General features: G+C 72.7%; 57 protein-coding genes and 1 riboswitch (2 of these 58 running past the window's edge). Of the genes, 22 read left to right on the top strand and 35 right to left on the bottom strand.

Annotated elements, in window-relative coordinates; translation table 11 throughout:
• Positions 1-904: the 3' portion of a hypothetical protein gene (locus tag ACZ516_RS12150; protein ID WP_469009912.1), read on the top strand. It extends 248 nt beyond the left edge of the window; the window shows 904 of its 1,152 coding nt (coding positions 249-1,152); the start codon falls outside the window, past its left edge; it ends in the stop codon at positions 902-904.
• 25 nt (positions 905-929) lie between these two features.
• Here the strand turns inward: ACZ516_RS12150 and ACZ516_RS12145 are convergent, their stop codons facing one another.
• From ACZ516_RS12145 to ACZ516_RS12125, 5 genes are all read right to left on the bottom strand, one after another.
• Positions 930-2,537, bottom strand: coding sequence for a sigma-70 family RNA polymerase sigma factor (locus ACZ516_RS12145; protein ID WP_469009911.1), 1,608 nt, complete (start codon positions 2,535-2,537; stop codon positions 930-932).
• 89 nt (positions 2,538-2,626) lie between these two features.
• Entirely contained in the window at positions 2,627-5,401 is a 2,775-nt protein-coding gene (locus ACZ516_RS12140; protein WP_469009909.1) for a helix-turn-helix transcriptional regulator, read from the bottom strand.
• Positions 5,402-5,467: 66 nt separating this feature from the next.
• Positions 5,468-6,331 (bottom strand): bis(hydroxyethyl) terephthalate hydrolase, encoded by an 864-nt coding sequence (gene bdeA / locus ACZ516_RS12135; RefSeq protein ID WP_469010460.1) that lies wholly within the window; start codon positions 6,329-6,331, stop codon positions 5,468-5,470.
• A gap of 201 nt (positions 6,332-6,532) precedes the next feature.
• Positions 6,533-7,732, bottom strand: a complete 1,200-nt coding sequence (locus tag ACZ516_RS12130; protein ID WP_469009908.1) for an alpha/beta hydrolase family protein — start codon at positions 7,730-7,732, stop codon at positions 6,533-6,535.
• Positions 7,733-8,125: 393 nt separating this feature from the next.
• The gene (locus ACZ516_RS12125) at positions 8,126-8,719 is read right to left on the bottom strand and encodes an RNA polymerase sigma factor (protein ID WP_361085176.1); all 594 of its coding nucleotides are present in this window, start codon (positions 8,717-8,719) and stop codon (positions 8,126-8,128) included.
• A gap of 154 nt (positions 8,720-8,873) precedes the next feature.
• On the opposite strand from ACZ516_RS12125, the gene ACZ516_RS12120 reads away from it, so the two are divergent.
• From ACZ516_RS12120 to ACZ516_RS12110, 3 genes are all read left to right on the top strand, one after another.
• On the top strand, positions 8,874-9,935 hold the full coding sequence (locus ACZ516_RS12120) for a MerR family transcriptional regulator (protein ID WP_469009907.1): 1,062 nt from the start codon (positions 8,874-8,876) through the stop codon (positions 9,933-9,935).
• Between the two features lie 81 nt (positions 9,936-10,016).
• On the top strand, positions 10,017-11,105 hold the full coding sequence (locus ACZ516_RS12115; protein ID WP_361085170.1) for a GNAT family N-acetyltransferase: 1,089 nt from the start codon (positions 10,017-10,019) through the stop codon (positions 11,103-11,105).
• 175 nt (positions 11,106-11,280) lie between these two features.
• On the top strand, positions 11,281-11,679 hold the full coding sequence (locus tag ACZ516_RS12110; protein ID WP_361085167.1) for a nuclear transport factor 2 family protein: 399 nt from the start codon (positions 11,281-11,283) through the stop codon (positions 11,677-11,679).
• A gap of 25 nt (positions 11,680-11,704) precedes the next feature.
• Here the strand turns inward: ACZ516_RS12110 and ACZ516_RS12105 are convergent, their stop codons facing one another.
• From ACZ516_RS12105 to ACZ516_RS12090, 4 genes are read right to left on the bottom strand one after another with little or no spacing between them, the layout of a single operon-like run.
• Positions 11,705-12,289, bottom strand: a complete 585-nt coding sequence (locus ACZ516_RS12105; protein ID WP_469009905.1) for an alkaline shock response membrane anchor protein AmaP — start codon at positions 12,287-12,289, stop codon at positions 11,705-11,707.
• Positions 12,286-13,341, bottom strand: a complete 1,056-nt coding sequence (locus ACZ516_RS12100) for a DUF6286 domain-containing protein (RefSeq protein WP_469009904.1) — start codon at positions 13,339-13,341, stop codon at positions 12,286-12,288. The genes ACZ516_RS12105 and ACZ516_RS12100 overlap by 4 nt, the downstream gene beginning before the upstream one ends.
• Positions 13,338-13,523 carry a hypothetical protein gene (locus ACZ516_RS12095; protein ID WP_469009902.1) on the bottom strand — a complete coding sequence of 62 codons (186 nt, stop codon included), beginning with the start codon at positions 13,521-13,523 and terminating at the stop codon, positions 13,338-13,340. The genes ACZ516_RS12100 and ACZ516_RS12095 overlap by 4 nt, the downstream gene beginning before the upstream one ends.
• A 58-nt stretch (positions 13,524-13,581) precedes the next feature.
• Positions 13,582-14,118: an Asp23/Gls24 family envelope stress response protein gene (locus tag ACZ516_RS12090; protein WP_358700790.1), complete on the bottom strand. Its 537-nt coding sequence runs from the start codon at positions 14,116-14,118 to the stop codon at positions 13,582-13,584.
• Between the two features lie 215 nt (positions 14,119-14,333).
• Between ACZ516_RS12090 and ACZ516_RS12085 the strand changes: the two genes are divergently transcribed.
• The 6 genes from ACZ516_RS12085 (at position 14,334) to ACZ516_RS12060 (ending at position 17,927) form a co-directional block, all read left to right on the top strand.
• Complete coding sequence (locus ACZ516_RS12085) at positions 14,334-14,924, top strand: RNA polymerase sigma factor (protein ID WP_358588701.1); 591 nt, start codon at positions 14,334-14,336, stop codon at positions 14,922-14,924.
• Positions 14,915-15,595 carry an Asp23/Gls24 family envelope stress response protein gene (locus tag ACZ516_RS12080; protein ID WP_469009901.1) on the top strand — a complete coding sequence of 227 codons (681 nt, stop codon included), beginning with the start codon at positions 14,915-14,917 and terminating at the stop codon, positions 15,593-15,595. The genes ACZ516_RS12085 and ACZ516_RS12080 overlap by 10 nt, the downstream gene beginning before the upstream one ends.
• Positions 15,592-15,960 carry a hypothetical protein gene (locus tag ACZ516_RS12075; protein WP_469009900.1) on the top strand — a complete coding sequence of 123 codons (369 nt, stop codon included), beginning with the start codon at positions 15,592-15,594 and terminating at the stop codon, positions 15,958-15,960. The genes ACZ516_RS12080 and ACZ516_RS12075 overlap by 4 nt, the downstream gene beginning before the upstream one ends.
• A gap of 155 nt (positions 15,961-16,115) precedes the next feature.
• Entirely contained in the window at positions 16,116-16,730 is a 615-nt protein-coding gene (locus tag ACZ516_RS12070) for a hypothetical protein (protein WP_469009899.1), read from the top strand.
• 270 nt (positions 16,731-17,000) lie between these two features.
• Positions 17,001-17,267: a GlsB/YeaQ/YmgE family stress response membrane protein gene (locus ACZ516_RS12065; RefSeq protein WP_361085144.1), complete on the top strand. Its 267-nt coding sequence runs from the start codon at positions 17,001-17,003 to the stop codon at positions 17,265-17,267.
• Positions 17,268-17,363: 96 nt separating this feature from the next.
• Positions 17,364-17,927 (top strand): type 1 glutamine amidotransferase domain-containing protein, encoded by a 564-nt coding sequence (locus ACZ516_RS12060; protein WP_361085141.1) that lies wholly within the window; start codon positions 17,364-17,366, stop codon positions 17,925-17,927.
• 83 nt (positions 17,928-18,010) lie between these two features.
• Here the strand turns inward: ACZ516_RS12060 and ACZ516_RS12055 are convergent, their stop codons facing one another.
• The 8 genes from ACZ516_RS12055 to ACZ516_RS12020 all read right to left on the bottom strand — a co-directional run bounded on the left by ACZ516_RS12055 (position 18,011) and on the right by ACZ516_RS12020 (position 24,149).
• A complete protein-coding gene (locus tag ACZ516_RS12055) occupies positions 18,011-18,700 on the bottom strand; it encodes a hypothetical protein (protein ID WP_469009898.1) in 690 nt (229 codons plus the stop codon).
• Between the two features lie 211 nt (positions 18,701-18,911).
• Positions 18,912-19,916 carry a YdcF family protein gene (locus ACZ516_RS12050; RefSeq protein ID WP_358588717.1) on the bottom strand — a complete coding sequence of 335 codons (1,005 nt, stop codon included), beginning with the start codon at positions 19,914-19,916 and terminating at the stop codon, positions 18,912-18,914.
• Between the two features lie 84 nt (positions 19,917-20,000).
• Positions 20,001-20,633, bottom strand: coding sequence for a hypothetical protein (locus ACZ516_RS12045; RefSeq protein ID WP_469009896.1), 633 nt, complete (start codon positions 20,631-20,633; stop codon positions 20,001-20,003).
• A 140-nt stretch (positions 20,634-20,773) separates the two neighbouring features.
• A complete protein-coding gene (locus ACZ516_RS12040) occupies positions 20,774-21,352 on the bottom strand; it encodes a VanZ family protein (protein ID WP_358698778.1) in 579 nt (192 codons plus the stop codon).
• Between the two features lie 159 nt (positions 21,353-21,511).
• Complete coding sequence (locus ACZ516_RS12035; RefSeq protein WP_469009895.1) at positions 21,512-22,450, bottom strand: YihY/virulence factor BrkB family protein; 939 nt, start codon at positions 22,448-22,450, stop codon at positions 21,512-21,514.
• A gap of 45 nt (positions 22,451-22,495) precedes the next feature.
• Positions 22,496-22,756, bottom strand: coding sequence for a hypothetical protein (locus ACZ516_RS12030; protein WP_358588724.1), 261 nt, complete (start codon positions 22,754-22,756; stop codon positions 22,496-22,498).
• A gap of 202 nt (positions 22,757-22,958) precedes the next feature.
• Positions 22,959-23,177, bottom strand: a complete 219-nt coding sequence (locus tag ACZ516_RS12025) for a hypothetical protein (RefSeq protein ID WP_358909865.1) — start codon at positions 23,175-23,177, stop codon at positions 22,959-22,961.
• Between the two features lie 105 nt (positions 23,178-23,282).
• Complete coding sequence (locus tag ACZ516_RS12020) at positions 23,283-24,149, bottom strand: ANTAR domain-containing protein (protein WP_469009894.1); 867 nt, start codon at positions 24,147-24,149, stop codon at positions 23,283-23,285.
• 377 nt (positions 24,150-24,526) lie between these two features.
• On the opposite strand from ACZ516_RS12020, the gene ACZ516_RS12015 reads away from it, so the two are divergent.
• A complete protein-coding gene (locus tag ACZ516_RS12015) occupies positions 24,527-24,706 on the top strand; it encodes a hypothetical protein (RefSeq protein ID WP_358588731.1) in 180 nt (59 codons plus the stop codon).
• Between the two features lie 28 nt (positions 24,707-24,734).
• On the opposite strand, the gene ACZ516_RS12010 is transcribed toward ACZ516_RS12015, so the two are convergent.
• From ACZ516_RS12010 to ACZ516_RS11995, 4 genes are all read right to left on the bottom strand, one after another.
• A complete protein-coding gene (locus tag ACZ516_RS12010; protein ID WP_358588733.1) occupies positions 24,735-25,355 on the bottom strand; it encodes an L-threonylcarbamoyladenylate synthase in 621 nt (206 codons plus the stop codon).
• A gap of 98 nt (positions 25,356-25,453) precedes the next feature.
• Entirely contained in the window at positions 25,454-25,912 is a 459-nt protein-coding gene (locus ACZ516_RS12005) for a hypothetical protein (RefSeq protein ID WP_469009892.1), read from the bottom strand.
• A gap of 105 nt (positions 25,913-26,017) precedes the next feature.
• Positions 26,018-26,494: a hypothetical protein gene (locus ACZ516_RS12000; RefSeq protein WP_469009891.1), complete on the bottom strand. Its 477-nt coding sequence runs from the start codon at positions 26,492-26,494 to the stop codon at positions 26,018-26,020.
• Positions 26,495-26,508: 14 nt separating this feature from the next.
• Positions 26,509-26,940 (bottom strand): hypothetical protein, encoded by a 432-nt coding sequence (locus ACZ516_RS11995; protein WP_469009890.1) that lies wholly within the window; start codon positions 26,938-26,940, stop codon positions 26,509-26,511.
• Positions 26,941-27,076: 136 nt separating this feature from the next.
• On the opposite strand from ACZ516_RS11995, the gene ACZ516_RS11990 reads away from it, so the two are divergent.
• The 4 genes from ACZ516_RS11990 (at position 27,077) to ACZ516_RS11975 (ending at position 31,728) form a co-directional block, all read left to right on the top strand.
• Positions 27,077-28,372, top strand: coding sequence for an ATP-binding protein (locus ACZ516_RS11990; RefSeq protein ID WP_469009888.1), 1,296 nt, complete (start codon positions 27,077-27,079; stop codon positions 28,370-28,372).
• A complete protein-coding gene (locus ACZ516_RS11985; protein ID WP_469009887.1) occupies positions 28,369-29,490 on the top strand; it encodes a tetratricopeptide repeat protein in 1,122 nt (373 codons plus the stop codon). The genes ACZ516_RS11990 and ACZ516_RS11985 overlap by 4 nt, the downstream gene beginning before the upstream one ends.
• Before the next feature lie 23 nt (positions 29,491-29,513).
• A complete protein-coding gene (locus tag ACZ516_RS11980) occupies positions 29,514-30,800 on the top strand; it encodes an ROK family protein (protein ID WP_469009886.1) in 1,287 nt (428 codons plus the stop codon).
• Between the two features lie 172 nt (positions 30,801-30,972).
• On the top strand, positions 30,973-31,728 hold the full coding sequence (locus ACZ516_RS11975; RefSeq protein WP_469009885.1) for a calcium-binding protein: 756 nt from the start codon (positions 30,973-30,975) through the stop codon (positions 31,726-31,728).
• Positions 31,729-31,737: 9 nt separating this feature from the next.
• Here ACZ516_RS11975 and ACZ516_RS11970 read toward each other — a convergent pair whose 3' ends face one another.
• From ACZ516_RS11970 to ACZ516_RS11960, 3 genes are all read right to left on the bottom strand, one after another.
• On the bottom strand, positions 31,738-33,564 hold the full coding sequence (locus ACZ516_RS11970) for an RICIN domain-containing protein (RefSeq protein WP_469009883.1): 1,827 nt from the start codon (positions 33,562-33,564) through the stop codon (positions 31,738-31,740).
• Positions 33,565-33,607: 43 nt separating this feature from the next.
• On the bottom strand, positions 33,608-35,428 hold the full coding sequence (locus ACZ516_RS11965) for an RICIN domain-containing protein (RefSeq protein WP_469009882.1): 1,821 nt from the start codon (positions 35,426-35,428) through the stop codon (positions 33,608-33,610).
• A 90-nt stretch (positions 35,429-35,518) separates the two neighbouring features.
• The gene (locus ACZ516_RS11960) at positions 35,519-36,349 is read right to left on the bottom strand and encodes an ANTAR domain-containing protein (protein ID WP_469009881.1); all 831 of its coding nucleotides are present in this window, start codon (positions 36,347-36,349) and stop codon (positions 35,519-35,521) included.
• A gap of 128 nt (positions 36,350-36,477) precedes the next feature.
• Between ACZ516_RS11960 and ACZ516_RS11955 the strand changes: the two genes are divergently transcribed.
• Positions 36,478-36,828, top strand: a complete 351-nt coding sequence (locus ACZ516_RS11955; RefSeq protein ID WP_358589719.1) for a helix-turn-helix transcriptional regulator — start codon at positions 36,478-36,480, stop codon at positions 36,826-36,828.
• A 13-nt stretch (positions 36,829-36,841) separates the two neighbouring features.
• Here the strand turns inward: ACZ516_RS11955 and ACZ516_RS11950 are convergent, their stop codons facing one another.
• The 4 genes from ACZ516_RS11950 to ACZ516_RS11935 all read right to left on the bottom strand — a co-directional run bounded on the left by ACZ516_RS11950 (position 36,842) and on the right by ACZ516_RS11935 (position 41,014).
• Entirely contained in the window at positions 36,842-38,218 is a 1,377-nt protein-coding gene (locus tag ACZ516_RS11950; RefSeq protein ID WP_469009879.1) for an erythromycin esterase family protein, read from the bottom strand.
• 141 nt (positions 38,219-38,359) lie between these two features.
• Positions 38,360-38,995, bottom strand: coding sequence for an RNA 2',3'-cyclic phosphodiesterase (thpR, locus tag ACZ516_RS11945; protein ID WP_361085095.1), 636 nt, complete (start codon positions 38,993-38,995; stop codon positions 38,360-38,362).
• Positions 38,996-39,095: 100 nt separating this feature from the next.
• Positions 39,096-39,596 carry a transglycosylase SLT domain-containing protein gene (locus ACZ516_RS11940; protein WP_361085092.1) on the bottom strand — a complete coding sequence of 167 codons (501 nt, stop codon included), beginning with the start codon at positions 39,594-39,596 and terminating at the stop codon, positions 39,096-39,098.
• A gap of 437 nt (positions 39,597-40,033) precedes the next feature.
• Complete coding sequence (locus tag ACZ516_RS11935; protein ID WP_361085088.1) at positions 40,034-41,014, bottom strand: TIGR03557 family F420-dependent LLM class oxidoreductase; 981 nt, start codon at positions 41,012-41,014, stop codon at positions 40,034-40,036.
• 267 nt (positions 41,015-41,281) lie between these two features.
• On the opposite strand from ACZ516_RS11935, the gene ACZ516_RS11930 reads away from it, so the two are divergent.
• A complete protein-coding gene (locus tag ACZ516_RS11930) occupies positions 41,282-41,980 on the top strand; it encodes a TetR/AcrR family transcriptional regulator (RefSeq protein WP_469009878.1) in 699 nt (232 codons plus the stop codon).
• Here the strand turns inward: ACZ516_RS11930 and ACZ516_RS11925 are convergent.
• The 4 genes from ACZ516_RS11925 to ACZ516_RS11910 all read right to left on the bottom strand — a co-directional run bounded on the left by ACZ516_RS11925 (position 41,977) and on the right by ACZ516_RS11910 (position 47,681).
• Positions 41,977-43,425, bottom strand: a complete 1,449-nt coding sequence (locus ACZ516_RS11925) for an APC family permease (protein WP_469009876.1) — start codon at positions 43,423-43,425, stop codon at positions 41,977-41,979. The genes ACZ516_RS11930 and ACZ516_RS11925 overlap by 4 nt on opposite strands.
• A complete protein-coding gene (locus ACZ516_RS11920) occupies positions 43,422-44,990 on the bottom strand; it encodes a GMC family oxidoreductase (RefSeq protein ID WP_361085078.1) in 1,569 nt (522 codons plus the stop codon). The genes ACZ516_RS11925 and ACZ516_RS11920 overlap by 4 nt, the downstream gene beginning before the upstream one ends.
• Before the next feature lie 30 nt (positions 44,991-45,020).
• Positions 45,021-46,487 (bottom strand): aldehyde dehydrogenase family protein, encoded by a 1,467-nt coding sequence (locus tag ACZ516_RS11915; protein WP_361085075.1) that lies wholly within the window; start codon positions 46,485-46,487, stop codon positions 45,021-45,023.
• 420 nt (positions 46,488-46,907) lie between these two features.
• On the bottom strand, positions 46,908-47,681 hold the full coding sequence (locus tag ACZ516_RS11910; protein WP_358909844.1) for a polysaccharide deacetylase family protein: 774 nt from the start codon (positions 47,679-47,681) through the stop codon (positions 46,908-46,910).
• Positions 47,682-48,090: 409 nt separating this feature from the next.
• On the opposite strand from ACZ516_RS11910, the gene ACZ516_RS11905 reads away from it, so the two are divergent.
• Positions 48,091-48,492, top strand: coding sequence for a hypothetical protein (locus ACZ516_RS11905; protein WP_361085071.1), 402 nt, complete (start codon positions 48,091-48,093; stop codon positions 48,490-48,492).
• Positions 48,493-48,500: 8 nt separating this feature from the next.
• Positions 48,501-48,686, top strand: a complete 186-nt coding sequence (locus tag ACZ516_RS11900; RefSeq protein WP_361085068.1) for an SMI1/KNR4 family protein — start codon at positions 48,501-48,503, stop codon at positions 48,684-48,686.
• A 241-nt stretch (positions 48,687-48,927) separates the two neighbouring features.
• Here the strand turns inward: ACZ516_RS11900 and ACZ516_RS11895 are convergent, their stop codons facing one another.
• Both ACZ516_RS11895 and ACZ516_RS11890 read right to left on the bottom strand, forming a co-directional pair.
• Positions 48,928-49,680, bottom strand: coding sequence for a transglycosylase SLT domain-containing protein (locus ACZ516_RS11895; protein ID WP_469009875.1), 753 nt, complete (start codon positions 49,678-49,680; stop codon positions 48,928-48,930).
• 5 nt (positions 49,681-49,685) lie between these two features.
• Positions 49,686-49,842, bottom strand: a riboswitch (cyclic di-AMP (ydaO/yuaA leader).
• 532 nt (positions 49,843-50,374) lie between these two features.
• The gene (locus ACZ516_RS11890; protein WP_361085266.1) at positions 50,375-50,770 is read right to left on the bottom strand and encodes a RidA family protein; all 396 of its coding nucleotides are present in this window, start codon (positions 50,768-50,770) and stop codon (positions 50,375-50,377) included.
• 135 nt (positions 50,771-50,905) lie between these two features.
• On the opposite strand from ACZ516_RS11890, the gene ACZ516_RS11885 reads away from it, so the two are divergent.
• Both ACZ516_RS11885 and ACZ516_RS11880 read left to right on the top strand, forming a co-directional pair.
• The gene (locus ACZ516_RS11885; protein ID WP_469009873.1) at positions 50,906-51,895 is read left to right on the top strand and encodes a helix-turn-helix transcriptional regulator; all 990 of its coding nucleotides are present in this window, start codon (positions 50,906-50,908) and stop codon (positions 51,893-51,895) included.
• 308 nt (positions 51,896-52,203) lie between these two features.
• The gene (locus ACZ516_RS11880) at positions 52,204-52,665 is read left to right on the top strand and encodes a hypothetical protein (RefSeq protein WP_469009872.1); all 462 of its coding nucleotides are present in this window, start codon (positions 52,204-52,206) and stop codon (positions 52,663-52,665) included.
• Positions 52,666-52,832: 167 nt separating this feature from the next.
• On the opposite strand, the gene ACZ516_RS11875 is transcribed toward ACZ516_RS11880, so the two are convergent.
• Positions 52,833-53,363, bottom strand: coding sequence for an SMI1/KNR4 family protein (locus tag ACZ516_RS11875; protein WP_469009871.1), 531 nt, complete (start codon positions 53,361-53,363; stop codon positions 52,833-52,835).
• A gap of 221 nt (positions 53,364-53,584) precedes the next feature.
• On the opposite strand from ACZ516_RS11875, the gene ACZ516_RS11870 reads away from it, so the two are divergent.
• Positions 53,585-53,908, top strand: the start of a protein-coding gene (locus ACZ516_RS11870; protein ID WP_469010459.1) for a hypothetical protein. Its footprint extends 738 nt past the window's final position; only the first 324 of its 1,062 coding nucleotides appear in the window; its start codon is at positions 53,585-53,587; its stop codon lies beyond the right edge, outside the window.

Below are 53,908 nucleotides of genomic sequence, written 5' to 3'. Positions count from 1 at the left end.
CCAGCGCCACCTGCACCTGGCGCTCGCCCGCACCACCCCGGCGACCATGCGCTACACCGGATTCCCCTGGCACTGGTTCACCCAGGAACTCCGGCTGCGCCCCGCGGGCAGCACCACCCTCGTCGTCGACCTGCACACCGACCCCGAGAGCTGGCAGGCCCTGCACGAGCACCCGCTCGACGCGGGAGCCGGCGTCGCGCTGTACGGCCGTATCGCCCCGCCCGCCAAGCGGCGCGCGCCGGCGGCCCCCGCCTACATGAAGGCGCTCGCCACCGTGCTGCGCAGCGGCCACCGGCCTCCACTCCCGCACCTGCACGAGCAGGCACTCGCCCAGTCCCTCGCCGAGGGCGCGCAGGACCTCGTGGTCGCCGGGGAGCCCCGCCTGGCACCGCCCGCCGCCCACCAGAGGATCACCATGAGCCCCGCGCCGGAGCCGGCCGCCCCGGCGGGCGGGCCCGAGCCGGACGCCGGGCCCGCCGATCCGCACGCCGCGATCACCGCCGCCGTCGAGGCGGGCCGGCACGAGGAGGCGGCGGCCCTCGCCGCCTCCTGGGAGCAGACCGCACTGCGCGCGCACGGACCGGGCTCGAACGAGGTCATCCATTGGATGGAAGTTCGTGCGGATCTCGCCCGGTTCGCCGGTGACGTGGCGCGCAGCTGCGAGATCTGGCTCGCCGTGGCCGAGGCCCGCCTCGCCGCCGGGCAGGCCCCCGACTCCCCGCAGGTGGAAGCAGCGGCGGACCGGGCCCACCACCTGTGGGACCGCGTGCGCCACGCCGAGACCGTCCGGGCCCTCGGTCCCGACCTGATCCGCCTGCGCCGCCGGGTGCCGGGCCGCCGGCCGGGCACCCTGCAGCTGGCGCAGCGCCGTCTCGAACAGTTCCACACGCAGCGCGTCGGCTGAGGGCGTCCGCCCGCCGGGCGGGGGTTCAGAGCGCGGTGCCGAACGCCTGCGTCCACCAAGGCCCGCCCGAGCCGTTGTGGATGCCCACGCCCAGCTCCTTGAAGTCGCAGTTGAGGATGTTGGCGCGGTGCCCGGCGCTGTTCATCCAGGAGTCCATCACGGCGGTCGGCGTCCGCTGGCCGCGCGCGATGTTCTCGCCGTAGGTGCTCCAGCGGTAGCCGGCGGCCGTGATGCGGTCGCCCGGGCCCGTGCCGTCCGGGCTCGTGTGGTCGAAGTAGTCGCGCGCCGCCATGTCGGCGGAGTGTTTGGTGGCGGCCGCGGCGAGCCGGCCGTTGGAGCGGACGGGCCCGCACCCCGCCTTGGCGCGCTCGGCGTTGACCAGGGCGACGACCTGTGCGGCGGTGCCGCTCGGCGTGGCCGCAGGGGTGGGCCCGGGCGCCTTCGGCTTCGGCCGGGGCTTCGGCGCGCTCTTGACCGGGCTCGGCTCCCGCTTCGGCTCGGGCTCCGCCTTCGCCTTCGGCTTCTTCTTCGCCTTCGTCCTGCTCGGGGTGGGCTCGGCCGACGCGGAGGCGGAACGCTTCGGGGAGGGGGACGCGCTCCTGGAGGCCTCGGCCGCGGCGGGGGAGGCCGGTGCCGCGGCGGTGGCCGGGGCGGTCTCGTCCGTCTCCGGGCCGGTCAGCAGGTGGAGGGCGGCGCCCCCGGCGACGAGCGCGACGACCGCGGCCGCCACGCCCGCGGTACGGCGCCGGCGCCGGGCGCGCCCGCGGCGGGCCCGCGTCCGCGCGGGCACCGGCGCACCGGCGGCGGGGGCGGACGAGACCGAGCCGACCGTGCCGAGGTCGGGCTCAAGGACCCGCTGCGACAGGGCCGCACCGACGGGGACGAGGGCGAGCGCCACGAGCAGACGCTCGGCGGGCACCAGGTCCGTCCAGTGGCCCGAGCAGGCCACGCAGTCGCGCGCATGGCGGGCCAGCCGCTTGCGCCACAGGGCCGAGGGCACACCGTCCCAGCCCGCGGTCAGCTGCCCGAGCGCCGCGCAGCGGGGCTCGGCGGCGAGGGCGCGGACCACCACCCGCGCCGTCTCCAGCTGCGCCTTCATCCGCTGCACCCGCACCGCCGCGTGCTGCGGGGACAGGTCGAGGGCCGCGGCGACCTCCGCCCGGGTCAGCTCGCCCGCGGACTCCAGCCACCACAGCGACAGCAGCCCCCGGTCGTCCTCGTCCAGCCACCGCGTGGCCTCGGCGGTCTCCCTGCGCTGCCCGGACAGGCCGAGCCGCACGATGGTCAGGTCCACGAAGTCCGCGCCCGGGTCCACGACGTCGTAGCCGTCCACCGGACCGCCACCGGCCGGTATCGCGCCCGTGGCGCGCTCACGCCAGTGCCCGCGTATCCGGTTCATGGTGATGGCCACCAGCCAGCTGCGGAAGTGGGACGGATCGCGCAGCCCGTCCAGGCCGCCGAGGACGCCGAGCATGGTCTCCTGCACCACGTCGTCGACGTCCGCGTGGCCGCCGAGGGCCCGCCCCACGATGTTGTAGACCAGCGGCAGGTACTCCGCCACGAGCGCGTCCTGCGCCTGCTGGTTGCCGTCCTGCGCTGCCCTGACCATCGCGACTTGGCGTTCGCTGCTCACGCTGTGACCACTTTCTGTGTGGGGACCTGTCTCCTCCGACACAAGGGAGACGCGCGGCCCGCGCCCGGATAACAGAAATCCGGCGGACCTCACGCCTCGTCGTGGGCGGTGAGCCGCTCGGACCTGGCCACGAGCCGGGACAGTTCGACGCGAGAGCGTACCCCGAGCAGCGCGAAGACGTTCCGCAGGTGGTGGTCGACGGTCCGCGGGCTCAGCGACAGGCGCCGCGCCACCTCACGGTTGGTGGCGCCCTCCGCGACGCAGTGGGCGATCCGCAGCTGCTGCGGGGTCAGCCGCGACAGGCCGCCCGGCGCCCCCGTGCTCCACGCCTCCCCGGTGGCGCGCAGCTCGGCGCGCGCCTGCTCGGCCCAGGCGCGGGCGCCGCACCGCTCGAAGGAGACGAGGGCGTCCCGCAGCCGCCCCCTGGCCTCGCCGGGACGGCGTCTGCGGCGCAGCCACTTGCCGTACAGGAGCTGCGTACGGGCGTTCTCGAAGTCGCCGCCGGCCTCCTCGTGGCGGGCGAGCGCGACGGCGTACAGGGCGTCACCGTCCGCGGGGCCCGCGAGCAGGGCGTGGCAGCGGGCCAGCTGGGCGGGGGCCTGCGGGTCGGCGCCCTGGGCGGCCCACTCGGCGAACTCCGCGACGCGCTCGCGGGCCGCGCCCTCGTCCTCCCCGGCCAGGCAGGCCGCCTCCACGAAGCAGGGCACGGCGAGCATCCGCACGGCGAAGTGGCCCCGGCGCGGCCCCGGCCGCACCACCGGGCCGAGCCGGGCGGCGGCCTCAGGGGCGCGGCCGCGGCTCAGGTCGAGGCGGGCCAGCGCCCACTGGGCCAGGGTCGAGGCCTGCGCGAGGCCGTGCCGCCCGGCGGTCCGCGCCGCCGCTGCCGCGTGGGCGGCGACCGCCTCGTCCTCGCCCTCCACCGACGCCACCAGCGCGAGGATCGCGTGGTGCTGGGCGGCGATGTTGCGCTGCCCGGTACGGCCGGCGGTGCGCAGCCCCTCCTCGGCGTGGGCGCGGGCGCGCGCGTGCCGCCCGGCCCGCAACTCGGCGTAGGCGAGGTACTCCAGGGCCTGCGGTACGTGGATCTCCGTGCCCCGCGCCCGCGCGGCGGCCAGGGCCCGGGCGTTGACGCGGGAGGCCGCCGCGAAGTCCCCGACGAGGAGGGCGGCGACCCCGGCCCGCAGCAGCCGCGACGGCTCGTCCGCCCCCGCGCCGTGTGCCACGACGTCGCGCAGGCCGGGGCTCGCGGCACCGAGCCGCCCGCTCATGACGACGGACATGGCGGCGCGGTACTCCTCGGCCAGCGCGTCGGCGCCCCCGGCCGGCGCACCGGTGGCCCCGGCCGCACGGGGGGTGCCGAGGGCCGCCAGGTAGGCCTCGGCGTCCCCCATGTCCCAGGCCGCCGCCATGGCGCACAGCCGGGCCTCCTGGGCGCCGTCCGGGTCGTACGGGGCGAGGAGTTCCGCCGCGAGCAGGAGCGCCTCGCGGGCATCGGCGACGGGGCCGTCCCCGAGCGTGAGCCGGCCCCGGACCAGTGCGACCGCGCCCCGCACCTGGGCGTCGCTCGACTCGGCGCGGGCGGCGGTGAGCAGCTCCTCGGCCTGTGCGGGGCGGCCCGCGAGCCGGGCGTGGTGGGCGGCGGCGACACGTCGCAGGGCACGCTCCCGTGACGCCCGGGTGAGATCCGCCGCCGCGGTCAGGGCCGCGGCGCGCAGCGCGTGGGACGGAGCGGTCCCGGGCGCGCGGGCCTCGACGGCCAGCGCCGTCGCGAGCCGGGCGTCGGGCCGCTCGGCCGCCAGGGCCCGGTGCAGCCGCTGGAGCAGCGCCGGTGTGCGCCCGTCGTCGAGGGCCGAGGCCAGCAGCCGGTGGGCGGCACGGCGCCGGGCGGCCGGGGCCCCGGTGTACAGGGCCCGGCGCAGATCGGGGGCGCCGAAGTGGACGCGGCCGGCGCTCAGGCGCACGATCCCCGCCGCTTCCGCCGCCCGCAGCGACGCGCCGTCCAGGCCGGCCGCCGCGCCGGCCCGCAGTACGAGGTCCAGGTCCGCGCCGGCCGGCTCGTCCCCGGGGTCGTGGACGGCGGCGGCGATGAGCAGCAAGCGCGCCGTGTCCCGGGGGAGTTCGGCCGGATCGATGCCGCCGTACGGCGGGGACAGCGCCCCCTCGGCGACCCGTCGGGGCAGTGGCGCCCGCCCCGCCAGCTGAGGAGACGTGAGTCCGGCGAGGAGGGCGTGGACCAGGGCGGGGTTGCCGCCCGCCGCGCGGAGAACCGCCTCCCGTACGGCCGGGTCGGCGCCGCCCGGGGCGACGTCGTCGAAGAGCGCGGCCGCCTCGGACGGCGCGAGCGGGTCGAGGCGCAGGACGGGCAGCGCGGCCAGATGGGGATCGTCCGCGCGGTGTGCCGCGACGGACAGGAGGAGAGCGACGGGGTGGGGCCCGCCGAGGCGGCGGGCGGCGAAGCCGAGGGCCGCGCGGGAAGCGGCGTCCCACAGATGGGCGTCGTCCACGCAGATCAGCAGCGGATGCCCGCCCGCGAGGTCGCGCACCACGCAGAGCAGGGCCCCGGGCCCCTCCGGCAGCGGGCGCAGCGGCGCTCCCGCACACCACAAGGAGTGGACGCCGCTGTACGGGATCAGGGACTCGGCGGGGACGGCGCGCGTGCTCAGCACCGTCCCCGTTCCCAGCGAGCGGAACCGGTGGGCGGCGTGGGCGAGCAGCGTGGTGCGGCCGAGCCCCGGTGCCGCGGCCAGCACCAGGGCTCCGCCCCGACCTTCGCGCACGCCGGTCAAGAGGGCGTCGACGGCGTGCAGTTGAGCGCTCCGGCCGTATACCCGGAGGGGACCCGTCGCAGTCGTCAGTCCGGCCACGACCGCCACGTTACTTCGGCGTAAAACTTCTTGGAACCCTCCTCGAACCCTCAAGCGGAGGCGTTCTCAGGAGGTGTGCGGGCAGTTGCCCCGGTACTCCTCGATCGTCGTGCTGGGACGAGGCAGCGGGCAGAGGAACTGCTCGTAGCGCTGATCGTTGTCGATGAACCGCTTGAGCCACGAGACGCTGTACTTCGCGATCGTGGTGTTCGAGGTGTTGGGCGTGAAGTGGGTCGCGTTGTTCAGCTCCAGGTACGCCTTGTCGAGCGAGGCGGGCAGCGTCTCGTAGAAGGGCTCCGAGTGGGTGGCGACGGGGGCGACGGTGTCGCCGTCCGCGCCGACGACCAGGGTGGGGGTGCGCAGTTCGGGCCAGGTCTTGTCGAGGTTCCAGCCGGTCAGCGGGATCGCCGCCTGGAGGCTGGGGCGGTCCTTGGCGGCCTCCAGAGTGCCGCCACCGCCCATGGAGTGGCCCATGACGCCGAGTCTGCCGCTGTCGACGCGGTCCCGCACGGAGCTGCGCTGCGTCAAGTAGTCCAGGGCCGAGCGGAGTTGGCTGCCCCGGCTGGCGGGCTGGTCCAGGGTGGTGAGGGTGTCGATGGTGAAGACCACGAAGCCCTGCGAGGCGAGCCGCGGCCCCAGCCAGGAGATGGACGACTGGGTGGCCGTGTAGCCGGGCGAGACGGCGACGGCGCCGAACGTGCCGTCAGCGGTGGTCGTCGGGTAGTAGATCGTGCCGCCCCCGAAGCCCGTCACGCTCAGGGACGACACGCGGGTCTCGGACACGGCGTAGGGGCCGCGGGGAGCCTCGATGCTGGAGACGGTCGGCGCGGGACCGCGTTCGTACGGGTTCTCCGCGGCGCCGGCGCTGCCCGACTGCGCGGTGATCAGCCCGCCCACGGCAAGCAGGGCGGCGAGCCCCGCCCGCACCAGGCGCGGACGGAGCCGGCGGGTCGGACGCGGAGGGGGCGGGGTGCCGAGGAATGCGTCGGTGAGCTGCTGCACGGCGGTCGTGTCCTTTCGGCGAGCGTTTGCTGGCAGCGGCAACTGTCCGGGCACACCCGCCCCGGGCACATCGGTGAAATCACCGGTCTTCGGCGCGGAGCCGAGCCGGACGGCCGCTCCTTCGGCCGGTCAGCGCTTGGGGAAGGCGACCTCGGGGTGCTGCGGTGCCGGGCCGTCGAGCAGTGGCCGCGGCGCTCCCCCCAGCCACTTCTCGAAGAAGGCGCCGGCATAGGCGCGGGTGATCCGCTGGGACCGCTCCCCGGAGAGCGGCACGTCGGGATCGACGATCCCGGCCTGCTCCGCCAGGACGGGCACGTCGGTGAACGTGAAGTGTCCGGCGCCCTTGACGGTGAGCCACCGCTTCCAGCCGTCGAGGCCCTGCCAGGTGCTGTCCCAGTTCTCCCCGTCACCGCGCCCCGGCGTGTGCTCCGCCTCAGTGCCGAGCATCAGGAACGGGCGGCCGTCGATCCCGCCGGGGTCCGTGTGGAAGTGGCCGTCCATGTTCATGCCCGCCCGTACGCGGTCGTCGCGGGTCATGGTGGCGACCGCGGCCGCGCCCCCGATGGAGTGCCCGCCGGCTCCGATCCGGCGGGGGTCGATCATTCGGGAGTGCCGCCACGCGGGGTCGCGGCCGGTGAGCCGGTCGATGACGAAGGACAGGTCCTTGGCCCGTCCCTCGGTGACGACCTTGCCCATCCCCGGCTTCTCGGCGGGACCGCAGGCCTCGCAGGTGAGGATCCGCCCGCCGGGGAACGCCGTGCCGAGCGACTCGTACGCGTGGTCGACGGTGGCGACGACGAACCCCCGGGCGGCGAGGTCCTCGGCGAGGTGGGTGAGCGTGGACCGGGGTGCGCTGAAGCCGGGGGAGAGCACGACCAGCGGGAAGCGCCCCGGCGCGGGCCGTGCCCCGGAGCGGGCATGGGTGCGCGTGGCGCTGTACGCGGCGGGCGAGAGTTGCCCCTGCACGCCCCACCACTCCAGCAGGGGCCGGGCCTCCTCCTCGGAGGTGTACGCGGTCGGCCGCCCGCCGCCGTGCCGGCCCGGATAGTAGACGGACACCATCAGCTCCCGCGCGTCCGCCGACGGCACCCATGGATCCCGGCGGCTCTTGTCGACCAGATGCACGGTGTCCCGTCCCACCGCGTACGGCCCGGTGGGGCGCGGCAGGCGCAGCGGAGCCGACGCCGGTTCATCGGCCGTGACAGGTGCGGAGCCGGCCGGCCGGGGCGCGGCGTGCGCGGTCGCACCGCCCACGGCGGGCACGGCGAGGGTGAGGACGAGAGCGGCGGTGAGGGCGCTGCGGCGCGCGGTGTTGCGGGCTGGATTCATGTCGACTGACGCTAGTGCGCCGCCCGTTGCCGACACGTCGCCCCGTGGTCGGACCCGGGGCAGACCGTGGAGGTACGCGCGCGTCAGCTTCTGGTAGGACCACCGGCCGCGCCATCGACCCGGGGCGTGACCAAGGGGGCCGCGTCGGGGCCGTGGGGACGCGCCCGCGCGTCACGGGGCGCCCCCACGGTCCTCGGCCGCCGTTCGGGGGCAACGGCGACGCCCCTCAGCGGCGCCGACCCCGCTGAGAGGCGTGGGGAGCGAGGTCCGGGCGCCCCCTGCCGACCCCGAGTCGGCGACGACCACGAAGGGCTGCCCCTTGCTTCCGCCGCCCGGGGGCGCGCGGATGCACCAGGCCGAGGATTTCTTCCGCTCGCTGCGGCCGAGGGCTTCTCATGCCTCGCGGGAGGCGTCCCCCAGCAGCGCGCGAAGCCGCTGCATGCCGCGTCGCGCGTGGCTCTTGACCGTGCCCAGCGGCCACCCGGTGCGCTCGGCGATCTGCGGCTGCGTGAGATCCTCGTAGAACGTCAGGCGCAGCACCGTCCGCTGCGGCGCCGGAAGCCGTGCCAACTCCCGTTCCACGAGCACCCGGTCGAGGACCACGTCCGCCTCCGGGCGGCCGGGGCGGCCCGTGGCGTGCAGCAGCCCCGCGTCCTCCACGAGGTCCGCCCTGCGCGTCCGCGCCGTCAGCGCGTCCGCGACCTTCCGCCGCGTGATGCCCGTCAACCACGCCATGGGGCTGCCCAGTTCGGGCCGGTACCCGGCGTGGCCGCGCCACGCGGCGAGGAAGACCTGCTGGGCGACGTCCTCCGCCTCGCGGCTGTCGCCGAGCGCGCGCCATGCCAGCGCCCGCACCCGGGGCCCGCACCTGCGGTACACCGCGTCGAGGCACGCCTCGTCGCCGCGCGCCAGCCCCACCGCCAACGCCTCCTCCCGCCACGGCACTTCGCCGAAGGCCGCCGCGGGCTGTGACACCGCTGTGCTCATCGACGCCTCGTCCGCTCCTCGTAGTGATCGCCGACGCCTCGTTCCCGAAGCGAATCGGTCAGGCGGGCCGCGGTTTCGGCCGCGGCTGGGTCATCTTGGGAGCAGCCCCGGACACCCGGCAACCCGCATCGGTTGTGCGTCGTATCGTGAGCGCATGAGCCAGCCTCCGGGACCCAGGGGACGCACCGAAGCGGTGCGGGGCCGCCCGTCGGACGAGGCGAGGGGCGGCTGGACGGCCAGTGCGACGGAGGAAGCCGCCGTCACCACCGGCGCCCTGGCCAGGCGCCTTGGAGTGTCCCCCACGACCTTGCGCACCTGGGACCGCAGATACGGCCTCGGCCCCGCCCGGCGGGAGTCCGGCCGCCACCGCCGCTGGTCAGAGCGGGACATCGCGGTCGTCGAGGAAATGGGCCGCCTCACCGCACGGGGAGTGCCCCCGGCCGACGCCGCCCGCACAGCCCTCCGACTCACCCCCGCCTCCTGCGGCATAAGCCCAGATCCCACCCTCGTACCCCCGTCCGGCACTCCCGGGCCGACGCGCACCGGACCGCCCGACTCCCTCGCCCGCCGGCGCAAGGGCCTTGCCCGCGCCGCCGTCCGGCTCGACGCGCCCGCCGTCCAGGACCTGCTGACCGAGACGGTGGAGCGCCACGGCCTCATCACCGCCTGGCAGGACGTGATGGCGCCGACACTGCACGCGGTGGGCCGCAAATGGGAGGAGGCGGGCGACCGGTACGTGGAGGTCGAACACCTGCTGTCCTGGCACGTCTCCCGCACCCTGCACCACCGCGCCGCCACCGCCACCCCGAGCGCCTCGCCCCGCGCGACACCGCTCGTGCTGGCCTGCGTCCCCGGCGAGCAGCACTCGCTCCCGCTGGAGGCGCTCAGCGCGGCTCTGGGCGAACTGGGCGTCCCCCAGCGCATGTTCGGCGCGGCTGTGCCCGTCGAGGCGCTCTCGGCGGCGGTCCGCAGGACGGGCCCCGAGATCGTCGTCCTGTGGTCGCAGGCCCGCTCCACCGCGAGCGTGCCACTGGCCCAGCACCTCGCCGACACCCGCTGGGGCGTACGCGGCGCCCGCGGCCGGCCCGTCGTCATGCTCGGCGGCCCCGGCTGGGCGGGACCCGCGGTGCGCGGCGCGCTGCGGCCGACCTCGCTCCAGGAGGCGCTGGCCCAGATCGGCACGGTGCGCAGCCGGCCGAGCGGCGGGCCGGATTGACCCGCGCGGCCCGCCGACACCCATGCATACGTGTACGGTTTCGCGACTTTTGAGCATCGCCGAGAGGACGGTCGATCTGAGGTGGACATCACCATCCACGGGCTCGACGGGCTGAGTGACGCCCTGCGTTCGGCCTGGCACCAGGCGATGGACGAGTCGCCCGAGTACGCCAACCCCTTCCTCGCACCGGAGTTCGCGGAAGGCGTCGCCGCATTCCGGGCCGGCGCGCAGGTGGCCGTCCTGCGGGAGGACGACAGGCCCGTGGGCTTCCTCCCGTACGAACGCAACCCTCTCGGCGTCGGCCGCGCCATCGGGCTCGGCCTCTCCGACTGCCAGGCGCTCGTGCACCGCCCCGGAGTCACCTGGGACACCGATGACCTGCTGAAGGCCTGCGGCCTGTCGGTCTTCGAGTTCGACCACCTCGTCCAGGAGCAGAAGCCCTTCACCGGCCACGTCACGGGTACGTTCGCCTCGCCGGTGCTCGACCTGACGGCCGGCGACGGCAACTACCCCCACTGGCTGCGCGCCACCTACCCCGGGCTGGCCAAGACGGTCCTGAAGAAGGAGCGCCGCCTGGCCCGCGACGCCGGCGAGACGCGGTTCGTCCACGACGAGCGCGACCCGCGCGTACTGCGCACCCTCATGCGCTGGAAGTCCGCCCAGTACCGCAGGACCGGCCGCATGGACCGGTTCGCGCGGCCCTGGATCGTCGGCCTGGTCGACCACCTCTTCCGTGTCCGCGAGGAGCACTTCACCGGCGTGCTGTCCGTCGTCTACGCCGGTGACCGGCCGGTCGCCGCGCACTTCGGGCCCGCCTCGCGCACGGTCCTCGCGGCGTGGTTCACCGCGTACGACCCCGCGTTCCGCTACTACTCGCCCGGCCTGATGCTGCACCTGCGCATGGCCGAGGCGGCGGGTCGCGCCGGAATCCGGCTGATGGACATGGGGCGGGGCGAGAAGGAGTACAAGGACTGGCTCAAGACACGTGAGCTGCGCGTGGGCGAGGGCTTCGCGACCCGCCCGCACCCGGTGGCCGCCGCGCACCGCCTTTGGCGCCGACCCGTGCGCGGCCTGCGGAACACGGTCCTGGCGCACCCGGGCCTGCGGGACCCGGCCGACCGGCTGCTGAGGACCGTCGGTGCCCTGCGCACGTCGAACCGCACGGGCTGACAGGTGCCGAGCCCCTACGGCTCGCGGCTCGCCGCGCGGATCACACGCCGAGCGGAGCCGACCTGGCGGAACGTGGCCGCCGCTGCTCGCCCGCACGATCAGCAACGCCCTGACGAAAGAAGCCGTACGACCCGCACGCCCCGGCATCCGTGCACCGCGCTGCTACCGTCGCGCCATGTCCAAGGCCGAGATAGACACGCTGACCGCCGACTTCTTCGGCGCTTTCGACAACCGGGGCGGCAAGCCCGCCGACGTGGCCCGGCTGCGCCGCCTGATGCTCCCCGGCGGGGTGATCGTCAGCACGGGCGAGAAGCTCACCGCCTACACCGTGGAGGAGTTCATCGAGCCTCGTGAGCGACTGCTGGCCGACGGCCGGCTCGTCGAGTTCTCCGAATGGGAGACCTCCGAGCGGACCTCGATCGTGGGCGACATCGCGGCGCGGTTCGGCGAGTACCGCAAGGCGGGAATCCTGGACGGCGAACCGTTCGAGGGGAGCGGCACCAAGAGCATCCAGTTCGTCCGCGGCGAGGACGGCTGGCGGATCGCGTCGTTCACCTGGTACGACCACTCCTGAGGTCAGTCCGAGGCCGGCTCCGGGGTCAACGTAGCCGTCGAGCCCTGTGGTGACGGCCCGTCAGTCGTACCTCGACCGTCAAGGGGCGGGGCGCCGCCGCGGCCCTCGCCTCGGCGACGGTCCGGCGCACGAGCTCGCCCAGTACGGCCTCCGGGCGGCCCTCGGCGGTGAGGACCAACGTGACGCGCGCCCTCAGCCGCCGCGGGCGGCCGAGCAGGCTCACGTGCGCGCGGGCAACCCCGTCGAGCCCCTGGGCCCGTTCGGCCACCGCCGCGGCGAGCGCGGGGCCGGACAGCGTCACCTCCGGCTGCCCGAGCGGCAGTTCACGCAGCCGCCCCGCCCGGACCTGTGCCACGCCCCAGCACAGTGACAGCAGTACGCCGACGGCCAGCGCGCTCATCACGAGCGGCGGCCACCAGCCCTGGTCCCGCCAACGGCCCAGGGCGTCCCCGTCCAGCCACGCCCTCCCGGAACCGAGGCGGGGCCAGTCCGAGGGCAGCCGGTCGCGCACCACATCGGTCGCCGAGCCCAGCACCGCCCCCACGGCCAGCAACGCCACGCCGGCGCAGGCCAGGACGGCGCGATTGGTGCCGTTACGGAGCCGGCTCATGCGCGGCTGCTCCCCTGCGTCGTAGCCGTCGTAGCCGTCGTAGCCGTCGTGGCCGTCGTGGCCGTCGTGGAGTCCGACGTGGGGGAGGGCGAGGCGGGTGAACCGGCCGGGCCGGAACCCGTGTTCGCCCCGGGCGGTGTCGGAGCGCGCCAGAGGGGATCGGTCCGCACCCGCGCCCTCAACCGCGAGGACCTCGCCAGGCCACACGCGCCCAACGCCTCCTCGCAGGCCTCGGTCACCGCTCGGCGCGCGGACTCCAGGCCGCCGAACCCGAGCCGGGCACGTACTCGCGCCCCGCGCCGGCCGACCCGCACGCGCACCCGCGTGATCCCCGGCACCTCCGACACGGCGTCGCGCAGCAGCGCCGACACGGCCCGCCGGTCGAGGACGGCCCGGACGCCCTCGGCCGGCGCCGCCATCGGCAGCAGGCGCCGCCGACCCGGTGTGAGGGCCAGCACCAACAGCCACACGCCGAGCAGGAACACGGCGCCCGCCGACACCAGGCCGGGCCAGACACCGCTGTCCGGGCCGTGCGTGACCAGCCACTCCATGAGCCGCGCCCGCCATCGGGCAGGAGGACGGCCCGCCGCGTGCACCCGGACCACGTCGTACAGGAAGGCCCCGCAGACCGCCGCGCAGCCGAACGCCGACACCGCGGCGGGGACCCGGCGTTGCGACCAGGGCCGCCCGGTCCCGGACCGGCCCTGCCCCGCCCGCGCCACCGGCGCGGCCGCCTCCGCGCCCTGCCTCGGCTCCCGCACCCGCAGGGCGCGGACCCGCACCCGTGCCGAGGGCACGACGAGTCCGGTCAGTCCGGCCGTCCGGTCGGCGACATGCGAGCGCACGCGTTCACCCGCGTCATCGAGCACCGTCGGATAGGGCAGCGTCACGGCGACACTCACCCGGGCCCGGCGCCCGCGCACGGCGGCGGACCCCCGGGCGGCCTGGACCTCGCCCGAAGGCAGCGCCTCCGTGGCGGCCCGTTCCGCGATGCGGCGGACCGCGCGCTCGGCCACGGTGGTCGCGCCGCGGTCCGCCGCCGGCACGCTCATCGGCGCTCCCGGTCACGGCCGCCGAGGAAGGTCCGCAGGTCCGTGCCGTCGTCCACCAGGCGCCCCACGACGAAGCCGACCGCGCCGAGCGCGGCCACCAGAAGGAAGGCGCCGAAGCCGCCGAACCACCCGGCGGAGCCGAGGGCCATCCCGGCGATCATGCCGGCCAGAGCTGTGCTCACCACTCACCTCACACCACAGAAGGAGACACCACGGCCATGCCCGGACCCGCTCCGGGCGCTACTCCACGCGCGTCTCGCCCGTGGCGTCCGAGGTGTCGTCGTCCGGCAGGCGTACGTCGTTGACCGCGACGTTGACCTCGACGACCTCCAGGCCCGTGATGCGCTCCACGGCCGCGACGACGTTCTCGCGCACGTCGTGGGCGACATCGGTGATCGGCACGCCGTACTCGACGACGATGTCCAGGTCGATGGCCGTCTGCCGCTCGCCGACCTCCACCTTCACCCCGCGTCCGACGTTGGGGCGCCCGCCGGGGACGCGGTCGCGGACCGCGCCGAGGGTGCGCGAGAGCCCGCCGCCCATGTCGAACACGCCGGGGATCTCCCGCGCCGCCATGCCGGCGATCTTCACCACCACCACATCGGCGATGGAGGTCTTCCCGCGTGTCGCGGCGGGCTCACCCGGGCCCGTCCGGCCCGTCACGGTGGTGGTGCCGGCGCTCTTTTGGATCGTGCCGGTGGAACCGGTCGAGCCCGCAGGGCCGACGGGCTCGCCGCCGGACGTGGTCGCGTTCGAGCGGATGTCCTGAGTCGTCATGCCGCCATCTCCTCGGTCGAAGTCCTGCCGTCGGTCGCCGGTGCGTCGCGCACCCGACCGGGTGCCCGGCTTCCCGCTTGTCTGACACGGTTGCCGGCAATTCGTTACGCGCCTCGGCAGAACTGCTCCTTCCGGGAGGTAACGTGCCTTCGCCGCGTAACGCCGGCGGCCTTCCGTGTGTCGTACGAGCACGACCTGGATGAGAGGAGCCGCGTGTGCCCGGGGACCGGGGCCAAGCGCCCGAGGGCCGAGCGGAGCAGCCCGCACGGCACGACGACGGATTGCTGGCGGTACGGGCCGGGGAAGGTGACGAAGAGGCCTTCGAGGAACTGGTGCGCCGCCACGCGCCCCCGCTGCTGCGCCTGGCGACGCGGCTGCTGGGAAGCAGGACGGAGGCCGAGGACGCCGTGCAGGAGTCTTTCGTGAGCGCTTGGCGCAAGCTGCCGGAGTTCCGCGCCGACGCGCGGTTCGGCACCTGGATACACCGGATCGTCACCAACCGGTGCCTGAACGTGCTGCGCGCGCGCCGCCCGGCCCTCGACCTGGCGGGCGTGCCCGAGCCGCAGGCGCCGGACCACGAGGCCTCGCCCGTCCGGGTGGCCGAGGGGCACGCCGCCGTGGCGGACCTGACCAGGGCGATGGCGGGCCTGTCACCGGAGCAACGGGTGTGCTGGGTGCTGCGCGAACTCAACGGCCTCTCCTACGAATCCATCGCCGAGTCGGTCGGGATCAGCCCGGAGGCGGTGCGCGGCCGCGTCTTTCGGGCACGGCGCTATCTCACGGAGGCGATGGCCGCATGGCGATGAACGAGGGGACCGGATCGGGCGTGGAGCGCGGGGTGCCCGCCGGGGGGCGGCAGCCGGACGAGGGCTGCGCGGAGCGCGAGCCGCTGCCGTGCGGACGGGACCTGTGGGGCGTCTGGGAGCGCGGCGAGAGCGGCGAGCCGGACCCCCACGCCGCCGAATGCCCGCACTGCACCGAGGCGCTGGAGACCCTGCGCCGGCTGGAGGACGTCGTCTCCGCCGCGCGCCGGCGGGAACCGCGCGAGCGGGAGGCCGACGCCTCCGCGCTCGTCGGCCGGGTCATGGACGTGGTGCGGCTCGAACTGCGGCCCGGCCGGACGCTTCCGCTCGGCGAGGAGGAAGAGGACGCCTGGATCGTGGAGGCGGCCGCCGCCCGGACCGTGCGCGCGGCGGCGGAGAGCCTGGCGGGGGTGCGGGCGGGCAGCTGCCGCATCGAGGTGCCGTCCGAGGCCGACGAGCCCGCCGGCCCCCGGGACCGCTCGCGCAGGGGCCCTGTCATGATCCGCCTCGAAGTGCAGGCGGCGCTCGCCCCGAATCTGCGGGAGACCGCCGAGCGGGTCCGCCGGCGGGTCCTGGCGGCGGTCCGCGCCGAACTGGGCATGCCGGTCCTGGCCGTCGACGTGACGATCACGGACATCACCGGCGACGACGACACCGAAGGACGGCAGCCGTGACCGAACAGCCCGCTTCCGGTGATCTCACCGACGCCGTCGCACGGGCGGTGCTCGGCACGGCCGGGGTCGCCTTCCTGCGCCCCGGCCTGGCGCAACTGCTGCGCGCCTCGGGCCCCTTGACCCGGCTGAACCGGGACGGCGGGGGCGCGGGCACCGGCCGGTCCGGGCGCTCGGCGGGCGTACGCGTGAAAGGGGGCGGTGACGCGGGGCGGTGGCACGTCGAGGTCCACGTCGTCCTGCACCGCGGCCACCGCGCGGTGGACGTGACACGGGCGGTGCGCGCCGCCGTCGCCGAGACCGTGCGCGAAGCGCTCGGGGCACCCGAACCCCCACGGGTGTCCGTGACCGTGACGGGGCTGGTGTGAGGCGGCGTGTTGCCGTTCGGTGACATGGCGGACAGACCTGTGACGCGCGAGAGGGCAACGACCCCGGGGTGTGGCGGGTCGTATGAGGCGTGGGATCCAAGGGCGGACCGATCCGTCCGAAGCACGTCGACCGACCGAAAACATGTGGGGGAACGATGAGGATGAACACGCGAATCGACAAGAAGCTGCTCGCCGCGGCCGCCGTACTGGCCGCGTCAGGTGTCGCCGCGACAACGGTGCCTGCCTCCGCTGCCGACGACACCCCCCGCTTCCTGGCGGCTTCCGAACTGCCGCCGCACGCCTCGTCGGCCTGGCAGGCCGGGCCGGTGACGGCGGGGCAGCCGGACCCCCTGCCGATGTGTGTCGGTGAGGCGCTGCCGTCGATCTCCGTGCACCGCGCGTACCGCACGGACCTGGACACCGGCGCGCTGCAGGTGACCGTGGTCGAGCGCAGCGAGCAGCGGGCCAAGGACTTCGCGGCCCTGCTGCGCAAGAAGCTCGACGGATGCGCCGAGACGGTGATGAAGCTCGACCCCGAGATCACCGCGAAGCAGAAGTACTACGGCAAGCTGGACGTCGAGGAGGGCGCCCATGTCTACGGCGTCCACACGGTCGCCTCGTGGGGGGCCTCCGACATCAACATGTTCTCGGTGGGGCGCGACGGCACCACCGTGACGCTCGTGCAGTGGGGTCAGATGGGCGGCTTCGCGGACGCCCAGGTCTCCGACTTCAAGACCACGACCGTCACCGCCGTCAACAAGCTCTACTGACGGTCACGGAGCTGTGCTGATTTTCGGCAGCTGATGCCCGGCTGCTGATGTCCGGCTCCGACGGATCCGCATGGCATCCGCCGGAGCCGGACATCAGGACTTCGTGCCCTGCCGGAAGAGTCGTTGGTCCCGAGTGCCGCCGAACCCACCGGGGCACCCGATCATTGCTCCGGTCGCCGGACTCGTCTGGCGCCGCCCCCCAGTGTGGTCATGCTGAAGGCGGGTACCGGAGCGACCGATCGACTTCGAAAGTGAACGGAAGGTAGCACCGTGGGCGTCATCGCCTGGATTCTGGTCGGCTTGATCGCAGGGGCGATCGCGAAGGCACTGACGCCGGGGAGGGACCCGGGCGGAATCATCGTCACCATGCTGCTCGGCATCGTCGGCGGGCTGCTCGGCGGCTGGCTCGGCAAGCTGATCTTCGGAGTGGAGTCGATCAACGGGTTCTTCCACCTGTCGACGTGGATCGCCGCCGTCGTCGGATCGGTGGTCGTCCTGTTCCTCTACCGCATGGTGACCGGCCGCACCGCCCGCTGAGGCCGAAGACCACGGCGCACGAAGAACTCGGCGTGCGAAGAAGACGGCGCCGAGGGAAGCCGAAGGAAACAGCACAGCACCAGGAAAGGCAACCTCATGGCTGACAACACCCTGAACGGCCGCCGCGTACTGGCGATCGTGACCAACTACGGAGTCGAACAGGACGAGCTGGTGGTGCCGGTGCAGCACCTGCGCTCCCGCGGCGCGCACGTCGACGTGGCCGCCGTGTCGAGGGAGGAGATCCGCACCCTGGTGGGGGACAAGGACCCCGGCAAGAGCGTCGAGGCCGACGTCACCCTCGCCGACGTGGACGCCTCCTCCTACGACCTGCTGCTGGTCCCCGGCGGCACGGTCAACGCCGACACCCTGCGCCTGGAGGAGAAGGCCGTCGACATCGTCCGCTCCTTCGCCGAGCCCGGCCGCAAGGTCGCGGCCATCTGCCACGGCCCGTGGCTGCTGGTGGAGGCCGACGTGCTCGACGGCAAGACCCTGACGTCCTACGCCTCGGTCGCCACCGACATCCGCAACGCCAAGGGCACCTGGGTCGACAAGTCCGTCATGCGCTGCGACGCCAAGGGCTGGGAGCTCATCACCTCCCGCAACCCCGACGACCTCGACGACTTCCTCCGCGAGATCGACTCCGCGCTCGAAGCGGCCTGAGCGGCGGCCCGCCGCGCGGCGGGACCACCTGACACACCGGTGGTCGGGAGACTCCCTCCCGGCCACCGGTGTGTCCGCGCGCGTCAGGACTCCCGGCGCCGCGTCCGGTACACGGTGTATCCGCCGGCCGCGAGGACCAGTGCCACCCCGGCCCCCACATACCCGGCGTCCACGCCCCGGGACCCGCCCGTCCCCGCCCGCACACCCCGCTCCGGGGTCGGCGTGGCCGCTCCCGCCACGGTGATCGAGTACGTGGAGGTGCCGCCGCCGGGACACGAGACGTGCACGGTGTGGGCGCCGGAGTGGGCGTCCGGGCGGATGGTGCCCGTCCCGGTGTAGATGCCGGCCGAGCCGGTGGACAGCTGGACGTTCTGGGTGAAGGCGTCCGAGCGGGCGGTGGCCGACGGGGCGTGGCAGCCGCCGCTGACGGAGACGACCACCGACTGCCCCGGCCTGCCGGGGCTCGGTGTGATCGACAGCGACGGCTGCCCCCCGGCCTCCTCGTGCTGCCCCCCGGCCTCCTCGTGCTGCCCCCCGGCCTCCTCGTGCTGCCTCCCGGCCTCCTCGGGCGGCTGCCAGGCCTCCTCGGGCGGCCGTCCGGCCTCTTCCTCCATCGGCCTCTCGGCCTCCTCCTGCAGCGGCATCGTCTCGTCCATGTCGCTGCGCGTGTGCGGCGCCGGCGGAGGTTCTGCCTCGGCCCGGGCCTGCGGAGCGAGCGAGGCGAACGCCAGGGCGGTGAACACGGCTGCGGTGACGGTGGGACGGACGCGCATGAGTGGAGACCTCGATCCTTCGCGCGGCCGGGAGCACACCTCCCTGCGGACTCCGCGCTGCCCCTCATGCAAGGCGCAACCGGCGTCCGCTGCGCGCCGGACACGGCCACGCGGAGTAGCCCGCCACCGCGGCCGACCACCATGGCCGACCACCTCGGCGAACGGGTGACGAGCGGATCGGGGAGAACCGGCGACGCGCGGGCGTCTCGCGCTAACGGGCCGACCAGACCAGCACTCCGCCGAGGACGAACAACAGGCAGATGGCGAGGTTGGTCCAGCGGTAGGCGACCAGCACGGCGGCGAACTCGCGGAGCGTCGCGTTGGGCCAGAAGTACCGGGCGGTGGGCGCGCCCACCACCTGACCCCTGACGCCGAGCCGCCGGGCGGTGACCGCGGCACGGAAGGCGTGGTAGTTGTTCGTGACGACCACGCACCGGTAGTCGGGCTTCGCCGCCTCCATGATGGCCTTGCTGAACAGCAGGTTCTCCTCCGTGGTCGTCGACCGGTCCTCCCGCTCGACGAGATCGGCGGGAAAACCGCGCTCCGTCAGATAGTCGGCCATGGCGTGGGATTCCGGCAGCTCCTCGTCCGGCCCCTGACCGCCCGAGGTGATGAGTACGGGGGAGCCCCCGCGCGCGGAGAGCCGCTCGTGCACCTCCCGCGCCCGCCCGAGACGACTGGCCAGCAACGGCGGCACCGTCGAGCCGCCGACGAGCCCCGAGCCGAGGACGACCACGAAGTCGGCCTTGCGGCGGATCCGCAGCCGCCCGTAGAGGAAGGCGTAGCAGACGAAGCTCAGGAACAGGAACGAGATGTAGCCCGACAGGCCGAGGGCGGCCGCCCCCACCCCGAGCAGCACCGGCGTGCGCACGACCGCGGCCGTGACGACCAGGGCGATCACGCCGAGGATGCCCAGGGCGGCCATCAGGGAGAGCAGATTGGTCGGGCTCCTGCCCTCCTTGCGCGCCATCCGCAGGCCGTTGACGAACAAAAGGTACGTCAGGACGAGGATGCCGAGCGCGCCGACCGTCAGCAGGGAGAAGGCGATGACCAGGCCGGACGTCGAGCCCGACCGCAGCAGTTGGGACATCCAGGCGACCAGCCCGCACACGACGGCGAGCCCCAGGAGCACGGCGTTGCCGAATCTTCGGCGTTCCCGCAGCACCCGCCAGCAGAAGACGAGGAAGAGCAGGGCTGCCGGCGCGTAGACGAACATCCGCACAGCGTAAGGGGGTGCCAGGGCACGGGTGACGCGCACCCCCTGCCCACCGGCTGCCCGGCGCCCCCGGTGCGCCCGGTGTCAGTGCCGAGTGGAGTGGGCCGTGCGCTGGGAGGGCACCCCGAAGGGGCGGTGGGGCCGGGGGTGACCGGCCTGCGCGTCGGCCTTGCGGTCCTGCGGCCGGGGCAGCAGCAGCTCGTGGAAGAGCTCGTACCCGGCGAGCATCGCGCGGCGCATCGCCTCCGTGTCGGCCTCGCCGGCGGCCGCACGCCGCGCGCACTCGTGCAGCTCACGGCAGCCCTGAGCGTGCCGCGGGCAGTGCAGCGACAGGGCGTCGGCCTGCCGCTCACGCGACTCCGCGGGGAAGCCGCGCTCGACGGCCAGCCGGTTGAGCAGCGCGTTGGCGCGGGCGACCGTCTGCCCCGGGGCCTCGATGAACCGCTCCTGCACGAGGGCCCATTCGGTGCGGTAGCGCTCACGGACGTCCGTGGTCAGCCCCTTGACCCGCAGACCGCCGAAGCGCCGCAGCCGCTCGCTGAGCTCCCGCTCGGCGGCCGCCGTGTCCCCTTGGTTCCGTGTCACCGCGCGATCGAACTCGGGGCCGAAGCGGCGCCGCAGGTCGTCGGTGGTCGTCTGGTTCAGCGGGCGGGCGAGCAGCAGCGCGGTGACGATCGCCACTGCCGCACCCAAAATGGCCAGCATGCTTGCGGACATGTGCCTGCCTTCCGCAGAGGATCCCTCACGCGAGGCTTTCGCTACAGCGAGTTACCAACCCGGGGGGTAAATAAACGCATTGGGTGGCATTCGCGGGGTGATTCACCTTTCCAGGCCTGAGGAGGACCGAAGATGCCTGGTCAGGGGCTCGACACGCCGCGTTTGGTGAAGCGGTGCCACCAGTGCCGACGGCGCGGGTGCACGGCCCGTCCGAGCCGCCGTCCCAGCAGGAGGTAGCCGAGCAGCGCGCCCGTCGTGTTGAGGATGACGTCGTCGATGTCGAAGGTCCGGCCGGTGACGAAGGCGCCCTGCGCCAGTTCCACCAGCACCATGGTCAGCGCCGTGGCCACCGCCACCCGTACCAGTCCCCGCGTACGGGGGAGCAGCACCGGGAACAGCATCCCGAACGGCACTCCCAGGAGGATGTTGCCGCCTATCTGCTTGACGGTGTCGCGGAAGGCGGGCTGGGCGAGGTAGTCGCGGATGGAGTCACCGGGCGTGAAGTTGCTGTGCGTCAGGTCCACGGAAGCCGCCGAGGGCTGCAGGGTCAGCCGGGCGAGCACCACCCCGAAGGCGACCATCCCGGCGAAGGCGACGAACATCGCGGCTCCGCGCGCCACGGGGGACAGGGGCGCTCTGCGCCCGTCCGCCGCCTCGATGTCCTGTTCCCGGGTTCCGCTTTCTTCCGTCAGCTGCCGGTATCGATCTGTTCGTGCCATCAGTGTCTCCGGGGGGTCGGGGCTCTGGACCGGGCGGCACGGCGGGCGGTGCCACGCAAACGAGTTCCTCCGTCCGCGCGTTCCAAGCACGGTCCGGCGCCCCGACCCTCGACGCAAGCCCCCGGCACTCCACGAAAGGTGTCCGACGGTCGGCCGACGTCAGCGCGCGGCGGTCCGGGCGCGGGCCAGTTCCACGGTGAACTGCGCCCCGGAGAGCAGCGCGAGGTTGGACACCCACAGCCACACCAGGAAGACCACGACGCCCGCGAGGGAGCCGTAGAGCTTGCCGTAGGTGCCGAACCCCGACGCGTACCAGGTGAACAGGCCGGAGGCGAGCAGCCACAGCAGCGCGGCCAGCAGACCGCCGGGCAGTATCTGCCGCCAACCGCGCGCCACGGGCGGCCCGTTGCGAAAGAGCACGAGGACGAGCAGCGCCACCAGACACAGCAGCGCCGGCCACTGCAGCACGCTCCAAGCGGTCCGCCCCGCGTCACCGAGGCCGACGCGCCGCCCCAGCCCGGCGGCGAGCGGACCACTCAGGACGAGCAGCAGCGCGCTGGCGACCAGCAGCGCGAGCAGCGTCACCGCGGTCATGAGGACGCGGTGCGCCTTGCGCAGCGCGGGCCGGCAGTCCTCCACGCCGTGCATCGCGTGCAGCGCCCGCCGGAAGACGGCCGCGTAACTGGACGCCGACCACACCGCGCTGACCGCTCCGCCGATCATCACCATGAGGGCCGCGGACCGGGCGTCGGCCATCTCGCTGAGCGCCTCGTGCAGGGAGCGGCCCGACTCCGCGGGCGCCCAGTCGGTGACCTCCGCGATGAGCGCCGCGGTCGTGGAGGGCGAGACCAGGCTGATCAGGCTCACCGTGACGAGCAGGGCGGGGAGCAGCGCGAGGATCGCGTAGTACGTCAGCGCCGCGGCCCAGTCCGACACGTCGTCGTTCCACATGGATATGGGGGTGCGCCGCAGCGCGCGGCGCCCCATGGCCCACGTCGAGGACACCTCCGCGGGCCCGGCCGGGGCGGTGGGGGCCGCCCCGGTCCCGTGCGGGAACCCCGCGCACCCTCCGTCGGCGGTCGACGGCGGACTGTCCATGGGGATGCTCCTTCTCGGATGTGCGCGACGCGAGGGGCGGCGCGGTCAGTCCTGCTGCTCCGCCTCGTTGCGGTTGAGGCCGTGGGCCAGTTCCTGGAGCACTTCGTGCTGGGTCTTTCCGGTCATCTCGGCGAGCTGCAACAGCAATGCGGCACACAAGGCCGTCGCACTGTCGGCGAGTTGATCCAGATTGCCGTCGGCGGCGCGCTTCTCCGCGACGTATTCCTCCATTACGGGCTCGCCGGAAATGTAGGCCGTCATCGCCTCGATGCCCGCACGCACACGGTCGTAGTCATTCATCGTCATGGCCGTAGACTTTCACGTTCTCTCATCATCACGCCAAAGACGGCGACGACGTACGACTGGGCCTTCCAGTGGGCCTTGCGGTGGGCCTTCCGGCAGAAAAACAATCCGAAGGGAAACCCGCGGCGGTGCTGGTGGTCTTTGCCGCGCGGCTGCGGCCGGGACCCGCGAGAGTTCCGTTCGGGTCCCGGCCGCGGCCGTGCGGTCAAGCAGCTTTGCTGTTCCGCGGTTGCCTGTGGTGCTGTGGTGCCGGTGGTGCGTCGCTGCCACCGGGAATCAGGCGCAGGTGCCGCCGACGGGCATGACGGGCATGTCGGGCGGACGTCGTCTCACCTTTGGCGGCGAGAAGCCCGTCTTCCAGACGTGCCATCACGAACAGCACAAACGCCAGCCCCGGCAGGAGGAGGACGGCGACCGCGATCATGCCGCTTCCCTTCCGTTGAGGACGCGGTGCGAGTGCCCGTCACATCGGCGGATAAGACCGCCCAGGCGTGAAGATTCCGCGACGACTCGGCCGGGCCGGCCGGGGCTAGCGGTCGCGGGCCAGTCGGTGGAGGTCCTCCAGGGCGTCGAGCAGGACCGTGCGGCGGTGCCAGTCGATCCACGAGCCGACGGTCCGGCCGGCGTCCTGGAGCGCCAGGAGCTGGGTCCGGGTGAAGCCGGCGAGGGGCCGCGCGTGGTGGGAGGAGATGACGCCGTGGACGTTGTCGGCCGCGTCGACGAGCGGCACGCTGTGGCAGGCACGGCTGCCGGCCGAGAGGATCACGCGCCGGGTGGCGTCGTCGAACCCCCGCGAGGAGGCGATCTCCTTGACCGTGACCTGGTGGCTGGCGCTCGCCGCCCGGGAGCAGGAGGTGCCCCCGTCCACGAACGCGAAGTAGTCGGTGAACTCACGGGGCAGACCGGCGTGCTTCTCCATGCGCAGCACCCCGTCCTCGACCAGCTGGACGTTGCCCATGGACGTACTGGTGACGGTCAGGACGCGGCGCAGCGCGGCGCCGAGCACCTCGCCCTGGTTCCGCGCGTCGAGGGTGCCCGCGCCGAGCGTGCCCAGCGGCGGCGCCGGACGGCGCTCCCGCACCCCGAACCACACGGCGGCACCCGGCGTCGGCCCCGGCGTGCGGGCGACCACGGTGGCCAACTGGTGCATCTTGATGTTGGCCCGCTGAGAGGCCTGGCGCAGCAGATCGAACGCCGCGTCCGCGTCCGGCAGACGGTACCGCTCGACCAGGACGCCCTCGGCCAGCGCGATCCTCGGGCGGGCGCGGACCTGCACCTCCAGCTCGGCCACCTGGCGTTGCAACTGCTGGGCCCGGGCGGCGAGCCGGTCCGCCTCGCTCTCACGCGAGGCCGGCCGTTCGTCCTCGGGGCCAGGCCCGGTCTGGTGCTCCGTCATGCTTTTCTTTCTCCCGCGGCGCGCTCGGAACTTGCTCTCGTGGTTCGGTGAGCAACAACGTTCACGAGGACTCCGCTGTCCTCGCCGCTCCGCCCGGCCCCTGAGAGGGGCGCTCCCCACGCACGGGGGCCGACAGTAGCCGGGCCCGTTCGCCCCTGTCATGGCGGGTCGGGAAGAGCGGCCGAGAACCGCTGGTGGGACGGGGTGCGGGACCGTCCGGCCTGGCCCCAGACGGCGCTAGGGCCGGGCGGAATCAGGGCCCGCCACCAAGCCGGTCACGCCCGGCAGGCATGGAAGGCCCACCCCGGGGCAAGCGGCCGGGTGAGTCACCCCCCTTGTCCGCGCGGGAACGAACCGCGCCCCTCGAAGGAGTAACCGTGCTCGCTCTCGCCGCCGCCGTCGTCTTCGGCATTGCCTGGATCCTGCATCTCACCGAGACATCGACCAACATCTTCTTCGGCACCACCAGCCTGATGCTGCTCGGCCTGACCCTGACCGCGATACACCTCGCGGGCATCGGCGCCGGCTGGTCCCCGCAGAGCCGCCGGCGCCGCTGACCACCGAGCGAGCCGACGGCCGGAACCGCTAGGCGAAACGCGTCGTGTCGCCCGCGCCGTGGCGCACGACCTCGGCCTCGCCGTTGGAGAAGTCGATGACGGTGGTCGGCTCGGTGCCGCAGTCACCGGAGTCCAGGACGACGTCCACGACGTGGTCGAGCCGCTCCTTGATGTCCCAGCCCTGGGTCAGCGGCTCCTCCTCGTCGGGCAGCAGCAGGGTGCTGGACAGCAGCGGTTCGCCGAGCTCGGCCAGCAGCGCCTGGGTGACCGTGTGGTCGGGGATGCGCACCCCGACGGTCTTCTTCTTCGGGTGCAGCAGCTGGCGGGGGACTTCCTTCGTCGCGGGGAGGATGAAGGTGTACCGGCCGGGAGTGGCGGCCTTGATCGCGCGGAACACGTCGTTGTCGAGGTGGACGAGCTGACCCAGCTGTGCGAAGTTCCGGCACATGAGGGTGAAGTGATGGCGCTCGTCGAGATCACGGATCGCACGGATCCTGCCGATGCCGTCGCGGCTGCCCAGCCGGCATCCCAGCGCGTAGCAGGAATCCGTGGGATACGCGATGAGCGCGTCGGCGCGGATGCTGTCGACCACGGTGGTGATGCTGCGCCGCTGGGGATTGTCGGGGTGCACGTCGAAGTACTTCGCCATCGGACGAGTCTAGGTGATCAACGCGCGGATGGCAGCGCGGCGCCCTCCCGGTGGGACGGACCGTGCGCGCCCCCACTTCCACCGGTGGCGCGTCGCGGTCAGTGCCAGGGGCAGCGGGGCAGGCCGGGGAAGGGGTCGGTGGAGGTGAGGACGCTGCTCGCCGGCACGTTGCCCCACGCCTGGAGGCTCGGCAGGTTCACCGCCTCGTCGCCCTGCGTGTAGTACCAGACGTTGTTCCCGCCCTTGTGCGCCTCGCCGTACGACCAGCAGACGAACCAGCTCTGGGTCGTCTTCAACCGACCCGTGACCGGAGCGTCGAAGGCCGGGCGCCCGTACAGGTCCCCCGGGGCGTTGGCGCAGTACAGGTCGCCGGAGAAGGCGTTGCCGAGCGTGTCCTTGTGGGTCACTCCGGGCCGCAGCACGCAGGTGGCCTCGTCCGCGCTCGCGGCGGCGGGCGCCGCCGAGGCCGGGGTGGCGGCGGGCCAGGTGACGGCCGCCGCCAGGGCGAGGGCCGACGCCGCGATCCGCGCGGGCCGCAAGACGGTGGGGAACGCCATGAGTTCACTCCTCGGTTCGACAAGCGAGTCGGTTCGATGGGCGCACCGGCTCCGCGAGCGGGCCGGTGCGGTGGACGAGCAGGGGGCCGGGGCGGAGGGCGCCGCTCAGCTGGGCAGGCAGGCCGGCAGGCCGGGGAACGGGTCGGGCTCGGTCTCCACGCGGAACGCCGGCACGTACCCCCAGCCCTTCCACAGCGGCCAGTTGGTCACCTCGTCGCCCTGCGTGTAGTACCAGATGCGGTTGCCGCCCTGATGCAGGTCACCGCTCTGCCAGCACACGTACCAGCTCGGTGACGTCGTCAGCTTGGCGATGACCGTCCCGTACACCTCCGGGGTGGCGAAGACGTCCGCCACCGTGTTCTCGCAGTACAGGTCCTTCGTGTACGTGTGTCCCTTGACGTCGGTGTGCCGCACACCGTCACGGAGGTGACAGACCGGCCCCGCCGCCGCGGTCGTGGCGCCGGCGCTCGCGGGCAGGCACATCGAGGCCGCCGCCGCGGCCAGCAGCGCCCCGGCGACCCGGCGCCCCGCGCCACGCCGCTCCCGTGGTGTCGGACGGCCACCGCCCCTCTTCGCGTTCATACGTGGCAACTCCCTCAGCCCCATGAGCACTTGGGCAGACCCGGCACCGGGTCCTCGGTGGTCTCCAGCATCACGGCGGGCATGTAGCCCCAGCCCTGCGCGGTCGGCCGCGAGACCACCTCGTCGGCCTGCGTGTAGTACCAGATGTTGTTGCCCCCGGCGTGCGGGTCGCCGACCTTCCAGCACACGAACCAGCTGCGGGTGGTCACCATCCGGCCGACCACCGGGCTGCCCGTGAACGACTGCAGGCGCACATCGCCCGGCGCGTTGTCGCACAGGATGTCCGCGTCCCACTTCATTCCGGTCCAGTCCGTGTGCGGATGGCCCTCCCGCATGACGCACGGCGTGACCGAGGCCGCGGCCCCGGCCGGTGCGGGCGCCGTGCCCAGCAGACCCGTCGTGGCGATGGCGGTCGCGAGCAGCACACCACCGTTTCTTCGCCTCATGGGATCTCCTCGTCCTTCCGTGGATCCGTTTCCTGGCGGGATACTCGCGCAGCCCGCTGACACCGGCCTGACCTCCCCCGCCCAAGATCCGCCGCCCGGCGGGGGAGCGTGAAAGGCGTGTACATAAGGTGGCGGCATGTCCGAGGACTCCCCCCTGATACGAAGCCTGCGCACCGCTGTCGAAGCGGCACCCGCCGATGTGCCCCTGCGGCTGCATCTGGCGGAGATGCTGCTGGACGCCGGGCAGCCGGACGCCGCGGTCGCGGAGGTCGCCGTCGCGCTGCAGCACGCCCCGGGCGACGCCCAGGCCCGTACGCTGATGGCCCGCGCGATGGGCGCCCCCGCCCCCGCCGCCGCACAGTCCGCGCCCCCGCAGGACCAGCCGCTCGTGACCGCCCCGGCGTCCGCGCCCGCGCCCGAGGAACCCAAGGGCCGCGCCGGTTTCGACTGGCGTGCCGCCGCGGACCAGGTCGGCGACGTGATCCCGCCCCGCTTCGTCGAGGCCCCCCTGACCGCCGACGGCAGCGGCGACCCGGGGGACGCCTCCGCCTGGGACGTCGACAAACCCGGCACGATCCGCCTGGCGGAAGTCGGCGGCATGCGGGAGGTCAAGGAGCGCCTGGAGGCCGCGTTCCTCGCCCCGATGCGCAACCCCGAGCTGCGCAAGCTCTACGGCAAGAGCCTGCGCGGCGGGCTCCTGCTGTACGGGCCGCCCGGCTGCGGCAAGACCTTCATCGCCCGCGCGATCGCCGGTGAACTCGGGGCGGGATTCCTGTCCGTGTCGGTCAACGACGTCCTGGACATGTGGATCGGCAACTCCGAGCGCAACATGCACGAGATCTTCCGGACGGCCCGCCGCCAGGCGCCCTGCGTCGTCTTCCTCGACGAACTCGACGCGCTCGGCGCCAAGCGCAGCCGCACCCAGCACAGCGGCATGCGCAACACCGTCAACCAGCTCCTGACCGAGCTGGACGGCATCGACTCCGCCGCCAACGAAGGCGTCTTCGTGCTCGCCGCCACCAACGCGCCCTGGGACGTGGACATCGCCCTGCGCAGGCCCGGGCGCCTGGACCGCACGCTGCTCGTCCTGCCGCCCGACGCCCCGGCCCGCGAGAGCATCCTCCGCTACCACCTCGCCGAACGCCCCGTCGAGAACATCGACCTGGGCAAGCTCGTCAAGGTGACCGACGGCCTGTCCGGCGCCGACCTCGCCCACCTGTGCGAGGCGGCGGCCGAAAGCGCCCTGCTCGACTCGGCGCGCACCGGCACCGTCCGCATGATCGGCATGAAGGACCTGCTGGGCGCCGCGAAGCAGACGGTCCCGTCCGCCGAGCCGTGGTTCGCCTCGGCACGCAACGTCGCCATGTACGCCAACGAGGGCGGCACGTACGACGATCTGGTCACCTACCTGAAGAAGAAGCGGAAGCTGTGAACGCGCTGCACCCGGCCGTCGAGAAGGCCCAGGCCCTGATCGAACTCGACCGCTACGACCAGGCGAAGGCCCTGCTGGCCGGCCGCCTCGCCGAGGACCCCGGCGACGTGCGCGCCTGGGTCAAGATGGGCTACTGCCACCTCAACACGGAGCAGCCCAAGGAAGCGGCGGCCGCCGCCGACGAGGCCCTCGGGCTGGCCCCCGAGGACTACGGCGCGCTCAGGCTGCGCGCCCAGGCGATGGTGCGCGACAACGGCTGGCTCAAGGTCCAGCCCGTGCTGCGCGAGCTGATCCGCGTCGCGCCCGAGGACTCGTTCGCGTACGCCATGCTCGCCGACGCCGTGTGGCGCGAGGCGCTGGTCCGTTACGGCAAAGAGAGCGGCGCCCGACAGCTCACCGCCGACGTGATCGACCGCATCACCCGGGAAGCCGCCGACCTGGCGATGGAGGCACTCCGGCTGGGCCCCGAGGACCTCTACGCCCATGAGATCGCGCACCGCATCGCCAGCACGGCCGGGAACGGCACGGTCTCCGACATGCTCGACGAGGCCATCCTGCGCATCGACCCGCAGCACGCCGAGGCCCTCGCCCGGCAGACGAGGAAGGCGGCACGAGCCCCGGGCGTCGGGGCCACCGAGGCCGCCGACCTGTACGCGGACGCGCTCGCCGCCGAACCGAACTCCGCCGACCTGCGGGAGCAACTGGACCACGCCACCTACCGCCTCCTGCGCGGCACCCGCTGGCTCGCCGTCCTCTGCGTGGCGCTGGCGGGCGCCATGGTCGACGTCTTCCCCGCCGAGGACCGGCCCGCCCCCGAGCTGCCCGTGCCCGTGGGCCAGCGCCTGTGGTTCCTGTGCATCATGGGCGCGATCTGGGCCTTCGGTGCCTGGCGCCGCTATCGCCGGCTGCGCGCGGGTGTGCGGCTCAACGTCCGCTCCCTGATCCGCCGGGGCCGCTGGGCCCGCGTCGTCCTCGCGCAGGCGGCCTGGGCGATGCTGTGCGCCGTGCTGATCGCCGAGATCCCCTGGACCGACCGGTCCGTGCCGCAGCTCCTGTTCTGGGCGGGGCTCGTGCCCACGGCGGCGACCATCTGGTTCGACCGGAAGAAGGCCGCCTAGCAGCCGTTACCCTCGATCCCACCATGACGAACCACCGCACGCCGCTGGAACCCAAGGCGGACAAGGACACGGTGCGCCGGCACAACCTGAGCCTCGTGCTCCGTGCCGTGCACGACGAGGGCGAGACCACCCGGGCCGCCGTCGCGGGCCGCTCGGGGCTGACCCGCGCGGCCGTGTCCTCGTTGACGGAAGAGCTGCTGGCCGGCGGCTTCCTGACGGAGTCCGGCAAGGCGTTCAGCGGTCAGGCGGGGCGCCCCGGCACGGTCCTGAAGGTGGCGCGCACCGGATTCGCCGGGCTCGGCGTGGAGATCAACATCGACTACGTCACCGTCTGCGTCGTCGACCTCGCGGGCACCGACCGGGTACGCCTGACCGAACACGTCGACAACCGCGACGTGCCGCCCACCGAGGTCATCGCACGCGCCGCGCGGATCGCCGCCCACGCCCTGGAGTCGGCGGCGGAGCAGGATCTGCACCCCGCGGCGGCCCATCTGGCCCTGCCCGGACTGGTCTCCGGTGGCGTGGTGCGCCACGCCCCGAACCTGCGGTGGAACCGCGTCGCCGCCGAGGGCATGTTCGCCCAGGCCCTGTCGAAGCTGCGGCTCATGCGACCGCCGCACCCCGCCGCCGACCCCGCCCCGCGCCCGCTGCCGGTGACCACGGGCAACGAGGCGGACGCCGCGGCGCTCGCCGAGCTGTGGTTCGGGCGGCTCGGCAAGGTCCGCAGCTTCCTCTACCTCACCGGCGAGATCGGGATCGGCGGCGCCCTGCTCGTCGACGGCGAACTGCTGGGCGGCGCCCACGGGTTCGCCGGCGAGATAGGACACTTCGTCGTGGACGAGGAGGGGCCCGAGTGCCGCTGCGGCGCGCGTGGCTGCCTGGAGCAGTACGCGGGACAGGCGGCGCTGTTGCGCGCGGCGGGCATCGCCGAGGGCGCCGGGCAGCCCGGCGTCGCCGCGCTGGAGCGCAGGGCGCTGGAGGGCGACGATCAGGCACGCGCCGCCATCGCGGTCGCCGGGCGCAGGCTGGGCCTCGTGCTGTCCGGCGCCGTGAACCTCGTGGACCCGGACGCGGTCGTCCTCGGCGGCACCTTCCGCGCCCTGATGCCCTGGCTGCGCGACCCGATCGAACGGTGTCTGGAGCGCCGCGTCGTCTCCGGCCTGTGGGGCGCGGGCAGCGGCAGACTGCGCGCCTCGTCGGTGGCCGGCGACGCGGCCCGCGGATCAGCGGCCCTGGTCGTCAGGGACGTACGGGCGGACCCGCAGGGGTACGCGGAGCGCGCAGCCACGACGCGCGGTCGCCACCGCTGACCTGACCGACCGGACATCGGCGGCGGTGTCGGCCGCCCAGGGTTGTACGCGACACGCGTGGTGATCAACACACTGATGAAGATGCGGTGAAGAACGTAGAGTCGTCGTGATCACAACTTCTGCCGGGGCGGATCGTCAACTCCGGCGTCACCATTATCCCGTGGGGGGATTCATGCGTCACCGCATCCGCATCGCCGTGCTCGGCTCGGCCCTGGCCGCGACCGGCATCATGGCGCCCAGCGCCTTCGCCGCCCCGTCCGCCGACGTGACCATCGACAAGGTCACCGTCAACGGCGGCAAGCCGATCGTGCTCGGCACCACCGCCGCGCAGTCCTTCACGGTCTCCGTGACGGCGTCCGACGACTCCGGCATCGAAGAGGCCGACATCACCCTGTACGGTCCGGCCTCCGCGATCGCCCTGCCCGCCTCGGCGCCCAAGTGCGTGGACTCGAGCGCGACGACCGCGACGTGCACGGCGAAGTTCACGCTCGACCCGGACACCGACTTCTACGACAACAGCCCGGCCGGCGCCTGGTACGTCGACACGATGGTGACGGCGAAGGACATCGACACCGTCCTCCTGGAGAAGGCCGGCACCTTCAAGGTGCAGCGCCTGTCCAAGCTGACGGCGGACGCCTCGCCGGAGCCCATCAAGAAGGGCAAGACGCTCACCGTCACCGGTGCGCTGACCCGCGCCAACTGGGAGACCCACAAGTACGCGGGCTACACCAACCAGCCCGTGCAGCTCGAGTTCAAGAAGAAGGGCGCCACGACCTACACGGCCGTGAAGTCCGTGAAGTCCGACACCAAGGGCAACCTGAAGACCACGGTCAAGGCCGCCACCGACGGCTACTTCCGCTGGAACTTCGCCGGGAACGCGACGACGCCCGGGGTCAAGGCCGCCGGCGACTACGTCGACGTGCGCTGACCCACTCCCTCAGGCGACACCACGCCGCACGAAGACGTCGTGCGTGCCGTTGGTGTCGCCCGGGACCAGGTCCGATGCGGCGGAGGAGAAGGCGACGAGCGCCCCGTCGGCGCTGATGGCGGCCTCGGACGAATAGTGGTCGACGTCCTGCCCGTCGGTGTGGGCGGTGCTGACGCGCCGCGTCCCGCCGGACTGCCGGTCGTGGACGAACACATCGCTCACCCCGTTGGCGTCACGGGCGATGAGGTTGGCGGCCGAGGACGAGAACGCGACATGGCGCCCGTCGGCGCCGATCGACGCACCTCCCGAATGCCCGTCGCCCTGCGTGCCGTTGTCGGCCACGCTCACGCGCTGCGTGGTGCCCGACTGCCGGTCCCGCACGAACACGTCGATGCGCCCGTTGGTGTCGCCGGCCACGAGGTTGGTGGCGCTCGACGAGAAGGCGACGTGGCGCCCGTCGGCGCTGAGGGACGGGGCCATCGAGCCCCGGTCGCCCTGGCCCCCGCCGCCACTCACGCTCACGCGCTGCGTGGTGCCGCTCTGCAGATCGCGTACGAAGACGTCGTCGGCGGCATTGGTGTCACCTGCCGTGAAGTTGGTCGCCGAGGAGGTGAAGGCGACCTGCCGCCCATCCGCGCTGATCGCCCCCGCCGTCGACCCCCCGTTGCCCTGGGCGCCCCCGCCCGAGACACTCACGCGCTGCGTGGTCCCGGTCTGCCGGTCGTGGACGAAGACGTCGTCGGCGCCGTTCGTGTCACCCGGCACGAGGTTGCTCGCGCCCGAGACGAAGGCGACGTACCGCCCGTCACCACTGACCGACGGCGAGAACGACCACCCGTTGCCCTGGACACCGCCGCTGCTGACGCTGACCCGCCGCGTGGTGCCGCCGGTGCGGTCGCGCACGAAGACGTCCCGGTGCCCGTTGGTGTCACCCGCCACCAGACCCCGCGCGACGGACTCGAAGGCCACGTACCGTCCGTCCGCGCTGATCGACGGCTCGTCGGACCACTCGGCGGGCTGACTCTCGGCGCCGCCGTCGGTGAGGCTGACGCGTTCGGTGACGCCCGCCGTCCGGTCCCGTACGAACACGTCCGCCGCCGCGTTCTTGTCGCCGGGTACGAGGGTCGTCGCGTCGGAGGTGAAAGCGGCGTAGCGCCCGTCCCCGCTCAGGACCGGCGCCGCGTCCATGAGCTGCGCGGTCGTCTGGGCGCCGCCCGAGGCCACATTGACCCGTTCGGCCACGGTGGCGGGAGGCAGGACGGGCGGATCGTCCAGCGGGCTCTCGTTCCCCACCCGGGGCGCCCGCTGCATGAATCCGCTGCCCGACTGGCCGTAACACTGGGCCAGTTGGAGAGCGGCCCCCGCCTCATGGGTGCCGGAGGCGACGTCGAGGCAGAGGGCGGGAGCGGGCCCGGCCGCCTGGATCGCCACATGCTCGCTGCCGGTGTCCAGGAGCCGGAAGTCGGCGCCGGCCGGTGCGGTGCAGTTGCCCTGGCGGGTGTGGGTGCCGACGTGGGCGGAGGCGGGGTCGGGGACGGTCAGGCAGAGGTTGCTGTGGGCGTTGACGATGTTGAGGGTGCCGCCCCCGCTGGGGGATTCCCGTACGTACCATTCGGCGCCGGCCTGTCCGGTGCAGTCCGCCTGTACGACGGGGGCGTCCTGGGACGGGGAGGAGTCCTTGGTCTCCAGGCACTTGCCGCTGTGGACGGCGACGACGTTCACGGCGGACGCGGCATGCGCGGCGGGAGCGCCCAGCGAGAGCGAGGCCACCGCCATGACGGCCGCCGACGGGACGCTCAGCAGCCGCATCCGACGCGGCCACACGAACTGACGCATGATCAAGCTCCTTGAGGCACGGGGGGCGTGGGGGCATGGGGCACTAGGGAACGAGGCGACGGAGGAACACGTCGGGGCGGCCGTTGCTGTCGTCGGCGACGAGGTTGGTGGCACCGGAGGCGAAGGCGACGGAGCTTCCGTCGGCGCTGACCGACGCCGAGGAGCACGGCGCGTCCGCCTCGATCCCGCTGCCGGAGGTGCTGACCCGGTGGGTGACGCCGTTCTGCCGGTCCCGTACGAACACGTCGGCCACGCCGTTGGTGTCGCGCACGAGCAGATTGGTCGAGCCGGAGGTGAAGACGACGTACCGCCCGTCCCCGCTGAGCGCCGCGTCCGCCGCGTAGCCGTTGCCCTGGCCGCCACCGACCGAGAGGCTGACGCGTTCGGTCGTGCCGCTCTGCCGGTCGCGCAGGAAGACGTCCTGCTTGCCGTTGCTGTCGCCCCTCACCAGGTTCGACGCATGGGAGGCGAAGGCGATGTGCCGGCCGTCCGCGCTGATCGACGGCGCGGCGGCGTGGCCGTTGCCCTCGCTCTCGTCGTCGGCGACGCTGACCCGCTCGGTGGCGCCGCTCTGCCGGGACCAGACGAAGACGTCGTGCTGATTGTTCGTGTCACCGGGGACGAGCGCGGCGGAGTTGGAGACATAGGCGATGTGCCCGCCGTCCGCGCTGATGGCCGGGGCGGTCGAGCTGTCGTAGCCGTCGTTGCCGCCGCCGGTCTCACTCACGCGCCGGGTGGTCCCGCTCGCCAGATCGCGGACGAAGACGTCCCATTCGTTGTTGACGTCCTCGGGCGCCAGGGTCGCGGAGAAGGACGCGAAGGCCACATGGCGTCCGTCGGCGCTGAGGGAGGGGTCGGACGATCCGGAGTTGCCCTGGGTGCCGTCGGTGGCGACGCTGACCCGCCGGGTGGTGCCGGTCTGGAGGTCGCGTACGAAGACGTCACCCGAGCGGTTGGTGTCGCCGGGGACCAGGTTCGACGCGTCGGACGTGAAGGCGACATGGCGTCCGTCGGCGCTGAGGGAGGGTTCGGACGATCCGGAGTTGCCCTGGGTGCCGTCGCTCGCGACGCTGACCCGCCGCGTGGTGCCGGCCTGGAGATCGCGTACGAACACGTCGCCGTAGCCGTTGGTGTCGCCCGCCACCAGGTCCGCCGCGTTGGAGACGAAGGCCACGTGACGCCCGTCCGCGCTGACGGCCGAAGCGCCGTGGGAGTCGGAGACCGGCTTGGACTGGCCACCGCCGGAGGCGACGCTGACCCGCTCCGGGGGCGCGGTGGGAGTGCCGGGCGGCGGTGGATCGAGCGGCACTTCGTTGCCCACGCGAGGCAGCCGTTGCGCGAAGCCGGACCCGGACTGCCCCTCGCAGGTGGCGAGTTGCACGGGCACGCCGATCGCGTGGGAGCCGGAGGCGACGTCGAGGCAGAGGGCGGGCGCCGGTGCGGCGGCCTGGATCCGGACGTACGCGGTGCCGGTGTCGACGAGCCGGAAGTCGGCCCCGGCCGTGACGGCGCAGTTGCCCTGGCGGGTCCGGGTGCCGGCGCGGGCGGAGGCGGGGTCGGGGACGGTCAGGCAGAGATTGCTGTGGGCGTTGACGATGTTGAGGGTGTTGCCGCCGCTGGCGGATTCGCGGACGTACCACTCGGCGCCGGCCTGTCCGGTGCAATCCGCCTGCACGACGGGCGCGTCCGGGGACGGCGAGGAGTCCTTGGCCTCCAGGCATTTGCCGCTGTGCACGGCCGTGATGTTCACCGCCGAGACGGCGGCCTGCGCGGTCGGGGCGCCCGCGCCGACGGAGGCCGCCACGGCACCCCCCACCGCGATCAGCGCCGCGCCCGTCCGCCACCGCCACCGCTGTAGGCGCATCGCCCTCGTCCCTCCCGCCGGGTCCTGGCAGCGTGGCCGCCGGCGCTGACGCGCCTCTGACGTGACGCCGGCCTCCCAGGTGCGCGGGGTTCAGGGCCCGCAGGCCGGTGGTGTGCCGAGCGGCTCGGACGCGGGGCGCGGAGTGCTCGTCGTCGTTCCGGTGCCGGGCGTCGGGCGGGCGGTGTCCGTCCTGGCGATCGCGGCCGCCAGCTGCCTGCGCACGGTGTCGGGCAACGCGCTGCCCGACGCCGTGCCCACCAGCTCCCCGGCCAGGCGGTGCAGCTTGGTGTTGGTGTTCTGCGACGCCGAGACCAGGACGTCCCAGGCGGCCTCGGGGCTGAGATTGAAGGAGGACATCAGCATGCCGCGCGCCAGATCGATGGTGGGCCTGGTCCGCATGGCCCGCCGCAACTGGGCGACCACGGCCCGCAGATCCTGTTCGCTCTCCTCGCCCTTACCGGCCTCCTCGCCCTTCTCGGGTCCGTGGTCGGCCGCCGCCGCGCTGTGCCCGCCTCCTTGCTCCACGGGCGCGAACAGATGGCGGGTACCGGTCAGGTCAAGCAAACGGTCGACCCAGGGACTGCTGTGGCCGATCGTGAGGATCTTGCCCTGTTCGAGCGCCGACTGGCGCAGGCCGAGCAGCAGATTGAGCCCCGAGCAGTCACAGAAGCCCACCCCGCGCAGGTCTAGGTCGATGACGCGTGCCGACCGCCTCAGGGCCTGCCGCAGATCGGGCCGTAGCAGCCGGCCCGCCTCCAGGTCCAGCTCTCCTCGCAGAACGACCCGCAGCCGCTCGCCCTCGACCAAGGAGTCGAAGCCGGCCGTCGGTGCCGCGGCCGTCCGGGACACCGGTGTTCGATCACCCCGCCCGTCGTGGCCACCCTCCTGCTCGAGGGATTCGGGGTGTACAGGCTCCGGCATGGCCTCTCCCTCTCGTTTCGCCCAGCGCCGCTCCTAGGCTGCCCTCCGCAGCCCACACACGTCAATTAATACCTGAAACACAGTACGTGTTTTTGAAAACACGTACGCATCATCGCTAGAGTTGACGCATGGATGGAGTGCCCGAGCCACACACCGGATGGACGTTTCTCACCAATCACGCGCGGGTGCTGGCCGCTATCGCGGATGATCACAACGCCCGTATCCGCGACATCGCCGCGCACTGCCGCCTCACCGAGCGCGCGGTCCAGAAGATCATCGCCGATCTCGAAGCGGACGGTTATCTCTCCCACACGAGGGAGGGACGCACCAACACCTACCGGATCGACCCCAGCAAGGTGCTGCGCCACCCGGCCGAATCGGGCCTGGCCGTGGCGTCGTTGCTGTCCCTGCTCGTCCACGACGAGGCCGACCGCACCTCGTCCCCGGAGAACCCCGACCGGGACCACGCCACCGCCTGACGCGCCTCCCGGGTCAGAGCTTCTGGGCGCCGCGGACCCGGTGCAGGTGGACGAGAACGTCGTAGGCCCTGCCGAGGGCCAGGGTGGGGAGCGGGTCCGGCGTGTAGGTCGAGCCGGCGTCGTAGACGGGGCGGGCGGTGTCCAGCCAGGCGCCGGCCGGGGCCGGGACGTCGCGCAGATCGACGTAGAAGTCCCGGTGGCGCACCCGGTCGAGGGTGTACTCGTGCATGTCGGGGCTCGCGGGCGGCACGGTGGTCTCGTGCCAGTCGCCGCCAAGAGCGGCATCCTTGGTGAGGAACGAACCGCCGGCGAAGGTGAAGCCGATGATGGCGTAGTTCCGGCCGAGGGCGTCGCGCAGGTAGGAGCCCTGCGTCTTGGGGTACATCACGGGGTCGGTCGACAGAAGGCCGACGTGGCCGTTGTGCGCCGACAGCAGAACCTTGTGACCGGTCTCGTGATGCCACCATGTGATGTTGTCGGCCATCGCGCGATCGCGCAGGTGTTCGACCTCGGCCACCGAGGCCGGGTCGGTGACGTCCAGCGCGGTGAAGGCGAAGGTCTGCGCGATGTTCTTGGCGTGCTGCACCGCCCACGCGTGCCCGGTGCCGCCCACCCCCCTGCCTGCGGTGACCACGTCGAGCGCCTGCTGTGCCCGGACTGCGTTCTGCCGCCGCAGCGCGAGCGGCCTGTTCAGGTACTCGAAGACGTCGTCCAGCGGGCGCAGTTGCGCGTACAGCGCGGTGAGCCGTGCCAGCGAGCCCGGGTCGGCCTCGCGCACGTGGGAGAGCACCCGCTCGAAGAGCGCGTCGCCGAGCCGGGGGGCGCCGATGTCGTCGCCCATGAAGTGGACCCTGCGCCTCGGGTGCCGGCGGTTGTGCTCCCGCATCCAGGCGATGAGGCTCACGAACTCCGCACGCTCCCACGGGGATCCGGCCAGGGTCTCCTCGGCGATCCGCCGGGCGTCTCCCTCGCCGCCCTGGAGGTACTCGTCGATCCGCAGCCCCGCCGACCAGCTCATTTCCAGGGCGAACGTCGTGAAGCCCTCGTGCTCGACGAGGTGGCGGAACACCCGCTCCTTCATGGCGAAGAACTCGTGCGAGCCGTGGGTGGCCTCACCGAGGCCCACCACCTCGGCGTCACCGATCATCGCGCCGAGCGCCCGGAGATCGGCGGTGCGGGTGCCGGGCTCGGTGGAGCGCAGCGGGTGGGCGGCACGCTCGATGGCCCGTACGACGGCGGCCTGCCCCGTGCCCCCGGTGCCGCCGGCTGTCGCGCCCGCGCGTGCTGCCGTGGCGGCGCCCGCCCTGGGCGCCGCCAGAGCCGTGGCCGCGCCCGCCGCCGTCACCGCCAGCAGCCCCCGCCGACCGAGCCGCTTCTCGTACACCGTCATCCTGATCGCTCCTCGCCCATCTCACCTCATGTGTCCCGAAGGACCGGTGAGTCGATCATGACGGGCGGTGCGGTGGCGGCGCGCTGAGGCGGACCTCCGTCCTGACCGGGGGATAACCCCCCCTCGGCGGCGGCCGGGGTGTCACGCCGAGGGCCAGGAGAAGCGCGAGCGCGGGGCCGGTCGATTCCGGGCCCCGAAGCGCCAGGCGTCGACGTCGCGGTAGCGGATCGGCCCCGGACCGCGGCCGATGTTGCTGGCGACCAGATGCAGACGCTCGGCCGGCCACGGGCGGCCCGTGAACCCGCTCAGGCCCGCCGCCGTCTCCGCCGCGCACGAGGGCGTGTCCCGCCGCGCCCGGGCCAGCGTCAGATGCGGGCGCAGCGGCCGGTCCGCGAAGGCCACACCGCACTCCTTGACCACGGCACGCACCTCGGCGGCGAGCTGCCGGAACGCGTCGAGCTCCCCGTCGATCCCGCACCACACCACGCGCTCGTCGAAGTGCCCGCCCCCGCGCAGCGCCAGCGTGAGGGGCGCCCGGGCGGCCGCGAGGTCCGCGAGCGGGGGACACAGCGCGGGAACGACCGCGCTCGGCACCTCGCCCAGGAACGCCAGGGTGATGTGCCAGTCCTCGATGCGGTTCCACCGCATGCGCGGATGGGCGTGGTGGGCGGGAGCCAGCTCGGCGGCCAGTTCCCGCTTGGCGTCGTCGGGCGGGGCGAGGGCGATGAAGACGCGAACGGTCGCGGGCGGGGGCGCGGGCTGGATCTGTTCGTTCACGGAAGCCTTCGTACCGCATCGGGCCGGGCGGATGGCCCGCGGCCCCGGCCTTGGCCGACGCGGTCGGCCGACGCGTCGACGCGGTCGACGTGAGGAGTACTCAGTAGGCGGAGTCGACGTTGTCGATGGAGCCGTACTTGTCGGCGGCGTAGTTGGCCGCGGCGGTGATGTTGGCCACTGGGTCGGTCAGGTTGTTGGCGGTGCCCTCGACGTGGTAGGCCTCGAAGGTCGGCTGGATGACCTGGAGCAGCCCCTTGGACGGGGTGCCGTTCTGGGCGTTGACGTCCCAGCCGTTCTGCGCGTTCGGGTTGCCCGAGGACTCGCGCATGATGTTGCGGTGCAGCCCCTCGTAGGTGCCCGGGATGCCCTTGGCCTTCATGATGGCGAGCGCCTCACGGATCCAGCCGTCGAGGTTGTCGGCGTGGGCCGCCTTGGGCGCCGCGGCCCGGGAGACGGGCGCGTTCGTACCGGTGGGCTCCGCGGCGTGGGCGGGGGAGGGGGCAAGGGTCAGCGCCGCGGCGGCGGCGCTCGCGGTGGCGATGCCGGCGACGGAGAACGTGCGGAGCCGGGCGGTGCGGGGCTGCGTCTGGGTCGTGGCCATGCGGGGGGTGACTCTCCATGCGGTGCGTGGGCGGGGTGGGGGAGGGCCCGGGCGGAGCGGTACGGATGTGCTCGGTGCGAGGCCGGGCTCCCCGGAACTTCCGCCAGAGTGAGCGGTGCCCGGCGGGGAAGGCAAGGGTGTGACGTACTACCGAAGGCCGCAGATACGCAGGTCAGAACGCCTCCGAAGGCTTACGGGCCTGCCCGGCGCGGCCCTCGCCGACCACTACCGTCTTTAGCATGTGACGTGGACCCTATGGGTGGGCTCACAGTCCCCGCCCCCTGGCGACCCCGCGAAAGTGACCCGGCCCACGCCCCCGTGGACACCCCGGAGCCGCCCCCCGAGCGGGACACCGAAGCGTGGGCATCAAGAGCGTGGGCAGCACAAGAGCGCCCCGCCCGGATGGGCGGAGCGCTCTGCGTGGGGGTGGGGGCGGTTCAGCCCTGTGAGCCGTCCGGCTTCAGCTGCCGGAGGGGCCCGTCCAGCTCGCGCTGGTAGAAGTCGATGAAGCCGTCCGGGTCGGGGCCGGCGTTCTGCATGACCAGCCGGTCGAAGCCCGCGTCGACGAAGCTCTGCGCGGCCTCCAGGTACCGGGACGGGTCGTTGCCGCAGGCGAACTTCTCCAGGATGTCCTCCTCGCGCACGGTCGTGGTCGCCGCGTCGAAGTTCACCGGGTTGGGCAGCTCGCTCATCACCTTCCACCCGGTCAGCGCCCACCGCGAGGTCTCCAGGGCGGCCTTCGCCGCCGTGTGCTCGTCGGGCGCCCAGGCCATCGGCACCTCCGCGTAGCGGGGGCCGGTGCCACCGGCCTCACGGTAGTGCCGGACGATCTCCGGCTTGTCCTCCGTGGCGAACAGGCCGTCGCCCAGCTCCGCGGCGAGCCGCGACGACGGCTTGCCGCTGGCGGCGACCGCGATCAGGGGCAGCTCGTCGGGCAGGTCGAACACGCGAGCGTCCGCCAGCCGCAGGTGCTTGCCCTCGTAGGACCGGTACCCGCCGCTCCACAGCAGCCGGATGATCTCCAGGGCCTCCCTGAACATCTCGTGCCGGGTGCTGACCGAGTCCGGGAAGCCCTGGCCGACGACGTGCTCGTTCAGCCGCTCGCCCGAGCCGAGGCCGAGCACGAAGCGGCCCTCCGACAGCAGGGCCAACGTGGCGGCCGCCTGGGCGATGATCGCCGGGTGGTAGCGCATGGTCGGGCACGTCACGCCGGTCGCCAGTTCGATCCGGGACGTCTTGGCCGCGATGGTGCCGAGGACCGTCCAGGCGAAGGGGGAGTGGCCCTGGTTGTCGAGCCATGGGTGGTAGTGATCGCTGATCTCGACGAAGTCGAAGCCCGCCTCCTCCGCGAGGACGGCCTGCCGCACCAGTTCCGCCGGACCGAACGCCTCGGCGGCCAGCTTGTAACCGATCTTCATGTGGTTCCTCGTCTCCTTGCGCCGGCGCCGTTCTCGTCCGCACAGGTACCCGCCGAAGACGGGACATAACGTGTCCCGTGGGCTCATCGGAGGCCACCCCCATTGTTTTCACCGGGCCGCCACCACCGCACCCCGAGACGGCCGTCGCCCTCTCCAGCGCACCCCGAGACGGCGGCCGTCGATTCCATCAAACCCCGGGACCGGCGGCCGCCGGTAAAAGTCAACAGGCGTGAAGTTCGAGCCGGGGCCATACCGTACGCTGACGCCATGCCCGCGACCTCCCGACGCCGCCCCGCCACCCGCAGGGGCCGCCCGGTCCTCACCCGCGAGAGCATCGCGGCCAGGGCTCTGGAGATGGTCGGCTCCAAGGGGTTCCCGTCCCTGACGATGCGCGCGCTGGCCAACGAACTGGGCGTCACCGTGCGGTCGTTGTACAACTACGTCGAGGACCGCCAGGAGGTCGTCCACCTCGTGGTCGACCTCATGCTCAGCTCCTGGGAGCCGCCCCCGCTCGACCCCGCGCACTGGGAGCGGTCCGTCGCCGACTACGCCCGGTCCCTGCGCGCGCTGTACCGGCGCTGGCCCCGCGCCCTGCTCGTCTCGCTCGACGAGGACACCCCGCCGGCCTCCGTGCACCCCAACCGGCTGCTCGACCTGGACCGGTTCCTGCGGTTCCTGCGGGACGTCGGCCTGGACCTGTCGGCGGCACTCGCGGCGCACCGCCACCTCTGCCTGCTGGTCCTCTCTTTCGCCCTCCTGGTCGACCAGGAGGGCGACCGGTCCGGGGCCGACCGGAGCCCGCTCGTCCCCGCCGCCTGGCTGACGGCCCAGGGCGACCTCGACGTCCCCACCCTCCGCCAGGCCGCCCTGCTGCCCCTGCCCAGCGCGGACGAGCAGTTCGACCAGCTCGTCTCCGCCGTCACGACCCTGATCCGTGCCCACCTCGGCGCCGACGAACAGCCCTAATCCGGGACGGCGTTCGCCGAGGGGGCGTCACTGCGGCCGTAGTGACGCGTGGTGAACATGTACACGAGCCCCACCCCCACCACGATGCCGCCGCCCAGCAGCACGATCCAGTTGTCGTACCAGGCCGCCTCGGGAGTGCGGGGCCAGGCGATGGTGATGATGGCGAAGATGCCGTAGGCGAGGGCCCCGATGTTCACCGCGAGGCCCCACCGGCCCAGCCGGTACTCGCCGCTCGGCCGCCAGCCCTTGAGGCGCGCGCGCAGGGCGGCCAGCACGACCATCTGGAAGGCGGTGTAGATGCCGAGGATCGCGAAAGAGACGATCTTGGTCAGGGCGTCCGTCGAGATCAGCGACCCGATCGCGATCAGTGCGGGGATGGCCGCGGCGACCAGCAGCGCGTACTCGGGCACCGCGCGGCTCGGCGAGAACTTCCGCAGGAGCCGGTGACCGATGATCATCTCGTCGCGCGCGTACGAGTAGATCAGCCGGCCCGCCGCGGCCTGGAGGCTGATCGTGCAGGAGAGGAAGGAGATCAGCACGACGGCCATCACCACCCGCGCGCCGGCCTCGCCGAGGGCGTCGAAGAGGATCCTGACGGCCGGGTCGGAGTCCTGCCCGGAGATCACCGCCCGGTAGTCCACGACGGCCAGCAGCAGCGTCAGACACGTGAAGGTCGCCGCGGCCCCGCCCACGTAGATGGTGCGGCGCATCGCCTTGGGGATCACCTTGCCCGGGTGCTTCACCTCCTCGGCCACGTCCCCGCAGGCCTCGAAACCGTAGTACTGGTAGAAGCCGATGATCGCCGCCCCGAGGAAGACGGGCAGATACGAACTGTCCCCGGCGGCGCCGTAGTCGTCGAAGAGGACACCGAGGCCGTGGAAGCGGTGGGTGACGAGCAGGATGATGCCGACGACGAGCGCACCGATCAGCTCCGCGCCGAACCCGATCAGCGCCGCCCACGAAAGGGCCTTCGTACCGGCGTAGTTGATGAGCACGGCGATGAGGATCAGCCCGATCGTGCACAGCACGGTGGTGTGCACGGTGGCGTCGAAGCCGAGCAGGATGGCGATGTAGGGCCCGGCGCCGTACGCGACGCTGGTGATCGTGACGAGCAGCGCCCACATGTAGATCCAGCCGGTCATCCAGGCCCAGCGCTTGCCCCACAGCCGCCGCGCCCACGGGTAGACCCCGCCCGCGACCGGGTACTGGGCGACGACCTCGCCGAAGACCAGCGCGACGAGGAACTGGCCGCAGCCCGCCATGAGGAACGCCCAGATCATCGGCGGGCCGCCGTCGGCGAGGGCGGTGCCGAAGAGGGTGTAGGTGCTCACCACCGGGGAGAGGTAGGTGAAGCCGAGGGCGAAGTTCGCCCACGGTCCCATGTCCTTGCGGAACTCCGACTTCTCTTCCCCAGGGGCGGCGTCCGGCGCTCCGGCCGTGGTCACTGGAACACCCCTTCGGCGTGCACGGGGCCGGGCCCCGGCCGGGCGCAGATGAGGTCCGCCGCGCGCTCGGCGGCGAGCAGCACCGTCACCATCGGATTGATGGTCGGCATGGTGGGGAAGATGGAGGCGTCCACGATGCGCAGCCCGTCGTGCCCGCGCAGCCGCAGCTGCGGATCGACGACCGCCATCGGATCGTCCTCGGCGCCCATCTTGCAGGTCCCCGCCGGGTGGTAGACGGTGTGGGCGGCGCGTCGCCCGTACTCGGACAGGTCCGCGTCCGACGTCACGTCCGGGCCCGGCGCCACCTCCCGCACCAGCCAGTCGCTGAGCGGCGCGGTGGCGGCGACCTCGCGGGCGATCCGCAGACCCTCGACGATCGTACGTTCGTCGTGCCCCTCCGGATCGGTGAAGTAGCGGAAGTCCAGGGCCGGTTTGACGGCGGGATCGGCGCTGCGCAGCCACATGCGGCCGATGGAACGCGCGCGCGGCACGTTCGGGGTCATGCAGACGCCGTGCTCGGGCACGGGGTAGCCGAGCCGCTCGGTGTTGACGGTGAACGGCACCTGGTAGAAGTGGAACATCAGGTCGGGACGCGGGCCGTCCGCCGTGTCGCGGCGCAGGAAGAGGCCGGCGTCGGAGTCCATGGCCGAGTTGGGCGGCAGCGGCCCCCGGGTCTCCCACACCATCACGGACTCGGGGTGGTCCAGGAGGTTCTCGCCCACCCCGGGCAGATCGGCGCGGACCTCGATGCCCAGGTCGCGCAGCTGGTCGGCGGGACCGATCCCGGAGAGCAGCAGGAGCCTCGGCGTATCGATCGCCCCGGCGCACAGCAGCACCTCCGCCTCGGCCTCCAGCGTCGAGAGGGAACCGTCGGGGTTGCGCACCTGGACGCGGGTGAAACGGCCCTCGCTGTCGGGCAACAGCCGGTACGCCCAGGTCTCCAGACGCAGTGTCAGGTTCGGGCGGTCCATGATGGGGTGCAGATACGCCACCGAGGCGGAGGAGCGGGTGTTCGTCTTCGGGTCGTAGGCCAGGGAGAAGAAGCCGGCGCCGTCCGTGAAGGGGCGGGCGTTGAAGTCCTCGATGACCGGGACGCCGAGCCGGGTGGTCGCCGCCCTGACGAAGTCCTCGGCGATCGCGTTGCGGTCGGCGGCGGCGACGGGCACGATGTTGTTCCGCAGCCGTGTCCGGTAGGGCAGGATCGTCTCCGGCCCCCAGCCCTCGCAGCCGGCCGCCACCCACTCGTCGAGGTCCTGCGGGAACGGCAGGAAGCTGATCAGGGTGTTGTGCGAGGAGCAGCCGCCGAGCACCCGCGCCCGCGAGTGCAGGATGTGCGAGTTGCCGCGCGGCTGCTCCTCGGTGGTGTAGCCGTAGTCGAACTCGCCGCCCAGCAGGTTGATCCAGTTGCGCAGCCGCAGAATGCGCTCGTCGCCCACGTCGCTGGGGCCGCCCTCCACCACGCACACGCGGCTGGCCGGGTCCTCGCTCAGCCGCGCGGCCAGTACCGAGCCCGCCGTACCGCCGCCGATGACCACGTAGTCGTAGGTCGTCGTCTCGTCGTCCATGCCGTCGCCCTCTCTCTCGCCCTTGCCCGCTCAGCCCTTGAACCAGCCGGAGACGCCCGGCCTCAGGTTCTGGTAGATGTGCTTGGCCTCCTGGTACTCGCGCAGCCCCGTGGGCCCGAGCTCCCGGCCGAATCCGGAGCGGCCGAAGCCGCCCCACTCGGCCTGGGGGACGTAGGGGTGGAAGTCGTTGATCCAGACGGTGCCGTGCCGCAGCCGGGCGGCGACGCGCTGGGCGCGGCTCGCGTCGCTGGTCCACACCCCGCCGGCCAGGCCGTACCGGGTGTCGTTGGCGAGTTCCACGGCCTCCTCCTCGCTGTGGAAACGCTCCACGGTGACCACCGGACCGAAGACCTCCTCCTGCACGATGCGCATGGAGCGGTCGCAGTCGGCGTAGATGGTGGGCAGCAGGAAGTAGCCGCGCGACAGCTCGGGATCGTCGGGGCGCCGGCCGCCGCAGACCAGCCGGGCGCCCTCCTCCCGGGCGATCTCCAGATAGCCCTCGACCTTGTCCCGGTGCTCGGCCGAGCTGAGCGGCCCGCTCTCGGTCGCCGGGTCGAGGCCGTTGCCGAGCCGGATGGCGCCCGCGCGGGCGGCGAGGCGCTCCACGAACCGGTCGTGCAGGGAGTCCTCCACCAGGAGGCGGGAGCCTGCCGAGCACACCTGCCCGGAGTGCAGGAACGATGCCTCCAGCGCGTGATCGACGGCGGCGTCGAAGTCGCAGTCGGCGAAGACCACGTTGGGGTTCTTGCCGCCGAGTTCCAGCGCGAGGTTCTTCACGCCGGGGGCGCACGCCTCCATGATCCGGCGCCCGGTGGCCAGGCCACCGGTGAAGGACACCATGTCCACCTCGGAGTGGGCGGACATGGCCGCGCCGACGGTGGCGCCCGGGCCGAGCACCAGGTTCGCCACCCCGGCCGGGGTACCCGCCTCGGCGAGCAGCCGGAACATGTGGATCGTGGAGAGCGAAGTCGTCTCGCTGGGCTTGAGCACGAAGGTGTTGCCCGCCGCCAGCGCGGGGGCGACCTTCCACGAGGCCTGGAGCAGCGGGTAGTTCCACGGCGCGATGAGCGCGCAGACCCCGATGGGGTGGTAGGTGACGCGGCTGAGCACGTCGGGCCCGACATCCACGACCCGGCCGCCGTCCTTGTCGGCGATCTCGGCGAAGTAGCGGAACGCGTTCGAGACGTCCTCGACGTCGATCCGGGCCTCGGCGAGCGTCTTCCCGGTGTCGAGGGACTCGACGTGGGCGATCTCCTCCTGGTCGCGCAGGAGGTACCGCGACACCTTCAGCAGGACGTCGGCCCGCTCCCGGGTGGGCGCCGACGGCCAGTCACCGCGGTCGAAGGCGCGCCGGGCGGCTCGTACGGCGAGGTCGACGTCGGCCTCGTCCGCGTCGTCGACCTGCTGGACGACGGACGCGTCGTACGGGTTGATCACATCCCGCCGCCCGCCCCGGACGGCACCGGTCCACTCCCCGTCGATGAACAGCTCCGCCATCGTGGCCTCCCTCGCTCCCACACCTGTCCGGTACCGACGTGACCACCGGCACGGCATACCGGGCACCAACATCGTCCGCCGGGCTCTCCGTGGTCATGGGGGCGCACGGGCCGGGGGGAGAGTCGGGGGCAGATGTGACCTGGTTGGGCTAGGGAGGGGTGGGCCCCGGCGGCGCGGAGGCGGGGCGCGCGCTCGCCGGACCTGGCCGCGCGCTGCTTCCGGGATCCGGGCGTGGTGCCCGCCGGGGGCCGGTCACCGACCTCGGGGGCGACCGGCGAAGCCAGGGGGGGGCGGCGGGCAGCCACGTGTGCACGCCAAGGTGCCGGTGCGGTCGAGCAGCCGCGGGGCGTTCGGCGGTGCGGCAGGCGCGCGGAGGCTTCACCGGGGACGGTCGGGCCGGGTGACGTGATGGGGGGGGGCTCAGCGCACCGGGAAGCCGAACACGTAACCCTGCTCCTTGAGGCGGGGGAGGAGCCGGCGCAGCGCCTCGACGGTCTGGGTGCGGTCGCCGCCCGCGTCGTGGAAGAGGAGCGTCGGCCCATTGGGCAGCTCCCGCTCCACGGTGGCGACGATGGCGTCCGTGCCGGGGCGCTCGAAGTCCTTGGTGTCGACGTTCCAGCCCAGCGGGCGCATGCCCCGGGAAGCGGCGAGCTTGCGGCTGTACGGGGTGAACGCCCCGCCGGGCGCCCGGTAGTACATCGGCCGCACACCGCCGGACGCCTTCGTGATCATGCGTTCGGCGTCGAGTATCTGCTGCGACTGATAGCGCTGGGAGTTCTTGTCCATGGCGGTGTCGTGCGACACCGAGTGGTCGCAGAGCCGGTGCCCGTCCGCGACCACTTTCTTCACGAGGTCGGGGTGGGCCCGCGCCTGCGTCCCCACCATGCAGAACGTGGCCTTCACCCCGTACTCCCGCAGCAGGTCGAGCACTTGAGGGGTCCATACGGGGTCGGGGCCGTCGTCGATCGTGATGTTGACGCCGCGCTTCCCCTTCTCCGAGGCGTGCGCGATGGTCGCCGAGACCGGCTTGACGTCACCGCCGGGCTCGGCCGATGCGCCCGCGCGCGGCGGCGCGTCGCTCACGTCGCCGGCCTGCGCGGTCCACACCGAGGCGCCGGTGGCGAGCACCGTCACACCGAGCGCCGCCCCGATCAACTTGCCGTACCAGCCCCGTCCCCCGCTGTGCCGTGCCATGCCCGCCCCTCTCACGTCATCCTCGCCGGTCCCCGGTCCGGTGGCCTTACCGCCACATGCCAGGACGGGGCCGGGCGACCGAGGGATGCGCCTGTTACGGATCACGGACAATTTCGTGAGAGTTCGCGGACAACCCGCCGCGAGCGGAGGCGCGGGTGGCGGGTGCCGTCGACTTCCGCCGCCTGTGCCGAGGCGGCGTCAAACCCCGTGGCAAGGGCCCGCCTTGACCGGCGTACGCGTCGAACGCACGGGTTTTTTGAGCGAGACGGACATCGGGCGGCCCGGCCTTCGACCGCCCCCGAAGGACTGGGCGCCTCGCACCGCGATATCGACGATGTCCACCCGCTGGTGGCCGCTACCTCGTCAGGGGTGAGAATGAACCCCGCATTTCCCCTCGACCAGGAGATTCATGTACAAGCGCCTGCCTGTCCTCGCCCTCTGCCTCGCCGCGGCCGTCCTTGGCGCATCGGCGTGCGACGACGACGGCGACGACCGCCCCCGGGCCTCGGCGTCCGAGCCCTCGACCACCGCGTCCGCGCCCTCGGCCGGCGCGTCCACGCCCGCGCCCGGCGCCGCCGAGCCGCGCAAGCTGACGGGCGTGATGTCCAAGCTCTACCTCAAGACGATCCGGGACCACTACCCGGACCTGGCGGACATCGATGACGCGACGCTTCTCGCACACGGCAACGCCTTCTGCGCCGCGCGGGGGAAGGCACTCGGTGACCAGGCGAAGAAGACGATGAGGGAAATCGGCACCACTCCGAAGCAGACTGCCCAGATCATGGGAACCGCGCACGGCCTGTGCCGGTAGCGCCAGTGGTGACGGCCTGTCAGCCGTGCACCCGCTCCGAGCTGGACGGCCTCTACCGCACGCTCGGCGTGCGGCTGCCCGAGAACGTCGAGCGATCGCTGTTACGGCACAACGGGTCGGGACTCACCGACGTCATCCCGTCCATGTACGCGCTCTACAGCGTCCCCGCCCCCGTGGATCGCCGTCATGGGTGACGGTGAGGAGTGGCGGGCCGTCGATATGGACACCGACTTCCCAGGGACATTGGTCTGGGCGGATGTGAGGGGTTGAGGGATGATTCGCCCCAGTTCGATCCGTTCCTTGGAGTGGCCGGGTGATCCGGTTCGCACTCGGCGGGCCGGGCGCAAACGGCCGGGCCGGCCGGTCCGGGCCCCAGTGGAACGAGCCGCCCGGCGGGTGATCCGCCGGGCGGGCGGTCTGCGTGGGGGATGAGGGCTAGTACGGGCCGTTCACGTTGTCGATCGAGCCGTACCGGGCGGCCGCGTAGTTGCAGGCGGCGGTGATGTTGGCGACGGGGTCGAAGCTGTCCAGCGACGTGCCGGGCACGTGGTACGCGGTGAACGTGGGGCCGATGACCTGCAGGAGTCCCTTGGAAGGCGTGCCGGCGACCGCGTTGACGTCCCAGTTGTTGATGGCCAGCGGGTTGCCGGAGGACTCACGCATGACGTTGCGGTGAATGCCCTCGTAGGAACCGGGGATGCCGTGCTGGGCCATGATGTCCAACGACTCCCTGATCCAGCCGTCGAGGTTGTCGGGGTAGGTCTTCTTCGCGGGAGCGACGGCGGGCACGGCCTCACGCGCCGAGCGGTCCGCCCGCTCGGCGGACGCCGGGGAGGCGGCCGGCTTCTTCGCGGGCTCGGCCGCGCCCTTCGCGCCGAGAGTGAGCTTGAGACCCGGGTGTATCAGCTTCGGGTCGGCGCCGAGTACGCCGCGGTTGTCCTCGTAGAGCTTCTTCCAGCCGCCGCTCAGGGAGTGCTTCTGGGCGATCTTGGAGAGGGAGTCGCCCGCGACGACGACGTAGGTCCTGGAGTCGGCGGCCGGCTTGGCGGGGGCGCCGGCCTCGGCCGCGCCGGCGCTGGTGGCACCGAGCACGGGGAGGACGAGCACGGCTCCGCCCGTTCCCGCGGCGGCGATGCCCCGGTTGAGCGAGCTGGACTTGGGGCGGCGGTGCTTTCCTTTTGCGGGCATGACGAAACGTTCCTCTCCGTCGCCTGCGAGGTGAGCTGTCGGGTTCGGACGGGAGCTGTCCTGGCGCGTGGGGAGCGCGCCTTCACCCCGAGCCGATCCGGAATCCGGATCGGCGGCTTACCTGGGTCCCCCGCTCCTGCCGTGGATGAGTGAGTGGAAGGGTTTCCGGACAGCGGCAGGATTCGGCGTTCCGTCCGGATTGACGGTGACATTAAGCGAGAGCGCCGGGCCGGAACAAGGTCGGAATTCACACTGGCGAATCCGAAGAGACTTCCCTGGGAATTTGATCTCCCCGACTCTTTGATCGTTAAAGTCAACTCGCTTTGCGGGGAACGGGAGTAAGTGTGGGGGGCTACGCGATCATCCTCTGTCGGCGTGACACATTTCACTGAATCGGCAGGGAGGAACCAGCGTTTAACGCCGCAAAGAGTGTCTTAAATTGCACATCTGCGACCAAAGTAGCGACAGGTCTAATTGCTGCGCAAAGATGGACATATTGAACCCCTTGGGGGCGGCACTGCCCCGGCATGGCGCAGGGGGTTCATCACGCCTGCTGCCATGAAAGGCCTGTCTTCCTGATGGCAAAGCAGTCCAGCCTGTCCACCGGTCACCGATTGCCTGCGGGAATGAAAACTGCTCGTGCCGGATGGACCGACACGAGCAGGAGAAGCGGTGAATTGATGGTGAGGTCACGTCATGAAACGGCAGTTCCTTCGAGTTCGACCATCTGACCCGGGATCGCCAGCCGTGTCACCCCGAGCATCGTGGTGGCCGGTGCCACTCCCGCCACGCCCAACCGCGAGGCCAGCAGCCCGTAATGAGGGAACAGCAGATCGACGTCCGTGGTGTAGACGTTGAGCCGGACAAGGTTCGCGAGGGACATGCCGGCCTCGCCGAGCACGGCCTCCAGATTGTCGAGGCTCAGCGTCAACTGTCCGGCCATGTCACCCTCGTGTTGAGGCTTGCCGTCACCGTCCATCGCGGTCTGCCCGGAGCAGTAGAGGGTCCGGGTGTGCCCGCTGACGAGTTCCCCCTGGTTGAATCCCATCTCCACCGACCACGTCACGGGATTGACCGCTGTTCGTTCCACTGCCACATCAGCTCCGTTCGACTGCACGGGAAATACGGACATCCGTCGGCGCCGGCGCTGCAGCCGACGTCGGTGCCCCGGAGCCTGTCAACGAATCACGACACCCTCGGTCATGTATTCGATAGGGTCTGCCGCATGCGCGCCGATCGACTGGTCTCGCTGGTGCTGATGCTGCGTCAGCGCGGTCGGCTGACCGCGGACACACTCGCCCGTGAGCTGGAGGTGTCCACCCGTACTGTGCTGCGCGACATCGAGGCGCTGTCCGCGGCCGGGGTCCCGGTCTTCGCGGAACGCGGCAGGCACGGCGGGTTCGCGTTGTTGCCCGGTTTCCGGACGGAACTCATGGGGCTGAACCACGACGAGGCCGTGGCCCTCCTGGCCGCCGGACCGGGGCGCGCGGAGCGGGTGTTCGGCCTCGGCCCGGCGCGCGCCGCCGCCTTGCGGAAAGTCGTCGACGCGCTGCCCGAAAGCCATCGAGCCCCCGCGAGCGACGCGGCCCGGCGCTTCCTCGTGGAACCGGAGACGGACCTGCTCCCAAGCCGGTCGGACGCCGAGAAGGTGCCGGCGGCGGTGATGGCCGAGATCCGGCGCGCGGTGCTCGCCGGGCACAAGCTGCGCATCCACTACGCGGCCACGGACCAACCGCCGCGGTGGCGCACGGTGGACCCGATCGGCCTGGTCACCGTGCGGGACCGGGGCTACCTGCTCGCCACGCGATCCGGCGCGGACCGCAACTACCGGCTGTCCCGGGTCTCGGTCGCCGAGGAACTCCCCGAACCGGCACAGCGGCCGAACCAGGTCGACCTGGAACGGATCTGGCGGGAACGCTGCGCGCGGTTCCTGTCCGACGGCCACCTCACCGTGCCGCTACGGGTGAATCCGCGCCGGCGCGAGGAGTTGCTGAACACGGCCGTGGCGGTGCGCGCCGCTGACCCCGGCCTCCATCCCGACCTTGAAGGGTGGCTGCGGCTGGAGGCGACGTACCAGGACCTGCGCCATGCCGAGTGGGCGCTGTGGCAGCTCGGCACGGATGCGGAAGCCTTGGCCCCCGCGGCCTTGCGCGCCTCCCTGCGCGACCGCGCCGCCGCGATGGCCGCGCGTTACGCCGAGTCCCCGGAGTCCTAGGTCGGACGCCGGCCACAGCCGCAAACCAGTGGGACAGCCACGCGTCCGCCGCCGTGGCGGCCTGTTGAGCGGCTCGTCCCGCCGGGAAACGTGAGTGGAGTACTCCTCCGCGAAGCCCCGCAGTGTCACCCCGGCCTCGGCCAGTGAGCGGCGCTGCGCGTCGAAGGACTGCCGGACGACCGAGGCGCGGGCGCATCCAGCAACAAAAGGCCGAAGCCGTGCCGAGGGCAAGCCGCCCTTGTTCGCCCCCAGGCCCCCAGCCGCCGTCCCGCAGGATTGGTCACATGCCCCCGGGGTAGCCGCTTCTCATGCTTGGCAACCCTCATCGGCTGCCGGGGTCTCTCGCCCGCGCAATCCAGCGGCGCAAAACGCCCCGGCACGCCCGATCCCAGCGCCGACGCGGCAGGATCCACCGCCGCCTGCTCGCCTACCGCGATGTGCAGATCCTCCACTCCATCGCGCCCGACGCCCGGGCCGACAGCCTCCTTCTCGTCCACATCCGCCGGGTCGTGGGCCATCTCACCTACGAGGTCTGCGAACAGTGCGCGAGCGGCGTCATCTCGGAGATCCACGTCGCCGCGCCCCTGCTCGACAGCGGTCTGGAGACCCGCGCCATTTCGCACCTGCGCGCCTGCTACCCCGACGTGACGTGGCGCAGCTGCCCGGCGCGGCGCACGACCCGCACGTTGGTGCACCGTATGCACCTGCCGGAGAGCAGGACCGAACGCGCGTGCTCCCACACAGAGGCCCTCGACCCGACCGGAAGCTGAGACGGCGCGCAGTCACCTTCGCAGTCCCACCGGCAGCTCCACCCAGTGACGCGGAAAGCCGGCGCCGATCGCCACGCGGCCGTCGGTGACGCGGAGCGTCGGGGGTGGGGCCGACTGGTCTGTACGCGATGCGACCAGCGGACATGACACGCGCGGTCAGGGCGAGGTCATGACGCCGACCGGTCGCTGCCCGAGTCATCGGCACCGAGTGAAGTGGCCGCGACCAGACGCTCGACGAACGCCTGGAAGTCCCCGGCCAGCGGGAGTTCCGTGTCGTCGTCCACGTCGAACCAAGTCACGGACGGCTCTCCGCCCTTCCCGCACCCTCGATAGTCGAGAGCGATCCAGCAGTGACCATCACCGGACAACAGGACCAGAGGGGACGGGAGACCCCACTCCTCGACCAGGTAGGCAGTGTCCAGCAAGGACGATTGCTCATCGTGGCGGTCGATGCCCATCATGTCGTCGAGCGGAACGTGGTTCTCGCTCCATGACGTGGGCGCATCCGTCGGGCACGCGTTCCACAGCTCCGTCACCGCACCGCCGTTCTGGACCCGGAGGATCTCCAGCAACGAAGCCGGCAGACGGACGCCGAGCTGACGTTCGGCGTCCTGGACGACCGCGTCGGTCAACGGCGGCTGGACCCCGTACCCGCCCGTGTCCCAGAACGTCGCCTTGACCTCGTCGAATCGTGCCACGGAGGCACCCTATGGGCCCCGCCTCCGGACTTGACGGCCAGTAGGAGCTGCAACGAGCCCCGTACACACCGCCCGTAGACACACCCCCTGCCCCGCACCGCACCCCCGTGCCGAGGAACTTCGGATTGTTCGGGTGGCGGCTGTGGGACGTCTGTTCAGCGATGGGTGCACGCCCTAGGCTGAGCGGCCTTCGCCTCTTGGGAGGTCTCGTGAACGGGTTCGTGAACGGTCTCCGTGCGGCCCTCATCTGCTGTGTGATCGCGTGCGTCGTGGCGGTGTCGGCCCCCGGGGCCACGGCCGCGACGCCCGGCTGGACAGTGCTTCCCGTGCCGCCCGCGGCGGCCTCGCCGGTGACCGTGTCCGACTTCGCCGCCCGTGGGCCGGGCGAAGGATGGGTGACCGGATACGAGCACACCGCCGACGGGCTGCGCCCAATGCTGTACCGGTGGGACGGCAAGGCGTGGAGCCGGGACACGACCTTCCCCGGCGCCGGTGACCCGGGCTGGCTCGGCAAGGCGCGGTTCGTCGGCGACGAGCTGTGGATC

This window comes from Streptomyces sp. NPDC034037 (assembly GCF_055575715.1).
The sequence above is the reverse complement of the archived record's forward strand: the minus strand, read 5'-3'. Positions and strand labels throughout refer to the sequence as shown.

Excerpts from the sequence above, each read along its gene's own strand:
- ACZ516_RS11990 (WP_469009888.1), top strand. The coding sequence starts at position 27,077 with ATGTCCGAGGACTCCCCCCTGATACGAAGCCTGCGCACCGCTGTCGAA.
- ACZ516_RS12055 (WP_469009898.1), bottom strand. The coding sequence starts at position 18,700 with ATGCGCGTCCGTCCCACCGTCACCGCAGCCGTGTTCACCGCCCTGGCG.
- ACZ516_RS12030 (WP_358588724.1), bottom strand. The coding sequence starts at position 22,756 with ATGACGATGAATGACTACGACCGTGTGCGTGCGGGCATCGAGGCGATG.
- ACZ516_RS11965 (WP_469009882.1), bottom strand. The coding sequence starts at position 35,428 with ATGCGCCTACAGCGGTGGCGGTGGCGGACGGGCGCGGCGCTGATCGCG.
- ACZ516_RS12005 (WP_469009892.1), bottom strand. The coding sequence starts at position 25,912 with ATGGCGTTCCCCACCGTCTTGCGGCCCGCGCGGATCGCGGCGTCGGCC.
- ACZ516_RS11920 (WP_361085078.1), bottom strand. The coding sequence starts at position 44,990 with ATGGACGACGAGACGACGACCTACGACTACGTGGTCATCGGCGGCGGT.
- ACZ516_RS12080 (WP_469009901.1), top strand. The coding sequence starts at position 14,915 with ATGGCGATGAACGAGGGGACCGGATCGGGCGTGGAGCGCGGGGTGCCC.
- ACZ516_RS12110 (WP_361085167.1), top strand. The coding sequence starts at position 11,281 with ATGTCCAAGGCCGAGATAGACACGCTGACCGCCGACTTCTTCGGCGCT.
- ACZ516_RS11905 (WP_361085071.1), top strand. The coding sequence starts at position 48,091 with ATGTACAAGCGCCTGCCTGTCCTCGCCCTCTGCCTCGCCGCGGCCGTC.
- ACZ516_RS12010 (WP_358588733.1), bottom strand. The coding sequence starts at position 25,355 with ATGGCGAAGTACTTCGACGTGCACCCCGACAATCCCCAGCGGCGCAGC.
- ACZ516_RS11910 (WP_358909844.1), bottom strand. The coding sequence starts at position 47,681 with ATGGCACGGCACAGCGGGGGACGGGGCTGGTACGGCAAGTTGATCGGG.
- ACZ516_RS11930 (WP_469009878.1), top strand. The coding sequence starts at position 41,282 with ATGCCCGCGACCTCCCGACGCCGCCCCGCCACCCGCAGGGGCCGCCCG.
- ACZ516_RS12035 (WP_469009895.1), bottom strand. The coding sequence starts at position 22,450 with ATGGACAGTCCGCCGTCGACCGCCGACGGAGGGTGCGCGGGGTTCCCG.
- ACZ516_RS11995 (WP_469009890.1), bottom strand. The coding sequence starts at position 26,940 with ATGAGGCGAAGAAACGGTGGTGTGCTGCTCGCGACCGCCATCGCCACG.
- ACZ516_RS12045 (WP_469009896.1), bottom strand. The coding sequence starts at position 20,633 with ATGTCCGCAAGCATGCTGGCCATTTTGGGTGCGGCAGTGGCGATCGTC.
- ACZ516_RS11880 (WP_469009872.1), top strand. The coding sequence starts at position 52,204 with ATGCTTGGCAACCCTCATCGGCTGCCGGGGTCTCTCGCCCGCGCAATC.
- ACZ516_RS11955 (WP_358589719.1), top strand. The coding sequence starts at position 36,478 with ATGGATGGAGTGCCCGAGCCACACACCGGATGGACGTTTCTCACCAAT.
- ACZ516_RS12025 (WP_358909865.1), bottom strand. The coding sequence starts at position 23,177 with ATGATCGCGGTCGCCGTCCTCCTCCTGCCGGGGCTGGCGTTTGTGCTG.
- ACZ516_RS12125 (WP_361085176.1), bottom strand. The coding sequence starts at position 8,719 with ATGAGCACAGCGGTGTCACAGCCCGCGGCGGCCTTCGGCGAAGTGCCG.
- ACZ516_RS12120 (WP_469009907.1), top strand. The coding sequence starts at position 8,874 with ATGAGCCAGCCTCCGGGACCCAGGGGACGCACCGAAGCGGTGCGGGGC.
- ACZ516_RS11895 (WP_469009875.1), bottom strand. The coding sequence starts at position 49,680 with ATGCCCGCAAAAGGAAAGCACCGCCGCCCCAAGTCCAGCTCGCTCAAC.
- ACZ516_RS12130 (WP_469009908.1), bottom strand. The coding sequence starts at position 7,732 with ATGAATCCAGCCCGCAACACCGCGCGCCGCAGCGCCCTCACCGCCGCT.
- ACZ516_RS12100 (WP_469009904.1), bottom strand. The coding sequence starts at position 13,341 with ATGAGCGTGCCGGCGGCGGACCGCGGCGCGACCACCGTGGCCGAGCGC.
- ACZ516_RS12000 (WP_469009891.1), bottom strand. The coding sequence starts at position 26,494 with ATGAACGCGAAGAGGGGCGGTGGCCGTCCGACACCACGGGAGCGGCGT.
- ACZ516_RS12060 (WP_361085141.1), top strand. The coding sequence starts at position 17,364 with ATGGCTGACAACACCCTGAACGGCCGCCGCGTACTGGCGATCGTGACC.
- ACZ516_RS11885 (WP_469009873.1), top strand. The coding sequence starts at position 50,906 with ATGCGCGCCGATCGACTGGTCTCGCTGGTGCTGATGCTGCGTCAGCGC.
- ACZ516_RS11970 (WP_469009883.1), bottom strand. The coding sequence starts at position 33,564 with ATGCGTCAGTTCGTGTGGCCGCGTCGGATGCGGCTGCTGAGCGTCCCG.
- ACZ516_RS11960 (WP_469009881.1), bottom strand. The coding sequence starts at position 36,349 with ATGCCGGAGCCTGTACACCCCGAATCCCTCGAGCAGGAGGGTGGCCAC.
- ACZ516_RS11950 (WP_469009879.1), bottom strand. The coding sequence starts at position 38,218 with ATGACGGTGTACGAGAAGCGGCTCGGTCGGCGGGGGCTGCTGGCGGTG.
- ACZ516_RS11935 (WP_361085088.1), bottom strand. The coding sequence starts at position 41,014 with ATGAAGATCGGTTACAAGCTGGCCGCCGAGGCGTTCGGTCCGGCGGAA.
- ACZ516_RS12020 (WP_469009894.1), bottom strand. The coding sequence starts at position 24,149 with ATGACGGAGCACCAGACCGGGCCTGGCCCCGAGGACGAACGGCCGGCC.
- ACZ516_RS12070 (WP_469009899.1), top strand. The coding sequence starts at position 16,116 with ATGAGGATGAACACGCGAATCGACAAGAAGCTGCTCGCCGCGGCCGCC.
- ACZ516_RS12040 (WP_358698778.1), bottom strand. The coding sequence starts at position 21,352 with ATGGCACGAACAGATCGATACCGGCAGCTGACGGAAGAAAGCGGAACC.
- ACZ516_RS11940 (WP_361085092.1), bottom strand. The coding sequence starts at position 39,596 with ATGGCCACGACCCAGACGCAGCCCCGCACCGCCCGGCTCCGCACGTTC.
- ACZ516_RS12090 (WP_358700790.1), bottom strand. The coding sequence starts at position 14,118 with ATGACGACTCAGGACATCCGCTCGAACGCGACCACGTCCGGCGGCGAG.
- ACZ516_RS11980 (WP_469009886.1), top strand. The coding sequence starts at position 29,514 with ATGACGAACCACCGCACGCCGCTGGAACCCAAGGCGGACAAGGACACG.
- ACZ516_RS12105 (WP_469009905.1), bottom strand. The coding sequence starts at position 12,289 with ATGAGCCGGCTCCGTAACGGCACCAATCGCGCCGTCCTGGCCTGCGCC.
- ACZ516_RS11975 (WP_469009885.1), top strand. The coding sequence starts at position 30,973 with ATGCGTCACCGCATCCGCATCGCCGTGCTCGGCTCGGCCCTGGCCGCG.
- ACZ516_RS12050 (WP_358588717.1), bottom strand. The coding sequence starts at position 19,916 with ATGTTCGTCTACGCGCCGGCAGCCCTGCTCTTCCTCGTCTTCTGCTGG.
- ACZ516_RS11915 (WP_361085075.1), bottom strand. The coding sequence starts at position 46,487 with ATGGCGGAGCTGTTCATCGACGGGGAGTGGACCGGTGCCGTCCGGGGC.